The following is a 53,197-nucleotide window of genomic DNA, read 5'->3' on the forward strand; positions in this document are numbered from 1 at the left end:
GATGGGTTGTCCCAGTTCGCTCGTGATCCACCAATGGCCGGCTTCGAAATCGGGCAGAGGTGCACGATCGAGAAAAATCTGCGCGTGGAGATCCTTCAAGGTCTCGAGGGTGTCGGGCTCGCACGCATCGACCTCACCGACGCGGAAGCGGCCCACCCGCTGCTGGATCCGGCTGGACACGACATCACTTTCCGAGCACGACTTTGATACCGAGCCAGATCGCGCCGACGAGACCGGTGGCGATGACGGTGATGACGGCCTTGAACGTGTAGCTCTGGGCCTGCTCCACGCTCTTGCGCCAGCGCCGCAGGTGCTGAAAGTCCGCGCGGAGCTCAGTGATCGTTTTCGACATGGTCGCTTCCGGATTGATGACGAGTGGATTCGCGTAGTGCCGTCACGACCGCAGATCGGTTGCGGCGATCACGACGAGACCCAGCAGGGCCAGCGAGATCAGATAGGCGGTCATCGGCTTCTCCTGATCGAATGAAAAAAAGTCGCGGCGGATCGCGGCCAACGCGATCGCTTCGGGCGCGAACCCTATCCCCCGTTCGAGGAACCGCAGCGGACGCAGCGACGATCGCTGCGGCCGCGAGCCGCCCCGTTCGCGCGGGGCCGGCCAATATCCAGACAAAGGTGAGTGCGAGGACGCGCTTTCGCACATGCCCGCGATCGACGGCCTCGCGTGGTTCGAGAGCGATGGCGACCATTCGGCGCCGACATCAGCACAAAGCCCGCAGGCGATGCGCCTGCCGATTCCCGTAATTTCGGAAAATTCGATGATGACACTATGCCGGTGATTTGCCCGACGTGTCAAATTTGATCGAAATGCGTCCGTCAGACTTTCCGATTCCGATAACCGCCCGGCGAAATCCCCTTCGGCCAAACAAAAAGCCCGCTGCCGAATTCTCGGCGCGGGCTCTATGATTTTTTCGACGATGACAAAATGCGCCTGATTTGCCCGACGTGTCAAGCGCGAACCTCGGGCGTGACCTCGGGTGATCGTCAGCGTGTCGCTGATAGCCCGTCGGGCTGAGCCGTCGAGGGAGATTTTCCGATGTACGTCGTTGCTGTCGTCATGGCCGTTTCATCGGCACTGTTCTATGTCGCCGGCCAGCATCAGCTCGGATCGGTCGGCGCCGATGTCTGCCAATATGGCAGCCTGTTCTGCGACAAGCCACACTACATGATGACGGGTGCGGTGCTCGCCGGCCTCTGGGGCAAGTTCGTCAGCATGCGCTAGCCGGCGGATCAGTTCTTGATCGCATAGAGCGGCGTTCTCACCGTCAGCTGATAGGTCGGCTTGGGCGCCCAGGCGATCTGGGCCGTGACGCCGAACAGGCGGTTGTCGTCATCGTCCATCCGGTCGAGATCCAGCCTGAGCAGCGGCTGCGTGTAGGATGCGATCGGAGTCACGGCAAGCAGCTGCGCGCCGCGGAACGACTGGAGGCCGATGCGCGCGGAGACCTTCCAGTTGTTCTCCCACTGATAGAAGCCGCCGACATAGCCGGCCATCGTACTGCCGACATGCGCGAGCGCGGAGTCCACGTCGACGTGTGTGTACTGGACACCCGCGAGCCAGCCCCGCATCTCCTCGGCGTCGAGTGCGTATTTGGTCTCGACGACGGTATTGAACGAGGTCGTCGCCAATGGCGCGTCCGGCACCGCGCGGGTCAGCGTCGACTGCAGCGTCAATGTCGGGATCGCGCCACCGTTCTGCTGATAGACGTCGGCCTGGAAGCCCAGGAACCAGCTCGTCACCGCCACGTCGGACCACCCGGTCAGGCCGTTGGAGGACGTGCTCCCGGTGAAGCCGCCATAGAGCGAGAGAGCATCGCCGAGATCGACCGTCAGCGGAACGTCGACGCCGACGCCCTGGTTGGTCGGCGCCGACAATTGCGGCCGTCCCGGCAAAGCCGGTCGGTCGAGCAGCCGTCGCAAGGTGGCGATCTGCGACAGGGTCGCGAACAGCGAGGAGTCACCGAGCCCCGTCGACAACGCACCACCGGGCACATAGGCGTAGTTCGTGCGAAAGTCGATATAGACGTTGGCGAGGCCCGCCGGCGGCGGCGCCTCCTCGCCGTCCTTTGCGAACGCGCTGCTGCTCACGACCAGCGCCACGCACACGAGCAGCGCGCGTCCCCACCGCGTCGCCCTGCCCCCGCCCGGCGACCATTGCTCAAGCGCCATTTCCCCGTCCCCCAGAGCCTGAAACTACTCCGGCGCGACGCGTTCCTTCAAGTATCGATCCAGCAGCAACGACGGCCGGGCCGATACCCTGCGCCTTCACTCCGACACCGCCGGCCCGGACCCCGCCCCGCGCGCGGCCATGACCAGGCGCAGCACGCGCGACAGCTCCTCCACGGAATACGGCTTGTGAATCAGGCTGAAGCCGTGACGGTCGCCTTCCGCGAGAACATCGCTGTAGCCGCTGTTGAGCACGATCGGAATCAGGGGAAGCCGCCGGCGGATCTCGTGGCCGAGGGTGACGCCGTCCATTCCCGGCATCACCACATCGCTGAGGACGAGATCGAAGCTCGCCGGGCTGTCGTCGATCATGCGCAGCGCGTCGGCGCCGCTGCGCGCCAGCACGGTTCGGTAGCCGAGGTCTTCGAGCAGTTGCGTGGAGAATTCGCCGACCTCGGGGTTGTCCTCGACCACCAGCACGTTCCATCGCGCGGCCGGCTGGTCGGGGCTGTGCGCGTTGCGCTCGCGCCGCTCGAGCGGCTTGTGCGTGAGTGGAAGCAGCAGGGTCAGTGTCGTGCCCTTGCCGACCTCGCTCTCGGCCAGCACGCGGCCACCGGACTGGTGCACGAAGCCATAGACCTGGGACAGGCCGAGACCCGTGCCGCGTCCCACGCCCTTGGTCGTGAAGAACGGCTCGAAGATGCGATCGATCTGATCGGGCGCAATGCCGCAGCCGGTATCGCTGACGGCGATCGACACGAACCGCTGCTGTCCGCCCGGACCGTCCTGTCGGACGCGGTCCCCGCGAATGGTCAGGACGCCGCGCCCGTCCATGGCGTCGCGGGCATTGGCGACGAGGTTCACGAGCGCGGTCTCGAACTGATTGATGTCGACGTCGACCGGCAGCGGCCGCGATCGCAGATCGAGTTCGACCGTCGCCGGCGCCCCGAGCACCGTCTGCAGCATCTCCTCGATCTGCTCGATGTGCTCTGCCGCATCGAAGACACGGCGCTCCATCGGCGTGCGGCGCGCGAACGCGAGCAGTTGCCCCGTCAGCTTGGCCGCACGATCCGCCGTGTCCGAGATCGCATCGACATAGCGTCGGATGCGGTCGGGCGGCAGCTGCCGCCGGCGCAGGAGGTCGGCCGACGATCTGATCACGGTCAGCATATTGTTGAAGTCGTGCGCCACGCCGCCGGTGAGCTGGCCGATCGCCTCCATCTTCTGCGCCTGGCGGAATGCCTCCTCGGCCTTGCGCCGCTCGGTGAGTTCGACCGCCTCGGGTACGATGGCGGCAACCTGACCGGTCTCGTCGCGGACCGGCCGCATCTGGAAGTCGAACCAGCGGCAGCCGCCGACCGGGAGGTCGAGCTGGAGCTCCTGTCGCGCCTCGTCGCCGCGGGCCACGGCGTCGACCAGCGATCTGATCACCTCGGGCATGCCAGGTGTGCTCGCGAACCACGGCGTCTCCCAGAACGGCTGGCCGACGACCTCGTCCAGGGGCGCGGCGATCGCTTCGAGCAAGGTCGCATTGGCGTCGAGCAGCGTGCCGTCGGACGACAGCAGTGCCTGGAACGTGTAGCTCGCCTCGAAGATCGTGCGGAGCCGCGCCTCCTTGGCCTGCAGCTCCGCGGTGCGCTCGGAGACCTGGGCCTCCAGCCGCTCGTTGAGCTCGCGCAGCGTTGTCTCCGCCTCACGCCGGACCCTGGCGAGATCGATGTTGGCACGCACGCGCGCCAGCAGCTCGCGCGCGCTGAAGGGCTTGCTGAGGTAGTCGCTGGCGCCGGCGTCGAGCCCCTCGACCTTCGCCTCCTCGCCGGCTCGGGCGGACAGGACGACGACGGGAATGTCGCGCAGCTGCCTATCGCTGCGAAGCGCCTGCAAGAGACCGAAGCCATCCAGCCGCGGCATCATGACGTCGGTCAACACCAGATCGGGGCGACGCCGGCGAATGGCCTCGAGCGCGGCCGAACCGTCGGCGACGGCGTCCACTTCGTAATTGTCGCCGAGCAGACGACGGATATAGTCGCGCATGTCAGGGTTGTCGTCCGCGAGCACCACGCGGTCCCGACCGGGAGAGGCCCCGGAGCGGAGGCCGAGGTCGTCGGGCGAGGATGGGTGGGGAAGATCGATCGGGCCGTCGCCGTTCAGCCAGCCCAGCACCTCGTCGATATAGGCCTGCGCACGCCTGTTCGTGCTGCCCAGCGCACGCGAGCTTCCGAGCTGGCCGGCTGGCAGATGGGCGGACCCGAGCGGAATGCGCACCGAGAAGACGGAGCCGCGGCCCAACTCGCTTTCAGCCGCGATCTCGCCGCCGTGAAGCTTCACCAGTTCCTGGACCAGTGCAAGACCGATCCCGCTGCCCTCGTAGGAGCGGCCACGCGCGCCCTCGACGCGGCGAAACCGCTCGAACAGATGCGGCAGCTCCGCGGATGGGATCCCGGTGCCGGTATCGCGAACGATCAGCTCGGCATGGCGCCGATCCGCGGCGAGGCCGACGGTGACCGCGATTTCGCCGTCGAACGTGAACTTGAACGCGTTGGAAACCAGATTGAGGACGATCTTCTCCCACATGTCGCGATCGACATAGACCGGCTCTGAGAGAGAAGCGGCCGCGATGACGAGGCGCAGGCCGGCGCGATCCGTCGCCGAGCGAAAGTTGGAGACGAGCTCGGACGTGAAGGCAGCGAGATCCACGGGCTCGAAACGGGCGGTCATGCGGCCGGCTTCGATCCGGGAGAAGTCCAGCAGCGTGTTCACGAGCTTCAACAGGCGAATGCCGTTGCGATGGATCAGGCCGAGCACGGATCGCGCATCGGCGGACAGCCGGTCCTCATCGCGGCCAAGCATGTCCTCCAGCGGACTCAGCATCAGCGTCAGCGGCGTTCGAAATTCGTGGCTGATGTTGGAGAAGAACGTCGTCTTGGCGCGATCGACCTCGGCCAATGCTTCGGCCCGGCGCCGTTCGGCGTCATAGGCTCCACCATTGCTGACGGCAGCGGCGACCTGGCCGGCGACGAGACCAAGGAAACGCGCATAGCTTTCTTCATAGAGGCGGAACGGATTCAGCCCGGCAATCACGAAGCCGCCACGACCGGCTTCACCGGCCGGCGGAATCGGAAGCACAACGGCGCGCGTCGGCGGTTGCCGCCAGCCGCCGCTCGGAAAGGCGACGCCGAACGATTGCGCGAGATCGCGGACCAGCAGCGCAGTTTGCTCCCTCATCGACTCGGCCAACGGCCATATGGCGTCCGGCTGAATCGGCAGTTTCGGCTGCACGGCGGGATGATCGCGGCCGATGCCGGTCAAGCCCTCGAGCCGCGCCGTTTCGCCGTCCGGCTCGGTCATGTAGATCATGACGAAGGGAAGATCGCGGGGCTCCTGTGCCAAGGCGTGCGCGCAGCTCGCACAGGCCTGATCGACGCTGCGCGCCTCGGCCCCGGCGTTCGCGAGCGCACGCAGCAGCGACAGCTGGCGCTCGCCGATCACACGCTGGGTGTCGTCGGTATTGGCGCAGAAGATGCCGCCGGGCGTACCGTCATCGTCGGGAATGGGACTGTAGGAAAACGTGTAGTAGGTCTCTTCGGGAAAACCATTGCGCTCCATGATGAGGAGCTGGGCCTCGACATAGGTCCCCTGGTCACCGCCGCTCGCTTTGGCCAGCAGCGGCGCAATGTCCTCCCAGATCTCGTGCCAGACCTGGGAGGTCGGACGTCCGAGCGCCCAGGGATGCTTGCCGCCGATGATGGCCTTGTAGGCGTCGTTGTAGAGATAGATCAGCTCCCGCCCCCAGCCGATCCATATCGGCTGCTGGGATGTCAGCATGATCCTCACGGCCGTCTTCAGGCTCTGCGGCCAATGCTCCGGTGGTCCGATCGGCGTGCTCGCCCAATCGAACTGCAGCATCAACCCCGCGAGCTCGCTGCCGCCTGCAAAGAGCCGTTCGCGCTCGGCCATGCTGAGTCTCTGATCGCGCGCCGGTTGCCGCTCGTCCAGCAAACGTCCCCTCCCGCAATGATCACCGTGCTTAAAAACGCCGGAATTCTCCTCCGGTTCCGAAACCGGGAACAAAAAGGGCCGATTGCGATTTCGCGCGACACTCGCTCCCAGGGGGAGCGTCGGCATGCAGGCGACCCCCGTGCTTGCCGGATCGGCGGCCTAAGGCACGGCCACCATGGCCGTCGCCGTGCTCGCCCTGCTGTGGTCGCTCGTCACGGGGCCCGCTTCAGCGACCCTCACGACCTTCCTCTGCGTCATACGCAAAGCAGTTGCACAACGTCATTGGTGCAACGCGGGACGTAAACTGTGTTAACAGACCGTTCCCGCCACCCCGCCGCGATTGATACCGATCAACGCAGGACGCGCTCCGGTGTGGCGGGCTCGAACAAAGCACCTCGGAGACTGTCTTGACCCAACCGCAACGCATGAGCGCACCCACGCTGCCCACCTATTCCCCGCGCGGCCTCGCGCTGCTGCGGGATCCCCTGCTCAACAAGGGCACCGGCTTCACCGAGCCGGAGCGCGACGCGCTCGGTCTGCGCGGTTTCCTTCCCGCCGGCGTCATGTCGATGCAGGCCCAGGCCGAACGCATCCTGGTCAATCTCCGCAGCCTGTCGAGCGATCTCGAAAAATATGTCGCCCTGAACGCGCTGCACGACCGCAACGAGGCGCTGTTCTTCCGGGTGGTCTGCGACAACATCGACGAGATCCAGCCGCTGATCTACACGCCGACCGTCGGCCTCGCCTGCCAGAAATACGGCCTGATCTTCCAGCGGCCGCGCGGCCTGTTCATCTCCGCCAACGACCGCGGCCGTATCGCGGAGATCCTCGCCAACTGGCCCTATCGCGCCAGGCTCATCGTCGTCACCGACGGCGAGCGCATTCTCGGACTCGGCGATCTCGGCGCCAACGGCATGGGCATCCCGGTCGGCAAGCTGTCGCTCTACTCGGCCTGTGCCGGCATTCATCCGGAGGAGTGCCTGCCGGTCATGCTCGACGTCGGCACCAACAATGAGGAGCTGCTGAACGACCCCTATTACATCGGTCTGCGCCAGAAACGTCTGTCGGGCGAGGCCTATGACGCGTTCGTCGACGAATTCATGACGGCGGCGCGCGCCGCCTTCCCCGGCGTGCTGATCCAGTTCGAGGATTTCGCCAACCACGCGGCGTTCAAGCTGCTGCACAAATATCGCGATGATGCCTGCGTCTTCAACGACGACATCCAGGGCACGGCAGCGGTGGCGCTCGCCGGCCTGTTCTCGGCACTGCGCATCACCGGCGGCAAGCTGCGCGACCAGACCGTGCTATTCCTCGGCGCCGGCGAAGCCGCAACCGGCATCGCCGACCTTGTCGTCTCGGCCATGATGGCCGAGGGCCTCACCGAGGCCGAGGCGCTGCGCCGCGCCTGGCTGACGGATTCGCGCGGCCTCGTCGTCAAGGGTCGCGAGAACCTGCATGGCCACAAGCTGCGCTATGCGCACGACCAGGCGCCGATCGGCGACTTCCTGACCGCGATCAAGACGCTCAAGCCGACCGCGATCATCGGCGTCGCGGCCGTTGGCGGCGCCTTCACGCCGGACGTGCTGCAGGCAATGGCGGAGCTGAACGAACGTCCTATCATCTTTGCGCTCTCCAACCCGACCTCCAAGGCGGAGTGCTCGGCGGAGGCCGCCTATCGCCATACGCAGGGCCGCGCGCTATTCGCCTGCGGCAGCCCCTATGATCCGGTCAAGCTCGACGGCAAGACGTTCGTGCCGCGCCAGGGCAACAACTCCTACATCTTCCCGGGTGTCGGCCTCGGGGCCATCGCCAGCGGCGCGCGGCTCGTGACCGACGAGATGTTCATGGCCGCGGCCCACACCCTGGCGAACTGCGTCACCGGCGCCGATCTCGAACAGGGCAGTCTCTACCCAGCGCTGCCGCGCATCCGCGAAGTCTCCGCCCATATCGGCGCAGCGGTCGCCAGCGTGGCTTTTCAGAACGGGCTCGCCACGGGACCCGCTCCGAACGATCTGCTCGGCTTCGTCGCGTCGAAGATGTACGACGCGCGCTACTGATCGACATCGCGGATGCCTCCAAGCATCGAGGCATCCGCATTCTCCGACGCCAGCGCCGCCCGCCCGACTATTGATCCGGAACGATCGCGTTGGTCGGCGTCGGCCGGTCGGTGATCTGCTGGCCGAACAGGCTTGCGATCAGCTCCACGGCGACGCGCGCCGTCTTGCCCCGGTCGTCGAGGAAAGGATTGAGCTCGACGATGTCGACCGAGCGGACCAGGCCGGAATCGTGCAGCAGCTCCATGATGAGATGCGCCTCGCGATAGGTCGCGCCGCCCGGCACGGTGGTGCCGACGCCAGGGGCCACATCGGGATCGAGGAAATCGACGTCGAAGCTGACATGCAGGACGCCGTTCCGTGCGCGGACCTTGTCGAGAACCCGGCGCATCAGCACGCCGACGCCGAATTCGTCGATCGCGCGCATGTCGGCAATGCTGACACGGCGCTGCCGCAGCAGCTCCTTTTCCGCCTTGTCGATCGAGCGGATGCCGAACAGCTCGAGTTGATCTGTGCTGATGCCCACGCGCGCCTCGTCGCCAAGCAGGCCATCGAGGCCCGGCTCGCCGCACAGGAAGGCGGCGGACATGCCATGCATGTTGGCGGTGAGGGTCGTCTCCGGCGTGTTGTAGTCGGCATGGGCATCGAGCCAGAGCACGAACAGATCGCGCCCGATCTCGCGGCAATGGCGCGCGATCCCGTTCACCGATCCCATCGACAGCGAATGGTCGCCGCCCAGGAACACCGGGATGGCGCCGGTCTGCGCCAATTCATGGCTTCGTCGCGCCAGCACCCGGGACCAGCGTTGGATCTGGCGGTAGTGCTTGGCGTTCGCCGGCGGCGCATCGCCACACTCGCGCATGTCGGCGATGCCGACGTCGCCATAGTCGGTCACGTCGAGCCCGAGGCTTTCGAGTACGGTGACGAGCCCTGCCGTGCGCAATGCCGCCGGCCCCATCAGCGTGCCACGTACGGATGCGCCGAGATCGATCGGCGCGCCGAGGACGGCGATGCGCTGCGGTGCTGCTGTGTCTGGTGAAGCCAAATCGGGATCCTTTCACATGCGCCCGGACAAGCCGGTCAGGACCGGAATGGAGCGCAGGCCGAACGATACACCGGATTCACAAACCGACGTCGGCCAGCAGCGGAACCAATCGCGTCAGCGGGCATTTCCTGGATCAAGCCCCGCCAGATTGCACCGAGGGTGGGATTTCAATCCGACTGATGAGTGTCGAGAAGGCAACGATAGTGAGCAGCGAAACGTTCGAAACACCTCCGCAGCCGGGAGTCGCCGAACGCGCGGTCGACACCGCGACGGATTTGTCGCACTCCCTGGGAGAGATGATGGGAACCCTGAGCGCCACCGTGGACCGGCTCAGCGCGGCCGCAAAGGACGCAAGGCGGCCGGGAACGGCGCTGTCGACCTTGAGCGCGATCACGCGCGAGGCCCCTCTCACCAGCCTGTTCATCGCCTTTCTGTTCGGCGTTGCCGTCACACGTCGGCGCTGACCGCGGGCCACGTCAGAACAGCCGAGGCCCACGGCGGTCGAGCTGCGATTCCCATGTCAGCAGCGTCGCCGCGGCGATCATGATGGCAATGCCGGCGATGCTGATCAGGAACTGCATCGCAAGACCGCTGGAGATGTCGGCCAGCATGACTTGGCCGATGAAGGCAAGCAGCACGCCGAGGCAATAGATCGAGAGCGAGTTCTCACCACACCTGATCATGGCCGTCATCAGCGGACGGATCGTGCCACGCCACTCCGGCGGCGCGAGCCTGGAGACCACCAAGGCGAGCGACAGGAAGTGCACCAGCCGGACGGGCGCCAGATGGCTCTTGTAGATCGGATAGATCAGGCCGGTGATCGCCCTGGGGATCAGGCTTTCGAGACCCTTGAACTCCCAGCTCAAGGCCATGAACAGGCTGAACGCGAGGTAGGCCAGCGCTGCGACCAGCAGCGTACGTGAGTTGAGGATCGGCCGCAGGCGCGCGGTCCCGGCGGACGCGTACCAAGCGCCGATCACGAACAGGAACTGCCACGCGAACGGGTTGAAATAGAGTTCGCCACTCGGCCAGGCCGGCACCTGCCAGCTGAACAATTGAACCATCATGTAGAGCATGAACGAAAGAACGAGCGTCAACGTCGCGCTGGTCGTCATCAGCCAGAGGACGAGCGGAAAGCAGATGTGCAGGATCGCGAAGGTGAGCAGGATGTCGGTGTTGACCGGGGCGAACTGCAACAGCGCGACATGCACCAGCGTTGGACCGGGCTCGCGAAACAAGAACCCGGTGTTGGTCTCGTCGACGAATCGGGTGCCGCCGCCGACCACCCACACCAGCGCCGCATAGGCGAGCAGCAGCACCAGGAAGGCCGCGTAGATTTCCCATGCCCGCCGCAGCGCGCGCACCACCGTCGTCGCCCAGCCCTGCGTCGATAGCGCACCGCCATAGGCCAGCATGCAGGTATAGCCGGAGATGAATACGAACACCTCGGAGGTGTCGCTGAAGCCGTAATTGCGCAACGTCAGCCACGCCAGCGAATTGTCCGGAACGTGATCGACGAAGATGAACCACAGCGCCAAGCCGCGGCAGGCGTCGAGCCTGAGGTCGCGACGCCGGTTGCCGGTTTCGACCGCGGCGATACCGGTCTTCGCCGGCTCTCGGTCTCCGTCCATGGGATGAGCCTCGTCTGATGCGGACCCGACCTGCCTTCGGATGCCGCCTGATCTCGAAAAGCTCCGCGACAAGCTGATCGGAACTCGAACGTTGCCTGCGAGACGTTGCGGCCTTTTTCCAGATTCCGCGCACCTTGTCTTCAAACCGAATGCGGCGCACCCCAGGTGTTCCGTCACTCGCTTTTTTCGCGACATGAGACAAAAAAGCACGCAAAAAATGTACGCAGACTGGCGCACCGGAGGAAGATTACCGGCATGGTGGTGTTAACCAACTTATCATCGCGAAGCTGGCAATTATTCCAGTCCCGTAGTTGCCCGGATTGATTGTAGGTTCGTTAGACGTTGACTTGTAGTGGAAGGTCAAAGGGGGGTTTCGTGATCCACCGAGGTGTCCAATATACGGTCGTGGCGACTGCTGAACCGGACATTTGGGAATGGCGGTACGAGTTCGGCAATCAGGTCAAGTGCGGACGAACCCAGACCAGACTGGCCGCCCTCGCCGCTCGGCGCGTGAAGTCAAAGATCGATGCCGCGCTCCGTGCAACCCCGACTGGTACCGTGACCGCCCCAAACGTCGTCGGTGACCGGCGCGACATGGTCGAGACGCCGTCGCATGGCCTGACCTGACGCGGTTCCTTCGCGCGTCCGACGCCGATCGCCAGATAGCGGCAACTCCGTCTATTGAGACAGATCAAGGCGATCACGCCGGGATCCGTCATGGTCAACGGATGGAAACTTCCGTTTTTCGCTGCCCTCGAATGGGATCGACGATGCCGACCGGCTTTACTGTGCCGGCCTTGGCCGAGGACGCGGATGCCTAAAGGCGGACGCATGTCGAGCATCGGGCGCCGGGCATCTCGTCGACAAGCGCAGCGGACAGACACGGGGCGACATGGAGGGCGCGAGATGTCCTACGTTGCAGACGAACTGACGGCAGCTCCTGCGTCGGGACCGTCCCTGCTGCGGCGCCTTGGCGCCGTGCTGAAGGCGATCATCGCCCGGATCGACCTGTCTCATTTTCCCAGGTCGTGCTGCAACTGACACGCGCCAGCGTGGCCCATCGAGCACACCTGCACGGAGGGGTTGCGAATGACGAAGATCGTCCTTCCTCCCCGACGCTTTCCCACCTCATGAGCTGCCGTCGCCTCAACGGGACGTCGCGCTCGCCATTACAGGATCGGAGTAACCGGATGCGCGTCTTGGTGATCAGAGTTCTGGCGGTCACGGTCGCTATGGTGGCATCGTCGCCGGTGTGGGCGGCCGATGCGGATCATGGCGCCGACCTGGCCCGGCGCTGGTGCGCCGCGTGCCACCTCGTCGAAGGGACGCAGAAACAGGCGAGCGCAGACGTACCGTCGTTCTCGCAGATCGCGCACAAGGCGGACTTCACCCCGGAGAAAGTCGCGTTCTTCCTGCTCGACCCGCACCCGAAAATGCCGAGCTTCCCGCTCAACCGGCTCGAGGCGGCCGATATCGCCGCCTATATCAGCTCGCTGCGCAAGTAGTACCGATGCCCTGCCGGCGGCTCGACGGCCGCCGACCTCGCTTCAGGGCGACGTCGCACTGCAACGGTTCAGGCCTTCGCTTCAGGCCTTTGCTTCAGCTCTTGGGTTCGACGGCTTTGCTCGCGGCGGACATGAGGCCCGTCGTGATCGTCTTCATGTGCTCACCGGCATTGGTGAACTGGCTACGCAGGAACTCGGACTGAATCCGCATCGCCTCTTCCAGTTCGGTCGCATGGACGAGCTTTCGAGCATGCTCGAACGCCGTCTTTATATTCTGCTCGGTGAGGGTGAGCGCCTGCTTGGACATGTCGGCGGCAGGTCCAGGAACCGTGGCGATCGATTTGCCAGCCGCGTCGAAGAACATCTCGAAGGCCCTTTCCGCCTGCGCGATGGTCTTTTCCGCGAGGTCGCGCAGTTCGGCGGGCACTTCCAGTTTGGTTTGGGTCATTGTTGCGTCCTCCACGACGAGTCCAACTACCACATCTGCCTGCTGTCGTCCCTGTGCAAATGCAGGCGACGGCGGCAGATGGCAGACCCGATCAGGGCGCACTCATGCGCTCGCGCGCGATCTGAAGCGAGTATTCGATCGAGGCGAGGTGACGATCGAAGATCTGTTGCGCGCGCTCGTCCGCGACGAGACCCGAGAGCCCTCGCGCATGCTGCAAAGCAAGATCGAGCAGGATGACGGTCTTCCTGATATCGTCCGGGAGCCCCGCTGCCGGTCGAGCGGCATCGCGCCGGCCCGCGCCGATAGCGTCCTCCCGCACCGTCGTGATCGCGGCACGACGCGAGGCTGTAGTCGAGCGAAAAGAAATGACATTGGGCATTGGCTTCTCCCCGCTGCTTGCGCAAAGGCGGATCTGAATCAATTTTTCGCTTTTATACGCGCGGCATTTTACTGAAGCCTTAGACCGATCGCGGACGGCATGGCCGGTGTCGGCCCCAACGTGACCAGGACGATTAACCTGAAAGCAAACGGATGACGCCCGAAACGGGGCCGACGGACGGGAGGCGACCGCCGGCCGGGCCGCTCAGCCCGAAAAACGGCGCCGATATTCGGATGGCGACACACCGAGATGCCGCAGGAACGCGCGCCGCATGCGCTCGTCGTCGCCAAAGCCCGCTCGCTTGGCGACTTCGACGACGCCGTCGAGCTGGCGGCTTTCGAGCAGCAGCCGCGCCGTCTCGACCCTGAGCGCTTCGACCCCCTGCGCCGGCGTCATGCCGGTCCGGGCGGCATAGGTTCGGGCAAAAGTACGCGGTGTCATGCCCGCACGCGCCGCCAGTGTCTCCACCCTGAGATCACTCGCGATGTTTTCGATGATCCAGGCATGCAGCGCGCTGAAGCGGCCCTCGACGTCGGAGGCCTGCGCCGCCAGCACGGTCGAAAACTGGCTCTGTCCGCCCGGGCGCTTCAGGAAGACGACGAGCCGGCGCGCCACGTCGAGCGCGATGGTATGACCGAAATCCTCCTCGATCATCGCCAGCGCCAGATCGATGCCCGCACTGACCCCCGCAGAGGACCAGACGCGCCCGTCCTGCACGAAGATCGCATCCGGCTCGACCTTCACGTTCGGAAAGCTGTCCTGCAGCCGCGGGCAGTAGCGCCAATGGGTTGCGGCCCGCTTGCCTTCGAGCGCCCCGACCCAGGCGAGCGCGAACGCGCCGAGGCAGACCGACGCAATGCGCCGGGCGCCGGGGAGCACCTCGCCGATCCACCGCATCGCGGTTTCGTCCTGGCGCAGCTTCCAGATGCCCGGTCCACCGGGGATCAGCAGCGTGTCGATCTCCCCCGGGTTCATGGCTGAGAGCGGCGCGGTGTCGATCATGAGGCCGACATCGGTCGGCACCAGCCCGCCCTCCTTGGACACGTAGCTCAGCGCATAGCCGGGCCCCGGCAGCTCGATCTCGCTGAGTTCGGCGAAGACCTGAGCCGGCCCGGAGACGTCGAGCAGCGTCACCCCCGGGAAAGCGAAGATCGCCAGCCGCCTCTCGGCGCTGTCTCGCCGCACTGCAGCATGCCAGGAGGAGTTGGCAGAATTCGAGGGCATATTGTCCTTTAAGCCATCGGATCACGGCCTGTATAGCTCGGCGTGCAGTGTTGGAGTTCAATTGCGATGTCGCACAACCTGGACAACCGATATCCGACCGTCGCGTCGCCTTGGGACGACTACACCGTCTACAGCATTCCCGATGCATCGCAGATCGCAGCGCCCGACCGGCAGCCGATCATGGATGCGATGAATTCGATCATTGCCATTAACTGGAAGGCAATCGAACCTCATTGGACTGCGGCCTCGTCGCCGTTCGACAGCAAATACAGCCTCATTCTGGTCTACGATCACATCGGACTGCTGGCCTTCTCCGTCTATCGCGTGATGACCGTCGCGGGGCGGCTGGCCATCTACCGCAGTGGGACCGAAGTGCTGCCCGCACACCAGGGGCGTGGCCTGTATGGGTTCTTTACGTCGCAGATTCTCAAGCATCCCGGCGCCGCCACGCACAACGAGGGCATCCTCTACGGCTGGCGAACGCGCAATCCCATCGTCTGGGCCGCCAACGCCAAGATCTGCGAGAAGGTCGCGCCGTCACTGCTCGACGATGCCGCGGACCCCGAGTTGCAGGCCGCCTGCGTCGAGATGTGCGCCCGGCTCTATCCGGGCAAACCGCTGGAGGTGCCCCGCATGATCATGCGCGGCGCCTATGGACACATCGAGCATATCCGGCAGGACTATCACGGCACTGCCTCGCTGGTCGAGACGGCGATGTCGCGGATCATTCCGGATTCGGCGGACGCACTGTTCTCCGTCGGCTATGCGAGGGTGTGATGGCGGCGCTCGGACAACAGGCTGTCGCTTCGACTCCGCTGAGGATCGCCGACCGCGCCTATGTCGCCTGGGGAACCGTTGCGTTCGCCTATGCGATCGCCTTCCTGCAACGGATGTCGCCGCAGACCGTCGGTCTGAGCTTCATGCGCGACTTCGGCACCGACGCCTCCGGCGTCGCGATGCTCGCCTCGAGTTATTTCTGGGGCTACACCCTGATGCAGATTCCGGCGGGCGTGCTCGTCGACCGCTACGGCGTCAAGCGCGTCGTGCTCTGCAGCATGGCGGCATCGGTGATCGGCAGCGCCGGCTTCGCGCTGGCGCCCAGCCTGCTCGACGTCTTCATCGCCCGCGTGATCGTGGCCTGCGGCGACGCGCTGGTGTTCACTGCGCTGTTGAAGCTCGTCGCCCAGAGCTTTTCCGACGAACGTTTCGGCCTGATGTCGGGCATCTCCCAGGTGTCGGGCTATGCCGGCGGCGTGGTCGCCACCACGCCGCTCGCCGCGGCCGTCAGCGGCTTCGGCTGGCGCGCCTGCTTCCTCGTCATTGCCTGCGTCGGGATTGCGAACCTGGCCTGCGCGTCCGTCGCGTTGAAGCCTGCGGCTTCGAACCACGCGGGCAAGACGCTGAAGAGCGTGCTGCTGGCGTGCTGGGCCGCGCTCGGATCGACGGCGAACTGGGGCTGCGCCATGAGCTTCGCCGCGCATTTCGCGGTCGTGACGACGCTCGCCGGCGTGTGGGGCATCCCGATGGTCGCGCATTATTTCGGCCTCTCGCCGTCGGCGGCCGGCGGTCCGCTGCTCGGCTTCATGGTCGGAAATGCGATCGGATCGATCTTCCTCGGACACGTCGCCGACAAGACGCGTTCATTGGACACCGCCCTGTTTCGCATCACCCTGCTGCGCATGCTGCTCGTCGCGATGCTGTGGCCGGCGCTCGCGCACACGTTCGGGCTGATCTATGTCGGCGCGGTGTTTACCGTGCTCGGCCTGGTGGCGGGCGGCACCGTGCCGCTGATCCTGAAATGCACCAAGCATCTTTACACGGCGGAACGCATCGGGGTGGGCGCTTCGATCAACACCACGTCCGCCGGCATCTTTGCCGGCCTTGCCCAGCCGGTGATCGCCTTTGCCATGGTGAGCGCAAGCGGCATCGGGTCTGACGCGGGATCGCGCCTGCACACGATCGCCAACGATTCCGGCTACGCCGCCCTGATCGAAATTCTTCTCGTGATGTCGCTTCCTGGAATCCTTGGGCCGCTGATGATGAGGCGCAAATTGATAGTTCGTAGTTAAGTATAAAAACAGAGAGGGTCAGTATGTCGCGTTTGTATTTGAGAAAGGACGAAGTCCGATCCGGGCATCCGGTCGGAAGCTGGCAGAGCGTCCTGTTTTCGGAATTCGAAGCCCAGATGAGCAGCGAAGCAAGACCCTTTCCATGCGTGTTCGGCGTCACCGGCTATCGTCACGACCAGCTTCGCTACCTGTTTCTTGATCCCATCGACATCGAAACCCTCGGCCGTCAGCTCGCTTTGTTCGTCTCGGAAAGCCGTTCGCACGGGCCCAACACGTCGCTCGTCCTGTTCACGCGCCCGCGCCCGGTGCAGACGCTCGACGCATACTACAAGAAGTTCTGGCGGATCCTCGATCAGCTGGCGCGCATCGACAAGCAGCCCTGGCCTGCCGAAATTCCGGAGACCGTCGATGACCCGATGTGGGAATTCTCGTTTGCGGGCGAGCCGATCTTCGTCGTCTGCAGCACGCCCGCGCATGTGATGCGGCAGAGCCGGCGCTCGAGCGCATTCATGCTCACCTTCCAGCCGCGCTGGGTGTTCGAACGGATGCTCGGCACCGAACAGGCGGCCGACAAGGCCTTCGGTGAAGTGCGCAAGCGGCTGGTCCCGTTCGATACGACGGCGGCCTCCCCGTTGCTGGGGCGCTACGGCAATCCGGAGGGGCGCGAGTTCAAGCAGTACTTCCTCTACGACGACAACCAGCCGCCGCCAGCCTGCCCGTTTCACAAGCTCGCCCAGGCCAAGCCATCGGCCAGCGGAGACAAGGAGCAAGCCGCATGACCCAGATCATCGCCGGAACGAAGACCCAATTCACCATCGATCCCGACATCCTCGCCCTGTTGCCGACCCAGGGCTGCATCGAGCTGCAGCATGATGCGGCCGGCAAGGTTCATGCCTTCCACACGCACCCGGTGGACGAGATCCTCGTGGTGATCAAAGGGAAGCTGACGTTTCGATGGGAAGGCGGCGAGCGCGTCTGCGCGCCAGGCGACAAGATCCTGTTGCCGGCCGGCACATTGCACGAATCGGAAGCGCTGGAAGATGCAATTTATGCGATCGCGATGGGCGAAGTCGCAACTAATGCTTGCCGTCAGGGGGGATGAGATCAGGACAGGGGGCGATCGGTTTCCCGATGGGAGGCCGATGTCAACCGCTCGACCATTTCAATCACTTCGATGCGCTGGCCGGGGGCCAGCTGCAGAAACGCCTTAAGTAAACGAAGGCTTTCCACGGCTTCGCTCGATGGGGCTCCGAGCTTCGTGTGCAGCTCCGCGATGAATGTGGGATTTTTCATCTCGCACCTTTGGCAGGAAACAGTAATGCCAGTCCTTAGCAAACGTGAAGGCCTTGCACGCAAGGTAGATACTGCAGCAATCGAGGCCGAGAGTCTCGGTCTGACGACCGCAACCCTCATCCTCAGGATGGCCCGCTTGGAGATCGACCGAGCGGAACCCGATGAGGTTGAAAGTATGCCAGCGAACAACTCCCGCAGCAAGCCGAACTGACCAAACGGTCGATTTCATCAGCACAATTTGAGCGTTCTGGCAGTTTCTGGCGCACCATGCCAGCGAAAACGGCCGTTTACCGAACGACGGAAGGGGAATACGGCAGAGGTAAGCTTGTCCTCCATCTTAGAGGTCTTCTATAGTTTGAGCGGGAGGACGATGGGTCGCGGATGCCGTCTTGGCGCCACGTCCCACTCCCGCGACACAGCGGTTGTAGGAAGACCATGCGCACCTATTATTTCGACATGAAGGATGGCATTCCGACCAGAGACCGGACCGGTCTGGAATTTGCGACGAGCGCGGGGGCCATCGAGCACAGCCGGGACCTGGCCCGGCGGCTCCGTCATGATCCCCGCATCACCGACCGCAGACTCTCGATCGTGGTTGTCGACGACTCCGGTGCTGAGATTCACCGCGAACAGGTGTACCCGGCCGTGGTGAAAGCCAGCCTGTCGTGATTTTCCATAGGGCGCCGGCAAAGACTGGCCGCCGACGATACTTTCTACTTTTCGTAGACGAAACGAGATGCGACTCAACCATTGAGTGCGGTAATGGCGGCGCGCGACGAGGCTGAAACCGGCCGTCGCCCTTGGGACCGGACCTTTCCGACAAACGCGACGCAAGACCATTCTGGCTGCGCCTCATATTGAAGTCACCTAACCATGCGACGACGGGCTGAAGCTGAGGGCTCACCGTCAGCCGAAGCTTGCTATTGCTTTCCCTTCCTGGCCATAGGGTCACGACCGAAGCGCAGCCCGATCAGACGGCCTATTGCTGTTTCTCCCAGAACGACAGCAGCCCCTGCGACGCCGAGCCGCCGATCACACAGGGGATGCCGACGGCGACCTGCCCGAGCGCGGCGGCCGAGACGCAGCCGAGCGCCAGGGCGCCGACGCCGAGTTGTCCCCAGAAATCCGTGTTGCGCCGGGCATCCGAGCCCTTGGTCTTGAGCTCCTCGACCGCCGAGACGGCATCCCTGCGCACGGCGCCGAGCTGCACCGTGTCGGCCGCCTCGACCACCTCCCGCAACGGCTCCTTGACGGGGCCCGACTGCCGCGCCAATTCCTCGCGCAGATAGTCGCGCAGGGCGGCATCACGCACCGAGTAGCTGGCGAGCGTGTAGCGCGCCATGCTGCCGACGGTCAGCTTGTCGACGGTGTCACGGCTCTTGGACCAGGGCAGCATCTGGACGATGCGCTGGATCGGAACGCGCGACCCGGTCGCGAAGTAGTAGCCCCAGAGGATGTCGAGCAGATCCTGGTGAGTCGCGTAGGTGAGCCGCGTATCCAGCTTGCGCTCCTCCTTCTTGAACGGATTCTGCGTCAACGCGCCGCGCAGCTTGTCCATCATGCCCGGCTTGGCGTCCTCCAGCGGAATGTCCATCAGGGTCGGCTGCGCGCCGCTGAGATAGCCGTCGATCATGACGCGGCGGCCCGGCATCTTCGGCGCGACCTTGCGCAGGAGATTGCGCCAGTCCGGAATGCCCGAATAGGCGATGGCGCGCACGACGACCCACTCCTCCTCGGGAGGCACGGGAAAGAAGCTGTTGACGAGTTGCTCCGCCTTGGCCGGATTGGAGCCGATCGCCCCCGCAATGAAGCCAAGATAAATGCCGGCATTCTCCGGCTCCTTGAACGTCTGCGAGTGAAACAGCACGCGGACCGCCGCCGGCACATGGGCGTAGTCGGGCTTGGTCCGGTAGTTGTAGATCCAGTTCTGAACGACGCCGAGCGATGCGCGCGGATCGATTTCGGGGACGACCGCCGCGGCAAGTGCCGTTTGAACGAAGGTACAAGCGATGAGGGCCAGAGCGATGGCGCGCATGATCTGCTCCCGACAAACGTTCGCTATCTCGATCTCGGCCCACGCTGGCGCGTGAGCTGACGGTAGTTATCAGCCGTTTGGATCGACTCTGCGTCGATTGTGCGACAAGTATCGGTTCCAGACGCACCGGTTCGCAGCTGTGATCGCAGGCCGCCAAGTCTTCACAGCCCCGACATGATTTGGCCGTCCACCGGCTCTTGCATCACGGCGATGACGAGCAGGCAGGAGCGCACATCATGACCGCCCGGGATCGCTGTCACCCTCGCTTCGGCAGATCGCGACAGGTCCCGATGCTCGCTGCGGCGCTGTCCCTGCTGACGTCACCCGTCATCGCGGCATCTGCCGAACCCCTTGCAATCCAGGGCAATCGGCGCGTCGATGCCGAGACCGTACGGTCCTATTTCCATCCCGACGCCGGTGGCCGCTACGACGCGGCCGCGGTCGACGCCGGCCTGAAAGCCCTCGTCGCGACGGGACTGTTCGACGATGTCAACATCAGTCGTACCGACGGCCGGATCGTCGTCCGACTACGGGAAGCAAAAGTGCTCGATCGCGTCGCCTTCGAGGGTAACAAGAAGGTGAAGGATGCCGACCTCGCGAGCGCGGTGCTGTCGAAGCCGCGAGCCGGCCTGCAGCGCGCGACCGTTCAGGGTGACGTCGCGCGCATTCTGCAGGCCTATCATCGCGTCGGACGCGACGACGTCCGTGTCGTCCCCGATATCATCGACCGCGGCAACGACCGCGTCGATCTCGTCTTCACCATCACCGAAGGCAGGAAGACGCCCGTCCGGACGATCGGCTTCGTCGGCAACAGCGCCATCGGCGCACGGCAATTGCGCGCGGTGATCAAGACCTCGGCGACCAACGTGCTGAGCTTCGTCACCGGCGGGAATGTGTATGACGCCGACCGCGTCAACGAGGATCGCGAATTGCTGCGGCAATACTATCGAAACCACGGCTATGCCGATGCCGAGGTCACGCATGTGAGCGTCGACTATGACGCGGCCAACAGCGGCTACGATCTGAGCTTCACCATAGATGAAGGCGCGCTTTACCGGTTCGGCGCGATCGAAATCACCTGCAATGTGCAAGGGCTCGCCTGCGACCGCCTGCGCCCTGTCCTGCTCGCACAGCAGGGGGACATGTTCGACGAAAGCAAGCTCGACAAGACCGCGGAAGCCTTGAGCGCCGAGTTGGGCAAGCTCGGCTTTCCGTTCGCCCAGGCCGAGCGTCGGATCACTCGCAATGCGCAGGCCCGCCTGGCGGACGTCACCTTCCAGATCGAGCAAGGGCGGCGCAGCTATGTCGAACGCATCGACATCCACGGCAATACGAATACGCGCGACGCCGTCATCCGCCGCGAGTTCGACATCGGCGAGGGCGACGCCTACAACAAGACGTTGGTCGACCGCGCCGAACGGCGGCTGCGCAACCTCAACTACTTCAAGACCGTCAAGATCACGACCCGCCCCGGCTCGTCGCGGGATCGCGTGGTGCTCGACGTCGAGGCGATCGACCAGGCGACCGGCGACTTCAACGTCTCGGGCGGCTATTCGTCCACGGACGGGCTGCTCGCCGAGGTCAAGATCGGCGACCGCAACGTGCTCGGCACCGGCAACACGGCGCAGGCGACGTTCACCTATGGGCAGTTTGCGCGCGGCGCCAACCTGTCGTTCACCTCGCCCTACGCCCTCGGCCGAACGACACCCGGCGTCGAACTGTTCGCGCGCCAGAGCATGGTCAGCACGTTCCAGTCCTTCGGCAGCAACACCTATGGCGGCGCGCTCACCTTGGGCATGCCGGTGAGCGAGCAGACCGCGATGCTGTGGCGCTATTCGCTCTACGACCAGAAGGTGGTGCTCGCACCTGGGGTCTCGCCAGCCGCGGTGTCCGTGCCGGTCCGGCAGGCGGTCGCCGCGGGACGACAGACGGTGTCCCAGATCGGCAATACCGTCACCTACAGCACCCTCGACAACACCAAGATCCCGACCAGCGGCATCCGCTCACAGCTGAGCCAGGATCTCGCCGGCCTCGGCGGCGACGTCCGCTTCCTGCGAACCACCGCAGATGTCCGCTATTATCGTGCCATCAACGGCGATCTGACCGCGATGGTCCGCGGCCAGGGCGGCTACATCACCGGCTTCGGCGGTCAGCAGGCGCCGCTGCTCAACAGCTTCTTTGGTGGGCCGACGATGGTGCGCGGCTTCGCGCCCGGCGGCTTTGGACCGCGCGATCTCACGCCGGGATCGACCATGGACAATGTCGGCGGCAGTCTCTATTGGGCAACGACCGCCGAGCTGCAGGGCAACATTCCGGGATTGCCTCAGGAATACGGCTTGCGCGCATCGGCCTTCGTCGACGCCGGCACCGTGTTTGGTTATCGCGGCTCGACCCAGAACGTGCAGGTCGCGAACAAGAATGTCCTGCGATCCTCGGTCGGCGTTGGCATGACCTGGGCATCGCCGTTCGGCCCGTTGACGGTCGACTACGCGGTGCCGATCAGCAAGGCCGCCTATGACGTGGTCCAGCCGCTGCGCTTCAGCGCCGGCGGCTTTTGAACCGCGGGCCGTGGCAGGCCCGGGCCGCGCGGCTCGACGTGGCCTGCCTGGTCTGTGTCAGTACGGGTAGTAGTAGTGCACGCGCGGGCCGTAATACGGGTGGCCATAGTAGGGCCGTGGTGCGTAATAGACCGGCGGCGGCCCGTAATAGCCGGGCCCGGGATAATAGCCCGGCCCATAATAATAGTCGTCGTCATGCTGGTGCGCAGCGATGGCACCGATCGTCCCGATCATCGCGCCCATGATGGCGAGGCCCGCGGCCGGATTGCCTCTGTAGACTCGGCGATAGCGTCGGCGCGCGCTGAGGTCGGTCACATCGCTGGCCGCCGCTTTCGCGGCGGCTTTCTCACCGGCCGGGCCTGCCGTCCACGCGAACGCGGGCACCGGCGCGCTTGCTGTCAGGATCACCGCCGCGACTGCTGCAAGCGCAGTCTTCGCGCCGGGCGAATGGAACAGATATCGACCACTGAACATCGTGTCCTCCGTCTCTTCGTACGTTCCGACTACAACAGGCTGTGGCCAGCCGCTTGACCTGAATCAACGCCGTGCAGGGCGGGCCGGACGGCGGACAGATAGCCCCACGGGCCAAGACGTGGCTCTTGTCGCATGTCTCGCTGCGGGTTTGACGGCGCGATGCGATCGCACAGCATTCTCACGCAGAAGAGTAGCTGGGCGCCGCGCACGCCGATCGACGAGGGCACGCGCGGCGCTCGGATGGTCCGTCAGATGTCAGCCGGCCGCCGCGGTCGCACGGCCGGATCATGTTTCCTGGCAACGCGGTCGGTGGAAAAACCATAGACCACGGACAGGCGGTCCAGGCACTCCTTGAAGCGGCGGGCGAAATAGTCGGTCCAGCGCTGGCTGGCCAGCCCGCGCTTGTGGCCGACCTGTTCCATCGTCAGACCGTGCACTAGGATGTCATGGGTGATCGCCGCTCCGTCGGCACCGAGTTCGCGCTCGGCCCGGTTCAGCCGCAACACGGCCTGCCTCTGGCCTTCCGTGACCGGCTCGCGTCCCCGCGCTCCGTCGACATGCTCGCGCGACGGATCGATCGCCTGCGGTCCCCGCTCCGCCCGCTCCCAATCGTTCTGGAAGGCACGTCCGGCCCGGTATTGGGCGTCGTCGAGCTGCTTGTGCGCGTGAAGCCGGCCCAACGGATCGTTGCGAACGGATCGCAGCGCGACGATCTTTTCGCCCGGCTCGAGCGCCAGCGGATCGTCGATCTCGACCGGGACGACATCCGCGTTCCGCGGCAGGTCTTGTGCGCGGCGATCATGGGTGTTGGACGTGCGATGGGATTTGCTGCGTCGGGGGCGCGCCATGTCTCGTCTCCAAAAAATTCGATGGGAATGAGGTCTGGTCGAAGTCGCGGGCGCCTTACGCGGCGGCGACGAGCCGCAGCGAAGGCCCGGCCGGGCGCGCAGCGGTCTCTTCGGGCGGCGTCCGGGTCAGATCGTAGTGCGGCGTGCAGTAGCAGGACCCTTGTTGGCGTGGATGGCCGCAGAACGTGATGGCATCGCCGTCCCGTTCGCCGCCATAGGGGTAGCGGCAGTCATCGGGGGCGAGCTGCTCGAACGACAGCAGACGCGGGCTGATGCCGACGCAGCGCAGCTTGACGCGAGCCGCAGGTTTCGGCGGGGGCAGCGCGACCGCCCTCGCAGGGGACTCGGGGCTCCGCCGCCCGGCGCCAGCCGTAGCCGGCGTCCGCCGGGCCTGGGAGCGGGCAATTTTCGGGGCGACGGGCGCCACGAGCCCGATTCGCTTGCCGCGACCGAGCGTCGCATTGCGCGTATAGGCGGTTCCGAACTGCGCATTGAGGGCCCGCGCGATCTCGGCATAGGAGAGCCCCTTGGCATGGAGCTCGCAAAGCATCTTGGAATGGTGGTCTGGCCAATCGGTGGACTGCATTCTCGCCTCTTTCTTCCGGATCGGGCCATTCGGGACAGGCCGGCTCGCCCGACGCCCAAACTTCCGATATTCCGAAGAAAAAGTCAAGCTTGAATTCTGATAATGCGAAACATATACTCGTTTCCGGGATTCGCAAAAGAGGTCAATGCCATGTTGGACGTCGCCATGATCGAGCGTGCACTCGAGAAGCCGGGAAAGACAAAAGGGGGGCTGGCCCGCGCCATGGGCGTGCGCCCGGGCGCGGTCTCCGAGATCCTCGGAGGCCAGCGCCTGATCAAGGCCGCCGAGATTCCGCTGATCACGGAATATCTGGAGCTGAATTCCGTCCCCGTGATGGGACGCGTCGGCGCCGGCTCGGTGATCGAGCCTGATTACGAGCAGGTGCCGGTCGAGGGCATGGGCGAGGTCGCCCTGCCCTTTCCGATCTCGGAAGAGACGATCGCCTTCGAGGTGTCGGGTGATTCGATGCTGCCGAAATACGAGAACGGCGACGTCATCGTCGTCTACCGCGAGCAGCGCCACCCGCTGTCGAGCTTCTACGGCGAGGAGGCCGTGGTGCGCCTCAAATCCGGCGAACGCTATCTGAAGACGATCGAGCGCGGCAAATCGCCGTCCGTGGTCAATCTGAAGAGCTTCAATGCCAAGCCGATCGTCGGGGTCAAGCTGGAATGGATCGGCGAGATCTTCGTGACCCTGCCGCGCGGCCAGATTTCGCGGATCCGCGCCAAGGCGGCCGCCAAGTCGCGCTCCCGCGCCTCCAACAAGTGACGGCGCCAAACAAGGTCGGGTGCGAGGGGACGCCGCTGCCCCCCTCCTCCCGCCCCATCGCGCCGACGAATCTGCCTTGACAAAATTCTGATTTACAGAAATAATGAGCGCCATGACAGTCAGCCGAAGGCGAACTGGCGCTCCATGCAGTATTTCGTCGTGATGATCGACTACGGCCGCCGCGGACGCGAGGCCGTGGTCGACCCCGAAATGACCCGGCGCGACGTCGTCGCGCGCATCGCGTCGGGCGAATATTCCAATATCAGCTTCATCCACGAGATCGTCGACCACTCCGTCGCCGACGTCACCGCGGACGTCTTGTCCGAGGCGGCCCTGCCCGAGATCGACGCGCCCGATGCAGACCTGCAGGCGGCGCGGTTCGATCACCTCCGTGACCTCCGCAAGCACGAGCCGGCCGGCTGACGGCAGGACGAACCGTCGTGATTGCCGCCTCCGGTCAGAGGCTGGCAGACGGGCTCGCCCGTGCTGCCGCCCACCAGCCAGGACTTCCGCAGGATCAGACCAGGAGGACGGTCGACCCGGTCGTCTTGCGGGCCGCGAGATCGGCGTGGGCCCGCGCCGCCTCCTTGAGCGGATAGGTCTGGTTCACCTCGATCTTGACCGCCCCGGACTTGACGACGTCGAACAGTTCGTTGGCCATGGCGACCAGGCTTTCGCGCTTGGCTGCGTAGGTGAACAGCGTCGGCCGGGTCACGAACAACGAGCCCTTCTGGGCGAGCAGCCCGAGATTGAGCGGATCGACCGTACCGGAGGACTGGCCGAACAGCACGGCGTAGCCGAGCGGCGCGAGACAATCGAGCGACTTCAGGAACGTGTCCTTGCCGACGGAATCATAGACCACCGGCACCTTCTTGCCGCCGGTGATCTCGTTCACACGCGCGGCGAAATCCTCGCGCGTATAGACGATCGTGTGTTCGCAGCCATGCGCCTTGGCCAGTTGCGCCTTGTCGTCGCTGGACACCGTGCCGATGACGGTGACACCGAGATGCTTGGCCCATTGGCTGAGGATGAGGCCGACGCCGCCGGCAGCGGCATGCAGCAGGATGGTCTCGCCCGCCTTGACGCGGTAGGTCTGCCGGATCAGGTACTGCGCCGTCAGGCCCTTCAGCATCATCGCGGCCGCCGTCTTGTCGTCGATCTCGTCCGGCAGTTTCAGCAGCGAAGCGGCCGGCATCAGCCGCGCCTCGGAATAGGCACCGAGCGGTGACGAGCCGTAGGCGACGCGGTCGCCGACCTTCAGGTCAGTGACCCCTTCTCCCAGTTCCTCGACGACGCCGGCGCCCTCGCTGCCCAGCCCGCTCGGCAACTGGACCGGATAGAGGCCCGAGCGATTGTAGATGTCGATGAAATTGAGGCCGACCGCGGTTTGGCGGATCCGCGCCTCGCCGGGCCCGGGCTTGCCCACATCGACCTCGTCCCAGACGAGGACGTCGGGGCCGCCGGTTTTGTGAAAGCGTATGGCGTTCGTCATGTCTCGCATGTCCTCCCTGTTGGACGCCCAGAGGTCGCACCGCCCTGCCGCGGCCTACCCTGCCTGTGCCGGCAGTTTCGCTCTGACGCGACCGAGACCGCCTCATTTGGTAGCGGCTCTCGCCGCCGCTTGGCAATCGTCTTCGATGGCCGCCCCGGATGCCCCCCGCTAGTCAGGAACCACGTCCGCCGTTCCGGCGTTCACGGGACATCGCGGAGGACGAGCCCGATGCCGCCCAAAAAACGCAGCGCAGTGATCAAGTCCGGCCTCCTGGTGGAGCTGGCCTGTCATACCTTCATGGGCATAGCCCTGGGTCTCGGCTTCGCTTTTGCACTGACGCAGGTCGATGCGTTCGGTATTTCGCGTCTGATCGCCCACAGCCTCGACCCGCACGTCACCTACATGATTTTCGTGGGCGCATTGACGCTGTCATTTGCCGTCGGCGCGACGCTGACAGGCTTCGTCTTCTCAATGATGGAAGAGAGGTAGTTCGGCTCCTGGCGCTCGTTGGCTCTCGCCGCCCGCGTAGGCCCGGGCAGGGCTGTCATATGCGCGTCGCGCAAAAGATGCAGATGGACAGCACGTATGATCGGCGCGGAGATGACGGAATGGCCGTTCGTGCAATCGCTCTGCGTCTCCGATGGGGGCGCCCCGGACCGACCGTCGATGTCACGCGCTCGAGCGTGACATCATCATGAGCGGCTGGCTCGCCTTGGTGGCGGCCGGGCTGCTCGAGATCATCTGGGCGCTCGGGCTGAAGCACTCCGACGGGTTGACGCGCTTCTGGCCGAGCGTCGCGACCGTGATTGCCATCCTGCTCAGCTTTGCGATGATGTCGCTCGCGTTGCGATCACTGCCGTTCGGGACGGCCTACGCGGTATGGACGGGGATCGGCGCCGCGGGGAGCATCATCGCCGGCATGATCCTTTATAGTGAGCCGGCCGATCCGATGCGGCTGCTCTGCCTGACGCTGATCATCGCCGGCATGGTCGGGCTCAAGTTGAACTCCCCGATCTAATCGGCTTCGGAATCGTGCACCAGCTGCGCCGGAGTTCGACGCTGCCGAACAGAGCCAGCGACAGCACGAACGGCAGCAGATGATAAAGAACGCGAAACACCAGCAGCGCGACGAGCAGCCCCTCCTGGTCGTCGCCGCCGAGACCGAGCAGGATGGTCGCATCGAACAGTCCGATGCCGGCCGGCGCATGACTGGCAAACCCGAGCAACGTCGCGGCGATGAAGACCGCCATCAGCCGTGTTGCATCGATGCCGAGTTCGGCGGGAATGAGCACATACATCGCCAGCGCCGCGGTGCAGAGATCGAACAGCCCGACCCCGATCTGCAACAGCACGGTTGGACCTGACGGCAGACGTACCGGCCATCGCCGGCTGCGCCGTCCCGGCCAGCTCCAGATGACGAAGGCGAGCACGCCGCAAAGCAGCGCCGCAGCAATTAGCCGGTTGAGCGTCGGCGGCCAGTATTCCACCCAGCCGAAGGCATCGGGGTCGATCATCAGGCTCAATCCGAGCGCCGTCAGATTGCCGAGCCAGAACGTCAATCCGGTAAGGAAGCTGATATTGGCGATGTCGATCGCACCGAGCTTGTAGGGCGCATACATGCGGTAACGGATCAGCGGCGATATCAAGGCCACGGCGCCGATGCCGTGCGCGATCGGATAGCTGGCAAAGCTGCCGAGAGCGGCGGCTCGAAACGGGATGTCATTGCGGCCGATCGTGCGCAGCGCGAAGAAATCATAGAGCGTCAGGCTGGCGTAGGAGAGCGCGATCAATGCCGATGCGAGAACGATGATCTTCGTATCAGTTGCCTGTGCGATCGAAACGACATGAAGGATGTCGAGCCGTTTGACGGCGCGCAGCAGCACGGCGACTGCAATCGCTGCGATCAGAAGGCTCAGCGCCAGTCCCGCCAGACCGCGCAACCAGGCCCTGCGATTCAGCGGCGGCAGATCGTCGTTCAGCGCAGCCATTCGACGGATCTTCGAGCCGAACGGTAAAAGCCGGCTGATTCGAGCGGGATCATGGCGCCGTTTGACACGCTGATGTGACAGCTGCGTTACTGCTCGACCGCGCGGCACGGATCTTCAGTCATTGTTAACCGGCGCAATCTGCACGGTGCAGGGCACCGACCTCATCCGCGGTGTCCTACGGATTGCGCATCATCCAGATTTGAATTAAGCGCAGCGCTCTTCGCGCGTATTGAAACGAACCGTATCAGTACGGATGCACGAAGGTCGCATCTTCGTCACGCTGTCTGCCTAAGACGTGTGCGCGACAACGAGGTTCGAGGCAACATGAACGCGGAATCCGATCGAGAGCTCACGCCGGACCAGTGGGAGACGCTCAAGGCGCTCCGTCGGCCTGCGCGCGAACGCCGCAGGCTGAGCAGCATCATCATCGGCGAACTCGTCGCGTTTGGGCTTGCCGTCGTCGACGATGGCGCCGCGGCGATCACGCCGGACGGGCGCAAGGTCCTCATCAGGGGCTCTTCGCGTCTCCTCGACCTCGCGGCCTGAACGGTCGAGCGCGGCCGTCACCACATCGACTGCCGCGCGCGCTCCGGCCATTCGCGGTCGTACTCGGCACCATCGACGGCATTGGCCGTCATGGCTGCCAGGATCTGACCGGGCGTCGGAATCTGCTTCGGATCGACGCGCTTGTCCGGGTTCCAGAGATCGGCACGCACGATCGCACGAGCGCACTGGAAGTAGATCTCGTCGACGGTCATCACGAGAACCGTCCTCGGCAGCTTGCCTTCCATGCGGAACGACTCCAGCAGATCCGCATCCGCCGACAGGTGACCACGGCCGTTGACACGCAACGTATTGCCCGATCCCGGAATCAGGAACAGCAGACCGATCCGCGGATCGCGCACGATGTTGCGCAAGGAATCGACGCGATTGTTGCCGCGGCGATCGGGCATCATCAGCGTCTTGTCATCATGGATCCGAACGAAACCCGGGAGATCGCCGCGCGGGGAGCAGTCGAGCCCCTCCGGACCGCAAGTCGCGAGCGCAACGAATGGCGATTTCTCGATCATCACGCGATAGTGCGGCGTTACCCGATCGGCGACCTTTGCCGTCGACGTCAGACCGGTCTGGCCGTAGATCGCCTCGAGCTGCTCAATCGTGGCAATGATCGTCATTGTTCGCGCCTCCCATTGATCCGACCAGGCCCTCGTCTCCCAGCCCCTTGATCACCTCGACCAGCTTGCGTCCGTGGGTCGTCGGATCCCCGACATTGATGATCGTGATATCGGCCGCGACCGCGTCATCGCGGACCGTTCGCTGCAGACGTTCGCCGATGTCGGCATCACTCGGGCGATGCCGTTTGCCGAGACGTTCGGCCAGAATCTCTGCCGGGGCGGTGATGTTCACGACGATCACGCGGGCATAGTCGCGCCGCGCCGACGCAATGACCGTCCGCGATACGTTGACGACGACGGTGCGACCGGCGGCGATATCGTCCTGGATCGCGCGGGGCACGCCATAGAGATGTCCATGCGCGTCCCAATGCAGCGCAAAGGCGCCCGCCGCGAGAGCCTCGCGAAACGATGCCTCGCTCATCTCGAGATTGTCCTCGAACGCCGAGGCCTCGCGGGTCACGACCCGCTGCGGAAATACGATGCGATCATCGCCGGCACATTCGCGCCGCGCCAGATTGAGCAGCGTGTCCTTGCCGGCACCGCTCGGTCCGACCACGAGCACGAGCCGGCCCGGCCCCCACCCTTCCCGACTGCCAAGAGGCCGGCTCAACGTCTCGCTCATGCGACCCGCAGTCCTTCCCGCCAGACGCTGCGCACCACCGGGATGTCGCCTGCGAGGTGGACGCGGATCAGGTCCGCGCGCTTTCCGGCAGCGATCTCGCCGCGATCGCCGAGACCGACGGCCTCGGCCGGCGCCTTCGTGACCGTGCGGACGGCGGCGGCCAGATCAATGGCCGGCACGCGCTGCGGCAATTGCAGCGCGCCCATCAGCAGGCTCGAAGGCACGTAGTCCGACGAGAGAATGTCGAGCAGCCCCTCGCGCGCCAGATCCACGGCGGCGATGTTGCCCGAGTGCGATCCGCCGCGCACGACGTTGGGCGCGCCCATCAGAATGCTGATCCGGGCCTGGTGAAGGCCGCGCGCCGCTTCCATCGTGGTCGGAAACTCCGCCACCGCGATGCCGTCCCTGATCGCGTCGGCGACATTCTCCTCCGTGGTGTCGTCATGGCTGGCCAGCGGCACCTCGTGCGTCTTCGCCAGCGCAACGATGTCGCGCATGTTCGGCGCTGCATAGGCCTTCTGATAGGCGAAGCGCCGCTCGAACATCACGTCGAGCTCCGCATCGGTCTTGCCGCCACTCTTGCCGCGGTAGTAGTCGCGCAGCTTCTTCTCGTCGCGGAACTGCCGCTGCCCCGGCGTGTGGTCCATCAACGACATCAGCCGGACATCGGAACGTCCCGCGAGCTGCCTTGCCTCCTCGACCACGGTCGGCATCGGCACCTCGCAGCGCAGATGCAGGAAGTGATCGGCGCGGAGCAGGCGTCCGTCGCGCGCGCGCGCGATCGCCTCGGCCAGGACATTCGCCTGTCCGTCGACACCCTCGGCACCTTCCTCGCTCCAGACCCGCAACGAGTCCAGCACGGTCGTGATCCCGGCGGTGGCCAGTTGCCCATCATAGGAGATGACCGCAGCCACGGGATCCCAATAGACCTTCGGCCGCGGCACGACATGCGCCTCGAGATGATCGGTGTGCAGCTCCACGAGCCCCGGCATCAGCAGGTCGCCTTCGGCATCGAGGCTGCCGGCCGGCGCCGCGCCTTCGCCGAACTCGGCGATCCGGCCGCCGGCCGTCGCTACCCACCCTCGCTGGATGACCCTGTCAGCAAGGACCAGCCGGGCGTTTCCTATCACGGTTTCGGACATGTTCGCGTTCATTCGCATCTCTGGTTCTAGGCTGCCGCAGCGAAGCTCGTGACGTCGACGGTGCGGTCGGCGATCTCTGTACGAATCTCGTCATCATGCACGATCGCGAGCATGGCCACGCCATCCTGCTTCTTCGCTGCGATCAGGTCGACGACGACCGCACGGTTGGCGGCGTCCAGCGACGCCGTCGGCTCGTCCAAGAGCAGAATTGGAACATCGGAGATGAAGCCACGTGCGATGTTGACGCGCTGCTGTTCGCCGCCCGAAAAGGTCGACGGCGGCAACGACCACAGCCGCTCCGGAATATTCAGCCGGCGCAGCAGAACGCCGGCGCGTGCGCGGGCGTCGTCGCGCGATTGCCCGGCGGCGATCAGCGGCTCGGCGACGACGTCGAGCGCAGCCACGCGGGGCACCGCGCGCAGAAACTGGCTGACATAGCCGATTGTCTGCCGCCTCGCATTGAGCACGAGACGAGGCTCGGCGCGTGCGAGGTTCATCATCTCGCCCTGGTGCCGGACGCCGATCCGGCCGTCATCGCAGCGATAGTTGCCGAAGATCATCTTCAGGATCGAGGACTTGCCCGCCCCCGATGGCCCCGACAGCACGACGCATTCTCCGGCCTTGACCTGGAACGACACGCCGCGCACCACGGGCAGTGCGATGCCGCCCTGCAGGTGCATGGTGAAGGTCTTCTCGGCATTTTCGATATCGATCATCACAGTCATTGGATGGCTCATGGCGGCAGGATCGAGGACACGAGGAGCTGTGTATAGGGCTCGCGCGGATCGTCGAGCACCTGGTCGGTGAGGCCGGTCTCGATCACCCGCCCCTCCTTCATGACCATCACACGGTGGGACAACAGCCGCGCCACGGCAAGATCATGGGTCACCACGATCGCGGCAAGACCAAGCTCGTTGACGAGGCTGCGCATCAGATCGAGCAGCCGCGCCTGCACCGACACGTCGAGGCCGCCGGTCGGCTCATCCATGAACACGAGCCGCGGCTCGGTCACGAGATTGCGCGCGATCTGCAGCCGCTGCCGCATGCCGCCGGAATAGGTCCGCGGCGCATCGTCGATGCGGGCGACGTCGATCTCCACCCGCTCGAGCCAGGACGACGCGGTCTGCCGAATGCGGCCGTAGTGATTCCAGCCGACCGCCATCAGCCGCTCGCCGACATTGGCGCCGGCCGAGACCGCCATGCGCAGACCCTGTGCCGGGTCCTGGTGCACATAGCCCCAGTCGGTCCGGAACAGAAAGCGGCGTTCGGCCTCGCCGAGATCCGCGAGATCGCGCAGGACGCCATCGCGCATCCGGTACGAGACACGGCCCGCGCTTGGTCCGAGCTGCGCCGACAGCATCTGCAGCAGCGTCGATTTGCCCGAGCCGGACTCGCCGACGATGGCGAGCACCTCGCCCGGATAGAGCACGAAGGACACATCGCGGCAGGCCGCCAGCCGGCCATAGCTCTTGCCCAGCCCCTCCGCGACCAGCAGCGGCTGATCGGATGCACTGATCATGTCAGCCATGAGCGCCCTCCTTGTGCGGGGCGGCATTCTCTACGCCGCGATGTCCGGCCGCCTGGCGGCCCTCGCAGTAATCGGTATCGGAGCAGACGAACATGCGGCTGCCCTTGTCGTCGGTCACGATCTCGTCGAGATAGGAGTCCTCGGCGCCGCACAGCGCGCAGGGCGCGTCGAACTTGTAGCGCGTGAACGGATGATCCTCGAAGTCCAGCGAGACGACCGACGTATAGGGTGGAATGGCATAGATGCGTTTCTCGCGCCCGGCCCCGAACAGTTGCAGCGCCGGACAATCGTCCATCTTCGGATTGTCGAATTTCGGCGTCGGCGACGGGTCCATCACATAGCGCGCGTTGACCTTGACCGGATAGGCATAGGAGGTCGCGATATGGCCGAAGCGCGCGATGTCCTCATACAGCTTGACGTGCATGAGGCCGTATTCGGCCAGCGCATGCATGCGGCGCGTCTCGGTCTCGCGCGGCTCGAGAAAGCGCAGCGGCTCGGGGATCGGCACCTGATAGACCAGGACCTGGCCTTCGCGCAGCGGCGCCTCGGGGATGCGATGGCGGGTCTGGATCACGCTCGCGTCTTGCGTCGACGTCGTCGTGGCGACACCCGCGGTCTTGGCGAAGAACTTGCGGATCGAGATCGCGTTGGTGGTATCGTCCGAGCCCTGGTCGATCACCTTGAGGACGTCGTCGGGGCCGAGAATGGCCGCGGTGACCTGAACGCCGCCGGTGCCCCAGCCATAGGGCATCGGCATCTCGCGGCTCGCGAACGGCACCTGATAGCCGGGAATCGCGATCGCCTTGAGGATCGCGCGGCGGATCATCCGCTTGGTCTGCTCGTCGAGATAGGCGAAGTTGTAGGTCGGTCCGTTCATTCCGCAGCTTCCTTCATCGCGGGAGCGGCATTGGCCTCGGCGAACTCCTGGCGCAGCTTGCGCAGCAGGCCGAGTTCGGACTGGAAGTCGACATAATGCGGCAGCTTGAGATGTTCGACGAAGCCGGTCGCCTGCACATTATCGGAGTGCGACATCACGAACTCCTCGTCCTGCGCTGGCGCGATCACGTCCTCGCCAAGCTCGCGCGTCCGCAAGGCGCGGTCGACCAGCGCCATCGACATCGTCTTGCGCTCGCTCTGGCCAAAGGCGAGGCCATAGCCGCGCGTGAAGCATGGCGGCTCGGTCGCCGAGCCCTTGAACTGATTGACCATCTGGCATTCGGTCAGCTCGATCGACCCGAGCGGCACGGCAAATCCCACCTCCTCGGCGAAGAATTCGACCTCCACCTCGCCGAAGCGGATCTCGCCGGCGAAGGGATGATTGCGACCGTAGCCGCGCTGAGTGGAATAGCCGAGCGCCAGCAGGAACCCCTCGTCGCCGCGTGCCAGATTCTGCAGCCGCAGGTCGCGGCCGGCGGGAAAGCCGAGCGGATCGCGCGTGAGATCACCCACGGTAGCACCGGGCTCCGCTTGCGGCGACGGCTCGATCAAGCCGTCCTGACCGAGAATGTCGGTGACGCGCGGCATCGGCGCCTCCGACGCCGCCGCGACGGCCGGCAACTCGGGCTCCCCGCCTTCCGCCAATTGCGGATCGAGCAGCCGGTGGGTGTAGTCGAAGGTCGGGCCGAGCACCTGGCCACCGGGAATGTCCTTGAAGGTCGACGAGATCCGTCGCTGCACCCGCATCGCACCGGTGTCGACCGGCTCGCTCGCGCCGAAGCGCGGCAACGTCGCGCGGAAGGCGCGCACCAGGAAGATCGCCTCGATCAGGTCCCCCCGCGCCTGCTTGATGGCGAGCGCGGCGAGCTCGCGGTCATACAGCGAACCTTCGCTCATGACGCGGTCGACTGCGAGAGAGAGCTGCTCGGAGATCTGGGCCAGCGATAGTTCCGGCACGCCACGATCCCCGCGGCGCTCATGCGCCAGCAGCCGGTGCGCATTCTCGATGGCGCGCTCGCCACCCTTGACGGCGACATACATGCGTCAACCTCCTGCAGTCACGAGACGCGTCGTCCGCGGGATCGCGACGACGGAGCGATCATCGACCAGAACGACGTCGATGCCGCGCGGAAAAAGCGTCGCGTTGATCGACAACCGCTGGAACAGATCATCCGGATCGATCGTCGCGCACAGCGACGTCGTTCCGTCGATCCCCGGCCCCCGCAACTGAAAGGCCTGCCCGCGCGCCAGACTCGGCACCTGCAGGATCAGCGTCGTCGATCGATCCGGATATTCAGCCGTGCCGAGTGCAAACGCCGTAAGATCGGGAAGTCCGTCCGGCACTGACACCAGTGCAAAACTCGCACGCGCAGGATCGCTCACGACCGGCGCGCCCGTGTGGAATTTGAGCCAGGCCCCGACATCAGCGGCGCGCGACAAATGCGCATCGAGCCAGATCGGCGTATCGTGATCGAACAGAGCAAGCGCAATCGCCGCGGCCGCGGGCATCAAAGACGACGGCCGGCCAATGGCGACATCGATCTGCCGGACACTGCCGGGACGCGCCATCGCCTCCATGACCAGGCGAAAGGTGGATTGCGCCGCACGCGTTGCGTCGGCGAAGCCGCCCTGCAGCTCGGAAGCAACTGACACCATCAGCCCTCTCCCCGCACCATGGTGTAGAAATCGACCCGCGTAGCTGCCGCTTCGGCCGCACGCTGCTCGCGCGCGGTGCGCATCTGCGCCTGCAGCGGCGCCACCACCTCGTCCTCGACGGCCTGAGCATGCGCCGGCGACTGGATCATGGCATCGCACAGCGCGATCAGCCGCGCCTTGTCGCCGTCCCGCCCGAGCACATAGCCGAACCCGACCTCGCCGCTCGCGAGCCGAACCGCCGCGCGCGACACCGTCGCCTCGCCGAGATTGAACGGCGCGCCGTCGCCGCCGATCCGTCCGCGCAGCATGACGAGGCCGTTCTCGGCCGCACGGAGATCCTGATGGTCTGGCACCGCGAGCGCCGCGAGCCTGCCGGAAATGTCCCCGTGCGACGCATGCGCCAGGATCTGCATTGCAGCCTTGCGGCGCTGCTGCATCGCCGTTCCGCCGTCCATCCTCATCCCGATCTTGCCATCGTTAAGTTGTCTATGATACTAGACAACTTCGTAGCCAGACGCCATGACTGTTTGATGACATGGACGTGATTTTCACCGGAGCCGGCGGAGAGCCGCGATGAGCATGCAGGACGTCCCTTCCGGCGTGGCGCTGTGGCGCCGGGTCGCCGACGGCATCGAGCGCGACATCGCCGACGGCCGGTTCGCGGCCGGCACCCGCCTGCCCGGCGAGACCGAGATCGCCGAGACCTACCGCGTCAACCGCCACACGGTGCGGCGCGCGCTCGCCACGCTGGCGGAGCGCGGCCTCGTACGGGCCGAGCGCGGCAGCGGCACCTATGTCGAAGCTCCCCGACTGTCCTATCCGCTGAGATCGCGCACCCGGTTCTCCGAGATCGTCGGTGCGGGCGGGCGCGAGCCGCGCGGACAGTTGCTGGCCGCCTCCGAGGAGCCGGCAACGCGCGAGACGGCGCGCCTGCTCGGCCTGAAAGCGGGCGCGCCGCTGATCCGCATCGAAGCGCTGCGCTTTGCCGACAAGACGCCGATCTGCGTCAGCACGTCGTGGCTGTCGGGCGAGCGCTTCCCCGAAGCCGGGCGCATCTTCGCCGCGGTCCGCTCGATGACGGCGCTGCTCGCCCATTACGGCATTCGCGACTACCGCCGCGGTTCGACCCGGATCACGGCGGCGATCGCCGACGCCAGCGACGCCGCGCGTCTGGATCTGGCGCTCGGCCGCCCGGTGCTGGTCGTCGACAGCGCCGACGTCGATGCGGACGGCACGCCGCTCGTCAGCAAACGCTCGCGCTTCGCAGCCGAGCGCGTGACGTTCGAGATCGAAGGCTAGACGCTCTCACGCGACGGCGCGAGGCCCGATGATCGCAAAGCGAAGCTTGCTCGAGATCCAGTCGATCGCGGCCACCGCGATCAGAATCATCAGGATTAGGAACGACACCTTCTGCCATTCCAGAACACGAATCTGTTCTGCGAGTTGCAGCCCGATGCCGCCGGCGCCGACGATGCCGATGATCGTCGCCGAGCGCGTATTGGACTCGATGAAATACAGCACCTGGCCGGCGATGACCGGCAGCACCTGCGGCAGCAGGCCGAAGCGGATCTCATGCAGCGCGCTGCCGCCGGATGCGCGCACGCCTTCGACCTGCTTGCGATCAGCGGTCTCCAACGCCTCCGAGAACAGCTTGCCCAGCGCGCCGAAGTCGGACACCGCAATCGCGAGCACTCCGGCGAAGGGACCGAGCCCGACGACGTTGATCCAGACCAGGGCCCAGATCAACGTATCTACGCCGCGAATGGTGTCGAACGCGCGGCGCACCGGAAAGCGGACAATCGCCGACGGGATCACGTTCCTCGCCGCGAGCAGGCTGACGGGGAGCGCGCATATCGCGGCGATGGTGGTCCCGAGCACCGCGATCGAGAGCGTTTCGCCCAATGCCTTCAGATAGACCGGCAGCGACGCGCCGGGATCTGGCGGCAGCATCAATAGCGCGATCCAACCGAGCTGGTTCAGTCCGGCCAGCATCCGCGACGGCGAGATGTCGAGATCGACGAGCCCGAAGATGAAGATTGCGAGGGCCAGCACGAGCACCAAGGGCGTGGCCAAACGTGCCGCCAGCGGCCGGTCGAAGATGTGGGGGTAGCGCTGCCGAAGCTGCTCTTGGTCCTGGGGTTCGATGCGGCTCACGTCCTCGCCTCCGCGCCGAACAGGCGGCCGCGCAGCCAGCCCGTGGCGATGTCGATCAGGAACACGGTCAGGACGATCATGACCAGAATGGCGCTCACATCAGAGTAGTAAAACTTGCGGATCGCGACCACGAGCTCCTGGCCGATGCCACCTGCACCGACGAAGCCCATCACCGAGGCCTCGCGGACATTGATCTCGAACCGCAGCAGCGTGTAGCTCGAGAAGCCCGCCATGACCTGGGGCAGCACGGCGAAGCGCATGCAGGACAGCCAACTGGCTCCGGTGGCGCGAATGCCCTCGACCGGCTTCATGTCGGCATTCTCGACTACCTCCGAGAACAGCTTGCCGAGCGCACCGCTCGAATGGAGGGCGATGGCGAGCACACCGGCGACGGGCCCGAGACCGAACGCGATGACGAAGATCAGCGCGAACACGATGCCGGGAACGGTGCGAGCGAATTCGAGCAGCCGGCGCACCGTGAATCGGACCCACGGCGCTGGCGACGTATTCTCGGCGGCGAGGAAGTTCAGGCAGAAGGCGACGAGCATGCCGGCCATCGTGCCGACATAGCTGATCAGCAAGGTCTCGCCGAGCAGCCTGATCCACTTCTTGAAGCCCCAGAACCATTCAGGAATGTTGGTCCAGACGCGGTGTCCGTCGTCGAGCGTGAGGATGCGATCGAAATAGCTGACGAAGTTGCCGAAATACGTATAGAGCGTCGCCAGATTGACCTCGGCGCCAATCGCCGCAACGACGAGCACGACGGCAAACGCCGACGCCGACAAGGCCGTGCGCATGCGGCGGCGGGACACCGCGCGGCGATAGGCGTCGTTCAGAGCCGCAAGCTGCGGGCTCGGAAGGATGGAAACGGCAACCGCCATTGGGCCCCTGATGTCCCCTGCTGCAACGACGAGCAGCTCGCCGCCAGACGCAAGCCGGACCCGTTGCGGGTCCGGCTCACACGCGATCGCGAAGCGATCAGGACGCCTTTTTGCGCAAGCTATCGACGAACTTGATCAGGTCGATCGTGCCGTCCCAATCCTTGGTCGTGGCGGGATGGAAGCCCTTCTTCTGACCATCCGAGAGACGGTCGAACGCCGCCTTGTCCTTGGTTGGAGCCTCGAAGAATGCCTTGGCGATCGCCTCCTTCAGGTCGGCCGGCAGATCGGAATTGTAGGCATAGGGGCCGTTGATGATCGGTGCCGACTTGTGGATGATGCGGAAGTCCTCCTTCTTCATCGCCGAGCCGTCGGCGTTCTTCAGCATGCCCTTGGTCAGCATCTGCGCCAGGGTCGAGTCGTTGTCGCTGGTCCACTGGTTGGCCGCGACTTCGACGGTGCCCTGCGCCAAGGCCAGCACCGCGTTCTCGTGGCTGCCGGCGAAGACGACCTTGCCGAAATAGGTCTCGGCGTCGGTCACGCCCATCTTGTTGAGCTCGAAGCGCGGCACGTTGTTGCCCGACGTCGAGTTCGGATCGACCAGACCGAGATTCTTGCCCTTCAGGTCTTCGATCTTCTTGTACGGACTGTTGGCCTTGACGAAGAACACCGAGTAGTAGCCGGTGCTGCCGTCGGCATTGATGTCGTTGGCGAAGGCATCGGTCTTGACGCCGGTGAGACGGGCGCGGGCGAACGAGGCCGAGCCGTAGCTCGCGATGTGGATGTTGCCGGCGCGCTGGCCTTCGATGACCGCTGCGTAGTCGTTGGCGATGCGGAGCGTCACCTTGGTGCCGAGCTCCTTTGAGAGGTAGTTGACGAACGGCGTCCAGCGCTCGGTGACTCCCGAGGCGTTCTCGGCCGGGACGACCGCAAAGGTCAGCTCCGGATACTTCGCCTTCCAATCCTCGGCGGAAGCAGAGGTCGCAAAGGCGAGCGCGGCAACGCCGGCCAGGATGATACGACGATTGATCATGAGATATCCTCTTGTTTCAGTCAGGACAGTTTCCCCAGCTCCGCGACGGAGGCCCGGGATTGCAAAACGCAGCAGAACGCGAAGGTCAGGCCGCGGCGACTTCGCCGAGGGCCGGGGCAGTCGCGGCCGGCGCCGGGTGACCTCTATCCATCACCTCGTCGGCCTCGAGATCGTAGAGCTCCCGCGCGATCTGCGCGGTCAGCGCTGCCGGCGCGTCGTCGAACACGACGCGTCCAGTCGCCATGCCGATCAGGCGATCGCAATAGCTGCGCGCCAGATCAAGCGAGTGCAGGTTGCAGATCACGGTGATGCCGAAATGCTTGTTGATGCGCAGCAGCGCATCCATCACGATCCTGGTGTTACGCGGGTCGAGCGAGGCGATCGGCTCGTCAGCCAGAATGATGTCCGGGTTCTGCACCAGCGCGCGGGCAATTGCCACGCGCTGCTGCTGGCCGCCGGAGAGCTGATCTGCGCGCTGCGCGGCGAGCGAGGCCATGTCGAACTGTTCCAGCGCGGACATCGCCATCGCGACATCGTCCGCCGGCCAGAGCTGCGCCAGCGACCGCCACGACGGAATCTCCGCGAGTCGGCCCATCAACACATTGGTGAGCACGTCGAGGCGGCCGACCAGGTTGAACTGCTGAAAGATCATCGCCGAGCGCGCGCGCCACTGCCGCAGTTCGCGGCCGCGCAGCGCCGTCACGTCGAGATCGTTGAACAGGACCTGCCCGCTGCTGATCGGGCTCAGGCGATTGATGGAACGCAGCAGGGTCGATTTTCCGGCGCCGGACCGTCCGATCACGCCGACGAAGCTGCCGGGCGTCACCGAGAAGGACGCATTATCGACCGCGGCTTTCGCACCAAAACGGCACGTCAGACCATTGACCACCAGCATTGAATTCTCCAGACGCCTCGCTTGCCCTATCGCTAGCGTCTGGATTCAACAGTTATGTGACAGCCGTTTGCGCCGTATTTCTCATCCACATCGGCGGCCGTCCCGTCACCCGCACGTCATGCGAATGTCACGATGAGCACTCTAGACGTTCACTGATCTCAGGAACCAGAACCAGACATGGCCGGTAAATCGCTTTCCGTCGACCCTACCGTCGATCCCAGCGCGAAGCTCCATGACGTGAGCCTCGGTGCCTATTGCGAGGTCGGTGCCCGCACCATCCTCCAGGAGGTGACGATGGGCGACTACTCCTATGTCGTCAACGACGCGCAGATCACCTACACGACGATCGGCAAGTTCTGCTCGATCGCGGCGATGACCCGGATCAATCCGGGCAATCATCCGATGCATCGTGCCACCCAGGCGCACTTCACCTATCGGGCCAGCGCCTATTTTCCTGGCGAGGCCGATGACGCGGAGTTCTTTGCCTGGCGCAGGGAGCATCACGTCGACATCGGCCATGACGTCTGGATCGGCCATGGCGCGATCGTGCTGCCGGGCCGTAACATCGGCACCGGCGCCGTTGTAGCAGCGGGCGCCATCGTGACCAAGGATGTTCCGGCCTACACGATCGTGGCCGGCAATCCGGCGCGCGTGGTCAAGCGCCGCTTTCCGCCCGAGATCGAGCAGCGTCTCGTCAGGCTCGCCTGGTGGGACTGGGACCACGCGGCGCTGCGTGCGGCCCTGCCCGACTTCCGGCAGCTCGAAATCGGCGCGTTCCTGGACAAATACGAGGCTGCCCTCGACGCCGGCCTCCAGCTGCGGCAGAGTGCCGCCCCATGACCGATATTTCGATTTCCGGGGGCCGCTGCCTCGTCGGCGCCGACCTCGTCGATACCTCCTTGATGATCTCCGATGGCGTGATCGCCGCGGTCGACGCCACCCGGCAAAATGCGGCCTTCGACCTGGATGCAACCGGCCTCACCGTGCTGCCCGGCATCGTCGACATCCATGGCGATGCGTTCGAGCGGCAAATGATGCCGCGTGCCGGCGTCGACTTTCCGATCGACGTCGCGCTGATCGACAGCGACCGCCAGGCCGTCAGCAACGGCATCACCACGGTGTTCCATGCGACCACCTGGTCGTGGGAGCCCGGCCTGCGCAGCGCGGCCAATGCGCGTCAGCTGCTGGAAGCGATCGAGAGCCTGCGGCCGCGGCTGGCCGCCGATACGCGCTTCCATCTGCGCCACGAGACCTACAATCTCGACGACGAGGACGAGATCTGTGCTTTGCTCGCCGCGCGGCGCATCGACCTGTTCGCCTTCAACGATCACATGGACTCCACGGTTGCGAGCCTGGACAAGCCGCACAAGCGCCAGCGCATGGTGGATCGCACCGGCCTGTCCGGCGGCGACTTCGACCGCCTCGTCGGGCGCATTGCCTCGCGCGCCGATGCGGTGCCGGCGTCCGTTGCCCGCCTGGCCGAGGCCGCACGCCGCGCCGGCATCCGCATGCTATCGCATGATGACGACAGTCCGGAGATGCGCCGGGCCTTTCGCGGACAGGGCGTCGGAATCGCGGAATTTCCCGTCAACGAGGACACGGCGCGCGAGGCCGCCGCGGGCGGCGACGCGATCGTATTCGGCGCGCCCAACGTGGTGCGGGGCGGCAGCCATACCGGCTGGACCAAGGCGAGCGACATGATCGCCAAGGGCCTGTGCTCGGTGCTGGCGTCCGACTATTACTATCCGGCGCCGCTGCTGGCCGCCTATCGCCTCGTCGCCGACGGCATTCTTCCCCTGTCGCGCGCCTGGAGCCTGATCTCGGCCGGCCCCGCTCATGCCGCCGGCCTCTCGGACCGCGGGTCGCTCGAGGCAGGCCGGCGTGCGGACATCATCCTGGTCGACGACAGCGCGCCGATGCGTCCACGCGTGGTGGCGGTGATCGCGGCCGGCCGCCTCGTTCACCTGACCGACGCACATCGGCTGAGCGCCGTCGCGAAGCGCCATGCACTGGCGGCGGAGTAACGCGCCATGACAGGATCTTCCCGCTACGCAATCTACTACGCGCCGGCGTCCGACAGCGCCCTCGCCGCATTCGGCGCGGACCTTCTCGGCTATGATGCCTGGACCAGCCGTGACCGAGAATTTCCGCGCGAGGTCGTCGATAGCCTGCCGGATTGGTCCGAGCTGACGGCCGATGCCCGCAAATACGGCTTTCACGCCACCCTCAAGGCGCCGTTTCATCTGGCCGACTCGCGGAGCGAGCGCGAGTTGGTCGACGCCTGCGCCGGCTTCGCCGCAGCACCGAAGACAATTCCGGTTATCCGCCCCGTCATGGACGCGATCAGCGGCTTCCTTGCAGTGATTTCCGGCGAGGCCTCGGCGGACCTGCAGAAGCTGGCGGCCGCTTGTGTCGAGGCGTTCGATCCGTATCGTGCACCGATGGATCCCGAGGATCGCGCGCGGCGCAAGCCCGAACTGCTGACGCCGCGCCAGCGCGATCATCTCGACCGCTGGGGCTACCCTTACGTCATGGAGGACTTCCGCTTCCACATGACCTTGACGTGCCGGCTTTCGGACGAGCGACGCGGGCCCGTTCTGACGATGCTGCAGCACCGCTTCGCGGCGCTGCAGCTGACGAGCTTGCCCGTCGACCGGATCGCGCTGTTCCGGCAGCCGAGCCCAGCCAGCCGCTTCAGCATCATCGGCAGCTGGGCGATCGCGGCAAGATAGCGTCGGCCGGCACGGCACGGCGGCGAACCGCGGCGCCAGCAAATCGGAGGCCAGCTACACCGCCTTGGTCAGCGCGCCGTCGATGATGAGGTTCGTTCCCGAGATGCGGCTCGCCAATGGACTTGCCAGCATCACCACGCCGTAGGCCACCTCCTCGGCGGTTCCCATGCGTCCCGTCGGGTTCAGACCCATGGCCGTGTTGAACAGGTCGGGCGATCCGTTCTCGATGTTCTGCCAGATGCCGCCTTCGAAATAGGTGTTCCCCGGGGAAACCGCGTTGACGCGAATGCCCTTGCCGACGAGCTGATGCGCGAGGCCCTTCGCATAGTGGATCAACGCCGCCTTGATCGCGCCATAGGATCCCGCGGCGAAGTCGACCTCGAATCCGGACACGCTGGAGATGATGCAGATCGAGGCCGACTTGGACTTTTCGAGATAAGGCACCGCCGCGGCCACCGCGTTCACCGTGTGCATCATGTCGGTGCGGAAGGACTTTTCCCAAGTCTCGGGCGTATCGCCGACGGCGAGCGCGCTGACATTGCAGACCACGCAATCGACGCCACCGAACTCCTTGGCCGCGCCATCGACCCAGCCCTTGAGCGCGGCGGGATCGGCGACGTCGATCCCCTGCCCCCACGCCTTCACGCCCTTGGCTGTGAGCTTCGCTACGGCCTTGCCGACGGTCTCCGCATCGCGCGCGCAGATCGCGACATTTGCGCTTTCGGCGGCAAACAGTTCGGCGACCGCGAGCCCGATGCCCTTGCTGCCGCCCGTCACCAGCACGCTCTTGCCGGCCAATCCCAAATCCATGATCGTCTCCTTCGTCTCAAGTGTAACGGCGTCAGCCGTGATAGCCGGCGAGCAGGGCCTTGTTGACCTTGCAGATGTAGGTGTATTTCGGATTGACCACCTGGGTGCAGCGCGCCTCGGCGACCTGACCGAGCAGCATGTAGGCCTCGGGCGCCGGGATCTTCCAGTCGTCCTCCAGCCAGTTGATCATCTCCTCGAACGCGATGCGCATCGCATCTTCCAGCGGACGCGCGCAGCCGAGCGTGCAGATGTGCGTCGGCGTCTCGATCCGCGGATGGTTCAGTCGCGCCGGCGCGTTGTCGAGCGACACCTTGACGGTGAGATTCGCCGCGATCTCGATCGCGCCCATGCCGTTGGCTTCGCCATCGCCCTGGATCGCGTGGCAGTCTCCGAGGAAGAGATGCGCGCCGTCCTTGTTGACGCGGAAGAACACCGAATTGCCGGAGGTGATCTCCTGGACATCGAGATTGCCGCCGTGAGGACCGTTGTCGACGGTCAGGACTGCGCCGTGAACGGGGGCCACGCCAGCGACGCCGATCATCGGACGGACGGGGAGGTTCACATGCTCGTTCCACAGCACGTGGCCGTCCTCGACCGCGACGACGCGGGTCTGGATGCCGAACTCCTTGCGCCGGACCCAGTCCGGGAACATGCCGATGCCCGGCCACAGCGCGGTGAAGCCGAGGCGGTCGAGCTCCATGTCGAGAATGTCGAGCCTGAGCATGTCGCCCGCCTTGGCGCCGCGCACCTCGATCGGCCCGGTCGCGCCGTTGACGTAGGGCAGCGTCACGTCGCTCTCGACCAGTTGCTGGCCGAGTGCGCGGATGGTGCCGTCATTGACGTTGATCGCGCACTCGACGACGAAAATCTCGCCGGGATCGACGGTCGCGATGAACGCGTCGTCGCCTGAGAGCGCGTATTTGATGTTACCGGCCTTGCCGATGCGCTTTGGCATGGTCACTCCCTGCATCTCTGGCATCGTTGAATCATCGCAGTTGCCGCCGCCAGGGCATCAGCAGCTGCTCGATTTTGCCGACCGCAAAGGTGAGGATCAACGCCAGCGCGATCGTCGCCACCAAGGCGGCGAACACCTTCGGGATGATGTACAGCGAACCGGCCTTGAAGATGGCATGCCCCAGCCCTTCTGACGACGACATGAACTCGCCGACGATGGCGCCGATCAGGGCGAAGCCGACCGTGAGCTTCAGTCCGGCGAAGATGTCGGCGAGCGAAGCCGGCACCACCAGCTTGCGGAAGATCTGAAGCTTGGACGCGCCCAGCGTCCGGAACAGGTTGATCTGATCAGGATCGACACCGGTCGCGCCCTTGTACGACGTCACCAGCGCCACGATCACGACCGACAGCGTGGACATCGCGACCTTCGAGGTCAGCCCGGTGCCGAACCAGATGATGATGATCGGCGCCAACGCAATGATCGGGATCGAGCCGAGCGCGATCACGAACGGCTCGACGACACGAGACACGAAACGCGAGTACCACAGCGACAGCCCGATCAACGTGCCGATGCAGTTGCCGACGAAGAAGCCGAGCAGCGTCTCCAGACCGGTGACGTAGCTGTCGCGCCAGAGGCTTCCGTCGGTGGCCATCTGCAAGAGGAACTTGGAGATCGCCGAGGGTGAGCCGAACATGAAGGCGGCGGCCTTGTTCTGGCCGGTCGCAGACTCCCAGAACGCAAGGAACGCCGCCAACACCAGCAGCTGTGTCGCAAGCACCGCAACCGTGGTGCGCAGGCGCAGCCATCGCTTCGCCGGCGCTCCTTGCGGGTTGGCTGGCCCTTTGGACGTCGGCGTGACCGCCGACGGCGCTGCGTGGATGTCAGCCGTCATTGCAGCACCACGTCGAGATCGGCCCAGATGCGGCGGACGTAGTCGCTGAAGCCCGGCATCTGCCGCACGGCGATCATGTCGCGGCGCTCGCTGCCCAGCGCGATGTCGTAGACCGCCTTGACCTGCGTCGGCCGCTTCGACAGCACGATCACGCGGTCGGCCAGCGACACCGCCTCCTCGATGTCGTGGGTGATCAGCAGCAGCGAGCGGCGTCCCTGCCGCACCAGGCCCACCGTGTCGTTCTCGATCAGCAACTTGCTCTGGAAATCGAGTGCGGCGAACGGCTCGTCGAGCAGCAGCACATCCGGCTCGTTAACGAGCGTCCGCGCGAGCGCCACGCGCTGACGCATGCCGCCGGACAAGGTCGTCGGGTAGTGATCGGCAAAACCGTGCAGGCCGAGCTGGTCCAACATGGCGCGGCAGCGATCCTCGGCCTGCGCCGCCGGTACGCCGCGGATCTCGAGGCCCAGCATCGTGTTGCCGAGCGCGGTCCGCCACGGCAGCAGCAGGTCCTTCTGCAGCATGTAGCCGACATTCTGCGGCTGGCCCGCGACCTCGCGGCCATGCCAGCGGATGCGGCCGGCATCCGGGCTGAGCAGGCCGCACAGCGTGTTCAGGAGCGTGGTCTTGCCACAGCCGGACGGGCCGACGATGCTGACGATCTCGCCTTCTCTCAACGTCAGGCTGAGATCGCCGATGACCGGCACGATATGGCCGCCGTCGAGTTCGTAGCTCTTGGCGACATGCTCGACGACGAGCGGCGGCACAGGCGCTGCCGCCGCAACGCCTGGCCCGGATCGCATCATGCCGCCGACCTCAGTCATTTGAGACTGGCGATCGCCTTTTCTGCGAACGAGTTGTCGATGATCTGATCGAACGGCACCGAGCCCTTGGCATTGCCGAGATAGACCTGCATCTCCATCAGGTTCGCCCACTGATCCGTCTTGGTGATCACCGACTGCGCCGGAATGAGATATTTCAGCTCGGCATCGATCGCCTTGTCGACGACCTCGCCGGGCAGATCGGGAAACTCCTTGCGCGCGACCTCCTTGGAGAAGGCCGGATCGGCGTAGGTCTTGCGCGAGGCTTCCTCGAACGAGGTCACCAGTGCCTGCACCATCTCCGGATCCTTCTGGATCGTCGTCGGCAGCACCATGATTCCGGTGTTGCAGAACGGGCCGATGTAGTTGGAGAAGTCGAACACGACCTTGGCACCCTGCGCTTCGGCGGCGGACACGCTCGGCTGATAGGCGATGGCGATGTCGGCCTGGCCTGCCAGCATCGCCGCGATCTCGGTGCCGGGATTGACGGGAACGATCGTCGCGTCGACGCCGACCTTCATGCCTGCCTTCTCCAACAGGCGCTTGGCCACGCTATAGTTGGTGTTGGGCTCCGGCGAGGTCACGATCTTCAGGCCCTTGAACCCCTTCGGATCGGTGATCGGCTCCAGCGTCTTCGACACACCGAAATAGTGCGCGCGCTGGACGACCGTGCCGACGACGACGCCGGGGCCGCCATTCTCACGCGAGATCTGCGCCATGGTCGCATCGCCGATGGCGAAGTCCGCCGAGCCGCCGAGCACCGCCGCGAAGGTCTGGGTGTCGCCGCCGGCGGCGCTCACCTGCATATCCAGGCCGTTCTTCTTGAAGATGCCGGCATGCATGCCGACGTAGAGATTGATGTAGCCGAGATTGTGCACGGCCTCGCTGAAGCGGACGGTCTTCAGGCCGGCGGCCGCCGCCCTTCCCGCTCCCAGCAGCGCGGGTGCGCTCAAGCCCGCGGCCAATGCGGCTGAGGTCGCCAGGAAACGACGTCGATCGATGGATGGATTTGCGCTCGCAAATGCTGCCGAGACACGTTCGCTCATGGTGCGGAACTCCTCCCAGGCGTGGAAACTTGGCGAGGAGAGTATGGCCGCGGGTCTCAGCGGCAAGGCGAAATAACAGACGCGATCTGCTGAAAAGCTGACAACACCACGCACGACGCGGCACGCTTTCGCATGCACCCGCCACACTTTGCCGAGCGCTTGTCGCCTTGCTGCCGCTTCCGGCGACGCTGTGGTCAAACGTGCATCGCAACACGCGCGATAATGTCAATTTTGCCACTCAGGACGCACAAAGAAATTGCAGCTGCGGACGTCGAGGCCACGGGCTCCTGCCGCCCGGCGACCAAGGCCGTCACATCAACTCATATTTGTGAATGTCCGCAGCTGCACGCTCCAAATGCGCCGATGCCGCTTCACCCGATTGTCATGAATCGAACGCTGCGCTTCGAAGTCGCGGCGCGCATGGCGATGTCCCGAACGTCGCCTCCGTTCGCATTTGCAGGACAGCCGATTCGACTGTCGCATTTCATACAAATCATTGATGTTGATAGCTAATGGCATATCGCTTGCAATGCACAACACGCCTCGCTATTGCAGCGAAGACATGCCTTGGAGTGCGACATGCTTGGAATTGGAAGTAAGCTGCCTTCGTTCGAAATCGTCGGCGTGAAGCCTGGTTTTCATGTCCAGGAGGAGAAGGGCGAGAGCGCCTTCGAGACGTTGACCGAGAACAGCTTCCCGGGAAAATGGAAGATCATCTTCTTCTATCCGAAAGACTTCACGTTCGTCTGCCCGACGGAGATCGCCGAGTTCGCCCGCCTGGCGAAGGATTTTGCGGATCGTGATGCCGTCGTGCTCGGCGGCTCGACCGACAACGAGTTCTGCAAGCTGGCCTGGCGCCGCGACCACAGGGATCTGCACAAGCTGCCGATCTGGCAGTTCGCCGACACCAAGGGCTCCCTGGTCGACGGCCTCGGTGTCCGCTCGCCGGATGGCGTCGCCTACCGCTATACGTTCATCGTCGATCCCGACAACACGATCCAGCACGTCTATGCGACCAACCTCAACGTCGGCCGCGCTCCGAAGGACACGCTGCGCGTGCTCGACGCGCTGCAGACCGACGAGCTCTGCCCGTGCAACCGCGAGGTCGGCGGCGAGACCCTGAAGGTCGCCTGATCATGTCGATCGAGCAGCTGAAGGACCAGATCCCGGACTTCGCCAAGGACGTCAGGCTCAATCTGTCGTCCATGGCGTCCGACGAGACCCTGTCTGCACAGGCCAAATACGGCCTGTTCGTCGCCTGCGCGATTGCCACGCGAAATCCGACGGTCACGGCGGCCCTCGAATCGGTCGCAGCCGCGCATCTGTCGCCGGCGGCCCTGGCGGCAGCGAAGTCGGCTGCCGCGATCATGGCCATGAACAACGTCTACTACCGGTTTGTGCACCTTGCTTCCAACAAGGAGTACGCCACGATGCCGGCCCGGTTGCGGATGAACGTCATCGCCAATCCCGGCGTCGACAAGGCGGATTTCGAGCTGTGGTCGCTCGCCGTGTCCGCGATCAATGGCTGCGGCACCTGCATCGACTCGCATGAGAAGGTCCTGCAGGATGCGGGCGTCCCCACCGCTTCGATCCAGACCGCCGTGCGCTTCGCCGCCATCATCCAGTCCGTCGCCGTCGCGATCGAGGCCGCCGGCGTGACCGTCGCCCTGGCGGCAGAATAAAACGATCGGATCTGTGAATGCGGCCGGCTTTGTCCGGCCGCATTTGCTTTTCGAGGTCTCGCGCAAGAGTTGTATCCAGCCTGCAACCGCGCCTGCAACTAGCAGCATATTCAAGCCTTTGGAGTCGCGGAAGAGTCGGGAACCCGACGGCCTCCAGATACTCCAGCGTATGCCTCCGCAGCGGATCGAGGCCACCCGCGGTCTCGCGCATTGCGAGCATTCACCGATATGGCCGGCCGGAAATTTCCATCAAATAGCCTTACCTGCTCACGCTTCCCGCCAAGAAAATTGATCAGCTTGAGGGCCAAGCAACATCGAATGTGACCGGGGCGCGCGAAAACGGAGGCGCCTGTGTCGGAAGGAAACCGGACCTGTCAGTCTCGACGGAAGCGTTGGTGCATTCCCTCCGATCCCGCAGCATGCGATCCTCGGCCGGACCGCGCGCGCCTGACGCCCTGAATCTCTCTCCCACGATCCGTTCGTCGGAGACAGGAGGCTAGTGATGAGTGCTCCAGTACAGAACGACCCGGCAAAGCCGGCGCCGCCTTGGGCCAGTGAGGAGCTTCGCAAATATGCGCCGCGCCGGCATCAGGTTGACGCTGCGCCGGCGCTCGACGACGTGCCGGGGGACGGCGCCCCTCTGCCGCTCCATCTGATTGCCAGGCCCGGTTTGCTTCCGGTGCGGCCGGCCGTCGTCGATCTCGATGATGAGGAGGCGCGCCGTGTCTGGAGCGCGAAGCTCGATCCGGTCGTGATGCCGCTGCCGCCGGAAGATACGGACAAGGCGCCCCGCCTCGGCGGCCTCATCAAGATCGGCGCCGCGGTCGGCATCGCTGCATCGATTGCCATGATGGTCGCCAACATGCTCCCCTTCGACAATGGTGCAGCGATACCCGGCAGCAAGAGCCAGATCATGCCGGCCACGGTGCTGGAGAGCCTCGCCCAGATCGACCCGGCGGAAGCCAAGATCGCCCAGGATGATCCGCCGCAAACGGTCGCCCTGCTCGTGGCCCCGAGCAACACCGACAGTGCCACCAGAGCCTGGCCGTCGGCTCCCTCATCGGCCGCGACCGCCGCCGCATCGCCGGCGGTCTCGAATTCGCCTGCGGCGCTCCCAGCCACGCCGTCCCGCCCGATCATTCCCCTGCCGAGAGATGAGGTCGACACGCTGATGAAGCGTGGACGCGATCTGCTCGCGGCCGGCGATGTCGCCAGCGCACGCCTGATCCTGACTCGGCTGTCCGATGCAGGAATCGCCGACGCCTCGCTGCTATTGGCGCGCACCTATGACCCGACCGAACTGACGAAGTCGCGTCTTCTCGGCGCCGTCCCGGACGCCGCCAAGGCCCGCACCTGGTACCTCAGGGCTGCAGAGCAAGGATCGCCGGAGGCCAACCGCCGCATCTCCGCGGCGCGCTGACACGTCGGACCCGGAGCGATTGGAACGGCGCGCCAGCCCCACTCGTCGGGCACACGTTCATCCCGACCCCTGCGCTCGTGCGATCTGCACCTGCACGTCGCAGGGGCGCGCGAGGTAGGGCGCGGACGTGACCAGCACATCGGCGCCTGCCGCGGCATAGGCCGCGGCGTTCTGGGCGTTGACGCCACCGGCAGCAGCAATGATGGGCCGGACCTGCAACGTGGCCACGGTCTTGATCCGATCCACCAGCGCCGCGATGTCGGCCGGAGCAAACTTTTCGGCCTGGATGACGTCGAAGCCGGCCGCGGCGGCGGCCAGCGCCTGCTCGATGGACGTAACCTCGATGACCAGCCGCTTCTCCCGAGCGATGCAGCGCAACCGCGTGACGACGTCCGCGAGCGGGATGTCACCGAGAAATGCCCGATGTTCGGGAAAGACGAGGATGGTCTCGGACAGGCCGAGCCGGTGCATCACGGCGCCGCCCGCCTTGACGGCCGCGACCGCAAACTGCTTCGCTCCCGGAACGTTCTTGCGCGTGCAAGCCACCGCAATGCCCGGTGTCACCGCGCGCGCTGCCTCCACGATCGCCGCCGCCTCGGTGGCGACGCCGGACCAGATCTCGATGAGCGTTTGCGCCACCTTCCAGCTGCGCAGCAGACTGGCGGCAGGGCCCTGCGCCCGCAGGATCGGCGCGCCCTTCTCCAGCACCGCGCCGCTGCCGGCGAGCAGCTCGACACGGGCGCCCGCCAGTTCGATCAGTGCGGCGGCATCCTCGGACAGCGCCAACACCATCCGGTCGCGCGCGGTAAATAGCATTTGCCCAGCCTCGGTCCCAATTCCGAGCGCCTCTGTCGTCAGGTCGCCATAGGGGACGTCGTCGCGGAGCAGAATCTCCAGATCATGCTTGGTGGCGGTGGTCGGCACGCGCGACATCTCCTCTTTGTCCGAAGGCGATATTCTCGATATATCTACGGCCCGCCGCCCGCCCTCGATCGCCGGACCACCATGGCCCGCACGACTGGGCGCGATGACGGCAGCTACCCGAGGCCAACGCATGACGCCGCACGATAATCCCGACCCGGCAGAGCTCGATCCACCTCGTCTCGCCGCCATCCTCTATGGACCGGGCGATGATGCCGATGTCCTGCTGGACGACTTTGTCCAGGGGCTCCTGCAACGCGGCGTGCGCGTCGGCGGCATCGTTCAGCGCAACACGCGCGACGAGATCGGCAAGAAGAGTGGAATGGACGTCATCGACCTGACCAATGGCGACACCATCTCGATCTGCCAGGACCTCGGCAGCGGATCCACCGCCTGCAAGCTGGATGCGGCGGGCCTTGCCGAAGCCGGCATGGCCGTTCATCGCGCCATCGCGGCGCATGCCGACCTCATCGTGATCAACAAGTTCTCCAAGCAGGAAGCCTCCGGAAGCGGGCTGCGCGACGAGCTGGCTGAGGCGATCACGTCCGGGATTCCGGTGCTGACGGCCGTGCCGCAGAAATGCATCGCGGACTGGCGGACGTTTACCGGAGACCTCGGCACTCTGCTGCCGCCCTCACGGCCGGCCATGGATGCCTGGTGGCTAGACCTGAGTTCGCGCCGCCCGCCGTTCGGCTGACACGCCCGGCGACCCGGCGCCGCAGTCCTATTTTCCGATCATCACATCCGACGACTTGATCACGGCCGAGACGCTGTCGCCGACGGCGAGCCCGAGCTCCTCCACCGCCTCGTTGGTGATCGCCGAGAAGACGGTCAGTCCCGGCGCCAGCTCGACCTTGACATGGGCGGTCGTCGCGCCCTTGGCGACAGAGACGACTTTTCCCGGCAAAACGTTCCGTGCGCTCAGCTTCACGTGCGGCTCCTCATGCGTTGCAGCCCTGTTGCTGCACCCGGATGAAACCAGAGCCGTCGCCGCAATTCAATGACCTATATCAAAAACGATATAGCATGAAGGCGGCTGCGGCGGCCGTTGATGTGCGACGGCACGCCGCCAAGCGTCTGGAGCAGGATATCAGCCGAACTTGAACAGCACGCCGTAGCCGCCGCGCGGATAGCTCCATTCGATATCACCGCTGGGCTCGCCGATCACGCGGCAGGTGCCGCATTCGATACAGCCGTCGACCGTGATCTCGACCTGGCCCGAATCGTTCAGCTCATAGCACCGCGCCGGACACGCCTTCAGCAGCGCCTTCAGCTGCGGGCTCGGCGTGGTGTGCGGACGGACCTTGATATGGGCCCGG

At 65.1% G+C, this 53,197-nt stretch carries 61 protein-coding genes and 1 pseudogene (2 of these 62 only partly in view); 24 read left to right on the forward strand and 38 right to left on the reverse strand.

The window, feature by feature from the left end:
- The 3 genes and pseudogenes from ACQR1B_RS16390 to ACQR1B_RS16400 all read right to left on the reverse strand — a co-directional run.
- Positions 1-180, reverse strand: a pseudogene (locus tag ACQR1B_RS16390) (GNAT family N-acetyltransferase); it reaches 284 nt to the left of the window's first position.
- A gap of 4 nt (positions 181-184) precedes the next feature.
- Positions 185-352: a hypothetical protein gene (locus ACQR1B_RS16395; protein WP_434832639.1), complete on the reverse strand. Its 168-nt coding sequence runs from the start codon at positions 350-352 to the stop codon at positions 185-187.
- A 42-nt stretch (positions 353-394) separates the two neighbouring features.
- On the reverse strand, positions 395-970 hold the full coding sequence (locus ACQR1B_RS16400) for a hypothetical protein (protein ID WP_434832547.1): 576 nt from the start codon (positions 968-970) through the stop codon (positions 395-397).
- An 84-nt stretch (positions 971-1,054) separates the two neighbouring features.
- Between ACQR1B_RS16400 and ACQR1B_RS16405 the strand changes: the two genes are divergently transcribed.
- On the forward strand, positions 1,055-1,240 hold the full coding sequence (locus ACQR1B_RS16405) for a hypothetical protein (protein WP_434832548.1): 186 nt from the start codon (positions 1,055-1,057) through the stop codon (positions 1,238-1,240).
- Positions 1,241-1,248: 8 nt separating this feature from the next.
- On the opposite strand, the gene ACQR1B_RS16410 is transcribed toward ACQR1B_RS16405, so the two are convergent.
- Together ACQR1B_RS16410 and ACQR1B_RS16415 are read right to left on the reverse strand one after the other, a co-directional pair.
- A complete protein-coding gene (locus ACQR1B_RS16410; protein WP_434832549.1) occupies positions 1,249-2,187 on the reverse strand; it encodes a hypothetical protein in 939 nt (312 codons plus the stop codon).
- A 96-nt stretch (positions 2,188-2,283) separates the two neighbouring features.
- Entirely contained in the window at positions 2,284-6,141 is a 3,858-nt protein-coding gene (locus tag ACQR1B_RS16415; protein WP_434832550.1) for an ATP-binding protein, read from the reverse strand.
- 467 nt (positions 6,142-6,608) lie between these two features.
- Here ACQR1B_RS16415 and ACQR1B_RS16420 point away from each other — a divergent pair, with 467 nt between their 5' ends.
- Complete coding sequence (locus tag ACQR1B_RS16420; protein WP_434832634.1) at positions 6,609-8,240, forward strand: NAD-dependent malic enzyme; 1,632 nt, start codon at positions 6,609-6,611, stop codon at positions 8,238-8,240.
- Between the two features lie 67 nt (positions 8,241-8,307).
- Here ACQR1B_RS16420 and rocF read toward each other — a convergent pair whose 3' ends face one another.
- Complete coding sequence (gene rocF / locus ACQR1B_RS16425; protein WP_434832551.1) at positions 8,308-9,282, reverse strand: arginase; 975 nt, start codon at positions 9,280-9,282, stop codon at positions 8,308-8,310.
- Between the two features lie 203 nt (positions 9,283-9,485).
- Between rocF and ACQR1B_RS16430 the strand changes: the two genes are divergently transcribed.
- Complete coding sequence (locus tag ACQR1B_RS16430) at positions 9,486-9,746, forward strand: hypothetical protein (protein WP_434832635.1); 261 nt, start codon at positions 9,486-9,488, stop codon at positions 9,744-9,746.
- 12 nt (positions 9,747-9,758) lie between these two features.
- Here the strand turns inward: ACQR1B_RS16430 and ACQR1B_RS16435 are convergent, their stop codons facing one another.
- The gene (locus ACQR1B_RS16435) at positions 9,759-10,913 is read right to left on the reverse strand and encodes an OpgC domain-containing protein (protein WP_434832552.1); all 1,155 of its coding nucleotides are present in this window, start codon (positions 10,911-10,913) and stop codon (positions 9,759-9,761) included.
- 906 nt (positions 10,914-11,819) lie between these two features.
- On the opposite strand from ACQR1B_RS16435, the gene ACQR1B_RS16440 reads away from it, so the two are divergent.
- The gene (locus ACQR1B_RS16440) at positions 11,820-11,954 is read left to right on the forward strand and encodes a hypothetical protein (RefSeq protein ID WP_434832553.1); all 135 of its coding nucleotides are present in this window, start codon (positions 11,820-11,822) and stop codon (positions 11,952-11,954) included.
- 149 nt (positions 11,955-12,103) lie between these two features.
- Positions 12,104-12,418: a c-type cytochrome gene (locus ACQR1B_RS16445; protein WP_434832554.1), complete on the forward strand. Its 315-nt coding sequence runs from the start codon at positions 12,104-12,106 to the stop codon at positions 12,416-12,418.
- Between the two features lie 94 nt (positions 12,419-12,512).
- Here the strand turns inward: ACQR1B_RS16445 and ACQR1B_RS16450 are convergent, their stop codons facing one another.
- From ACQR1B_RS16450 to ACQR1B_RS16460, 3 genes are all read right to left on the reverse strand, one after another.
- Complete coding sequence (locus ACQR1B_RS16450; RefSeq protein ID WP_434832555.1) at positions 12,513-12,866, reverse strand: phasin; 354 nt, start codon at positions 12,864-12,866, stop codon at positions 12,513-12,515.
- A 91-nt stretch (positions 12,867-12,957) separates the two neighbouring features.
- The gene (locus tag ACQR1B_RS16455; protein WP_434832556.1) at positions 12,958-13,245 is read right to left on the reverse strand and encodes a hypothetical protein; all 288 of its coding nucleotides are present in this window, start codon (positions 13,243-13,245) and stop codon (positions 12,958-12,960) included.
- Positions 13,246-13,449: 204 nt separating this feature from the next.
- Positions 13,450-14,469, reverse strand: coding sequence for a GlxA family transcriptional regulator (locus ACQR1B_RS16460; RefSeq protein WP_434832557.1), 1,020 nt, complete (start codon positions 14,467-14,469; stop codon positions 13,450-13,452).
- A gap of 66 nt (positions 14,470-14,535) precedes the next feature.
- Between ACQR1B_RS16460 and ACQR1B_RS16465 the strand changes: the two genes are divergently transcribed.
- From ACQR1B_RS16465 to ACQR1B_RS16480, 4 genes are read left to right on the forward strand one after another with little or no spacing between them, the layout of a single operon-like run.
- On the forward strand, positions 14,536-15,246 hold the full coding sequence (locus ACQR1B_RS16465; RefSeq protein WP_434832558.1) for a hypothetical protein: 711 nt from the start codon (positions 14,536-14,538) through the stop codon (positions 15,244-15,246).
- Positions 15,246-16,538, forward strand: coding sequence for an MFS transporter (locus ACQR1B_RS16470; RefSeq protein ID WP_434832559.1), 1,293 nt, complete (start codon positions 15,246-15,248; stop codon positions 16,536-16,538). Before ACQR1B_RS16465 ends, ACQR1B_RS16470 begins: the two co-directional genes overlap by 1 nt.
- Positions 16,539-16,561: 23 nt before the next feature.
- Positions 16,562-17,317 (forward strand): YqcI/YcgG family protein, encoded by a 756-nt coding sequence (locus ACQR1B_RS16475; RefSeq protein WP_434832560.1) that lies wholly within the window; start codon positions 16,562-16,564, stop codon positions 17,315-17,317.
- The gene (locus ACQR1B_RS16480) at positions 17,314-17,640 is read left to right on the forward strand and encodes a cupin domain-containing protein (RefSeq protein WP_434832561.1); all 327 of its coding nucleotides are present in this window, start codon (positions 17,314-17,316) and stop codon (positions 17,638-17,640) included. The genes ACQR1B_RS16475 and ACQR1B_RS16480 overlap by 4 nt, the downstream gene beginning before the upstream one ends.
- A 2-nt stretch (positions 17,641-17,642) precedes the next feature.
- Here the strand turns inward: ACQR1B_RS16480 and ACQR1B_RS16485 are convergent, their stop codons facing one another.
- Positions 17,643-17,831, reverse strand: a complete 189-nt coding sequence (locus ACQR1B_RS16485; RefSeq protein ID WP_434832562.1) for a hypothetical protein — start codon at positions 17,829-17,831, stop codon at positions 17,643-17,645.
- 435 nt (positions 17,832-18,266) lie between these two features.
- Here ACQR1B_RS16485 and ACQR1B_RS16490 point away from each other — a divergent pair, with 435 nt between their 5' ends.
- Positions 18,267-18,500: a DUF6894 family protein gene (locus tag ACQR1B_RS16490; RefSeq protein WP_434832563.1), complete on the forward strand. Its 234-nt coding sequence runs from the start codon at positions 18,267-18,269 to the stop codon at positions 18,498-18,500.
- A gap of 310 nt (positions 18,501-18,810) precedes the next feature.
- Here the strand turns inward: ACQR1B_RS16490 and ACQR1B_RS16495 are convergent, their stop codons facing one another.
- Positions 18,811-19,866 carry a hypothetical protein gene (locus ACQR1B_RS16495; protein ID WP_434832564.1) on the reverse strand — a complete coding sequence of 352 codons (1,056 nt, stop codon included), beginning with the start codon at positions 19,864-19,866 and terminating at the stop codon, positions 18,811-18,813.
- A 236-nt stretch (positions 19,867-20,102) separates the two neighbouring features.
- Here ACQR1B_RS16495 and bamA point away from each other — a divergent pair, with 236 nt between their 5' ends.
- Positions 20,103-22,424: an outer membrane protein assembly factor BamA gene (gene bamA, locus ACQR1B_RS16500; protein WP_434832565.1), complete on the forward strand. Its 2,322-nt coding sequence runs from the start codon at positions 20,103-20,105 to the stop codon at positions 22,422-22,424.
- A gap of 57 nt (positions 22,425-22,481) precedes the next feature.
- On the opposite strand, the gene ACQR1B_RS16505 is transcribed toward bamA, so the two are convergent.
- The 3 genes from ACQR1B_RS16505 to ACQR1B_RS16515 all read right to left on the reverse strand — a co-directional run bounded on the left by ACQR1B_RS16505 (position 22,482) and on the right by ACQR1B_RS16515 (position 24,332).
- A complete protein-coding gene (locus ACQR1B_RS16505; RefSeq protein ID WP_434832566.1) occupies positions 22,482-22,898 on the reverse strand; it encodes a hypothetical protein in 417 nt (138 codons plus the stop codon).
- A gap of 248 nt (positions 22,899-23,146) precedes the next feature.
- Positions 23,147-23,746 (reverse strand): DUF6456 domain-containing protein, encoded by a 600-nt coding sequence (locus ACQR1B_RS16510; protein WP_434832567.1) that lies wholly within the window; start codon positions 23,744-23,746, stop codon positions 23,147-23,149.
- Positions 23,747-23,801: 55 nt separating this feature from the next.
- A complete protein-coding gene (locus ACQR1B_RS16515) occupies positions 23,802-24,332 on the reverse strand; it encodes a GcrA family cell cycle regulator (RefSeq protein WP_434832568.1) in 531 nt (176 codons plus the stop codon).
- A gap of 150 nt (positions 24,333-24,482) precedes the next feature.
- On the opposite strand from ACQR1B_RS16515, the gene ACQR1B_RS16520 reads away from it, so the two are divergent.
- Both ACQR1B_RS16520 and ACQR1B_RS16525 read left to right on the forward strand, forming a co-directional pair.
- Positions 24,483-25,100, forward strand: coding sequence for a LexA family transcriptional regulator (locus tag ACQR1B_RS16520; RefSeq protein WP_434832569.1), 618 nt, complete (start codon positions 24,483-24,485; stop codon positions 25,098-25,100).
- 144 nt (positions 25,101-25,244) lie between these two features.
- Positions 25,245-25,523, forward strand: a complete 279-nt coding sequence (locus ACQR1B_RS16525; RefSeq protein WP_434832570.1) for a hypothetical protein — start codon at positions 25,245-25,247, stop codon at positions 25,521-25,523.
- A 94-nt stretch (positions 25,524-25,617) separates the two neighbouring features.
- Here the strand turns inward: ACQR1B_RS16525 and ACQR1B_RS16530 are convergent, their stop codons facing one another.
- Positions 25,618-26,592 (reverse strand): quinone oxidoreductase family protein, encoded by a 975-nt coding sequence (locus ACQR1B_RS16530; RefSeq protein ID WP_434832571.1) that lies wholly within the window; start codon positions 26,590-26,592, stop codon positions 25,618-25,620.
- A 228-nt stretch (positions 26,593-26,820) separates the two neighbouring features.
- Between ACQR1B_RS16530 and ACQR1B_RS16535 the strand changes: the two genes are divergently transcribed.
- Entirely contained in the window at positions 26,821-27,081 is a 261-nt protein-coding gene (locus ACQR1B_RS16535; protein WP_434832572.1) for a hypothetical protein, read from the forward strand.
- A gap of 205 nt (positions 27,082-27,286) precedes the next feature.
- On the forward strand, positions 27,287-27,610 hold the full coding sequence (locus ACQR1B_RS16540; protein ID WP_434832573.1) for a DMT family transporter: 324 nt from the start codon (positions 27,287-27,289) through the stop codon (positions 27,608-27,610).
- On the opposite strand, the gene ACQR1B_RS16545 is transcribed toward ACQR1B_RS16540, so the two are convergent.
- Positions 27,588-28,580, reverse strand: coding sequence for a lysylphosphatidylglycerol synthase transmembrane domain-containing protein (locus tag ACQR1B_RS16545; protein WP_434832574.1), 993 nt, complete (start codon positions 28,578-28,580; stop codon positions 27,588-27,590). The two genes, ACQR1B_RS16540 and ACQR1B_RS16545, sit on opposite strands and share 23 nt — an antisense overlap.
- Positions 28,581-28,904: 324 nt before the next feature.
- Between ACQR1B_RS16545 and ACQR1B_RS16550 the strand changes: the two genes are divergently transcribed.
- A complete protein-coding gene (locus ACQR1B_RS16550) occupies positions 28,905-29,126 on the forward strand; it encodes a hypothetical protein (RefSeq protein ID WP_434832575.1) in 222 nt (73 codons plus the stop codon).
- Between the two features lie 17 nt (positions 29,127-29,143).
- On the opposite strand, the gene ACQR1B_RS16555 is transcribed toward ACQR1B_RS16550, so the two are convergent.
- The 9 genes from ACQR1B_RS16555 to phnG are packed head-to-tail and all read right to left on the reverse strand — an operon-like array spanning position 29,144 to position 36,094.
- Positions 29,144-29,755: a pyridoxamine 5'-phosphate oxidase family protein gene (locus ACQR1B_RS16555; protein ID WP_434832576.1), complete on the reverse strand. Its 612-nt coding sequence runs from the start codon at positions 29,753-29,755 to the stop codon at positions 29,144-29,146.
- Positions 29,733-30,377, reverse strand: a complete 645-nt coding sequence (phnN, locus tag ACQR1B_RS16560) for a phosphonate metabolism protein/1,5-bisphosphokinase (PRPP-forming) PhnN (protein ID WP_434832577.1) — start codon at positions 30,375-30,377, stop codon at positions 29,733-29,735. The genes ACQR1B_RS16555 and phnN overlap by 23 nt, the downstream gene beginning before the upstream one ends.
- Positions 30,374-31,531: an alpha-D-ribose 1-methylphosphonate 5-triphosphate diphosphatase gene (locus ACQR1B_RS16565; RefSeq protein ID WP_434832578.1), complete on the reverse strand. Its 1,158-nt coding sequence runs from the start codon at positions 31,529-31,531 to the stop codon at positions 30,374-30,376. Before ACQR1B_RS16565 ends, phnN begins: the two co-directional genes overlap by 4 nt.
- Positions 31,532-31,545: 14 nt before the next feature.
- Positions 31,546-32,244 (reverse strand): phosphonate C-P lyase system protein PhnL, encoded by a 699-nt coding sequence (gene phnL / locus ACQR1B_RS16570; protein ID WP_434832579.1) that lies wholly within the window; start codon positions 32,242-32,244, stop codon positions 31,546-31,548.
- 8 nt (positions 32,245-32,252) lie between these two features.
- Positions 32,253-33,047, reverse strand: a complete 795-nt coding sequence (phnK, locus tag ACQR1B_RS16575) for a phosphonate C-P lyase system protein PhnK (RefSeq protein ID WP_434832580.1) — start codon at positions 33,045-33,047, stop codon at positions 32,253-32,255.
- Positions 33,040-33,924, reverse strand: coding sequence for an alpha-D-ribose 1-methylphosphonate 5-phosphate C-P-lyase PhnJ (locus ACQR1B_RS16580; RefSeq protein WP_434832581.1), 885 nt, complete (start codon positions 33,922-33,924; stop codon positions 33,040-33,042). The genes phnK and ACQR1B_RS16580 overlap by 8 nt, the downstream gene beginning before the upstream one ends.
- Positions 33,921-35,024, reverse strand: coding sequence for a carbon-phosphorus lyase complex subunit PhnI (locus ACQR1B_RS16585; RefSeq protein WP_434832582.1), 1,104 nt, complete (start codon positions 35,022-35,024; stop codon positions 33,921-33,923). The genes ACQR1B_RS16580 and ACQR1B_RS16585 overlap by 4 nt, the downstream gene beginning before the upstream one ends.
- A 3-nt stretch (positions 35,025-35,027) precedes the next feature.
- On the reverse strand, positions 35,028-35,639 hold the full coding sequence (phnH, locus tag ACQR1B_RS16590) for a phosphonate C-P lyase system protein PhnH (RefSeq protein ID WP_434832583.1): 612 nt from the start codon (positions 35,637-35,639) through the stop codon (positions 35,028-35,030).
- Positions 35,639-36,094: a phosphonate C-P lyase system protein PhnG gene (gene phnG, locus ACQR1B_RS16595; RefSeq protein WP_434832584.1), complete on the reverse strand. Its 456-nt coding sequence runs from the start codon at positions 36,092-36,094 to the stop codon at positions 35,639-35,641. Before phnG ends, phnH begins: the two co-directional genes overlap by 1 nt.
- A 118-nt stretch (positions 36,095-36,212) precedes the next feature.
- On the opposite strand from phnG, the gene phnF reads away from it, so the two are divergent.
- Complete coding sequence (phnF, locus tag ACQR1B_RS16600) at positions 36,213-36,938, forward strand: phosphonate metabolism transcriptional regulator PhnF (RefSeq protein ID WP_434832585.1); 726 nt, start codon at positions 36,213-36,215, stop codon at positions 36,936-36,938.
- Between the two features lie 6 nt (positions 36,939-36,944).
- Here phnF and phnE (ACQR1B_RS16605) read toward each other — a convergent pair whose 3' ends face one another.
- The 4 genes from phnE (ACQR1B_RS16605) to phnC form a co-directional block, all read right to left on the reverse strand.
- On the reverse strand, positions 36,945-37,784 hold the full coding sequence (phnE, locus tag ACQR1B_RS16605; protein ID WP_434832636.1) for a phosphonate ABC transporter, permease protein PhnE: 840 nt from the start codon (positions 37,782-37,784) through the stop codon (positions 36,945-36,947).
- 5 nt (positions 37,785-37,789) lie between these two features.
- Complete coding sequence (gene phnE, locus ACQR1B_RS16610) at positions 37,790-38,674, reverse strand: phosphonate ABC transporter, permease protein PhnE (RefSeq protein WP_434832586.1); 885 nt, start codon at positions 38,672-38,674, stop codon at positions 37,790-37,792.
- Between the two features lie 97 nt (positions 38,675-38,771).
- Positions 38,772-39,704 carry a phosphonate ABC transporter substrate-binding protein gene (gene phnD, locus ACQR1B_RS16615; protein WP_434832587.1) on the reverse strand — a complete coding sequence of 311 codons (933 nt, stop codon included), beginning with the start codon at positions 39,702-39,704 and terminating at the stop codon, positions 38,772-38,774.
- An 85-nt stretch (positions 39,705-39,789) separates the two neighbouring features.
- The gene (gene phnC, locus ACQR1B_RS16620; protein ID WP_434832588.1) at positions 39,790-40,599 is read right to left on the reverse strand and encodes a phosphonate ABC transporter ATP-binding protein; all 810 of its coding nucleotides are present in this window, start codon (positions 40,597-40,599) and stop codon (positions 39,790-39,792) included.
- A gap of 177 nt (positions 40,600-40,776) precedes the next feature.
- Between phnC and ACQR1B_RS16625 the strand changes: the two genes are divergently transcribed.
- From ACQR1B_RS16625 to ACQR1B_RS16635, 3 genes are read left to right on the forward strand one after another with little or no spacing between them, the layout of a single operon-like run.
- Positions 40,777-41,439, forward strand: coding sequence for a chloramphenicol acetyltransferase (locus tag ACQR1B_RS16625; protein WP_434832589.1), 663 nt, complete (start codon positions 40,777-40,779; stop codon positions 41,437-41,439).
- The gene (locus tag ACQR1B_RS16630) at positions 41,436-42,623 is read left to right on the forward strand and encodes an alpha-D-ribose 1-methylphosphonate 5-triphosphate diphosphatase (RefSeq protein WP_434832590.1); all 1,188 of its coding nucleotides are present in this window, start codon (positions 41,436-41,438) and stop codon (positions 42,621-42,623) included. Before ACQR1B_RS16625 ends, ACQR1B_RS16630 begins: the two co-directional genes overlap by 4 nt.
- A gap of 6 nt (positions 42,624-42,629) precedes the next feature.
- Positions 42,630-43,331, forward strand: coding sequence for a DUF1045 domain-containing protein (locus ACQR1B_RS16635; RefSeq protein WP_434832591.1), 702 nt, complete (start codon positions 42,630-42,632; stop codon positions 43,329-43,331).
- Between the two features lie 54 nt (positions 43,332-43,385).
- Here the strand turns inward: ACQR1B_RS16635 and ACQR1B_RS16640 are convergent, their stop codons facing one another.
- From ACQR1B_RS16640 to ACQR1B_RS16660, 5 genes are read right to left on the reverse strand one after another with little or no spacing between them, the layout of a single operon-like run.
- The gene (locus ACQR1B_RS16640; RefSeq protein ID WP_434832592.1) at positions 43,386-44,141 is read right to left on the reverse strand and encodes an SDR family NAD(P)-dependent oxidoreductase; all 756 of its coding nucleotides are present in this window, start codon (positions 44,139-44,141) and stop codon (positions 43,386-43,388) included.
- A gap of 31 nt (positions 44,142-44,172) precedes the next feature.
- Entirely contained in the window at positions 44,173-45,096 is a 924-nt protein-coding gene (locus ACQR1B_RS16645) for an acetamidase/formamidase family protein (protein WP_434832593.1), read from the reverse strand.
- Between the two features lie 31 nt (positions 45,097-45,127).
- Complete coding sequence (locus ACQR1B_RS16650; protein ID WP_434832594.1) at positions 45,128-45,988, reverse strand: ABC transporter permease; 861 nt, start codon at positions 45,986-45,988, stop codon at positions 45,128-45,130.
- Positions 45,985-46,791 carry an ABC transporter ATP-binding protein gene (locus tag ACQR1B_RS16655; protein WP_434832637.1) on the reverse strand — a complete coding sequence of 269 codons (807 nt, stop codon included), beginning with the start codon at positions 46,789-46,791 and terminating at the stop codon, positions 45,985-45,987. The genes ACQR1B_RS16650 and ACQR1B_RS16655 overlap by 4 nt, the downstream gene beginning before the upstream one ends.
- A 17-nt stretch (positions 46,792-46,808) precedes the next feature.
- Positions 46,809-47,855, reverse strand: coding sequence for an ABC transporter substrate-binding protein (locus ACQR1B_RS16660; RefSeq protein ID WP_434832595.1), 1,047 nt, complete (start codon positions 47,853-47,855; stop codon positions 46,809-46,811).
- Between the two features lie 579 nt (positions 47,856-48,434).
- Between ACQR1B_RS16660 and ACQR1B_RS16665 the strand changes: the two genes are divergently transcribed.
- The 3 genes from ACQR1B_RS16665 (at position 48,435) to ACQR1B_RS16675 (ending at position 50,957) form a co-directional block, all read left to right on the forward strand.
- A complete protein-coding gene (locus ACQR1B_RS16665) occupies positions 48,435-48,989 on the forward strand; it encodes a peroxiredoxin (protein WP_434832596.1) in 555 nt (184 codons plus the stop codon).
- Between the two features lie 2 nt (positions 48,990-48,991).
- Positions 48,992-49,537, forward strand: coding sequence for a carboxymuconolactone decarboxylase family protein (locus ACQR1B_RS16670; protein WP_434832597.1), 546 nt, complete (start codon positions 48,992-48,994; stop codon positions 49,535-49,537).
- A gap of 502 nt (positions 49,538-50,039) precedes the next feature.
- Entirely contained in the window at positions 50,040-50,957 is a 918-nt protein-coding gene (locus tag ACQR1B_RS16675) for a sel1 repeat family protein (RefSeq protein ID WP_434832598.1), read from the forward strand.
- A gap of 57 nt (positions 50,958-51,014) precedes the next feature.
- Here the strand turns inward: ACQR1B_RS16675 and modD are convergent, their stop codons facing one another.
- Positions 51,015-51,881 carry a ModD protein gene (modD, locus tag ACQR1B_RS16680; RefSeq protein WP_434832599.1) on the reverse strand — a complete coding sequence of 289 codons (867 nt, stop codon included), beginning with the start codon at positions 51,879-51,881 and terminating at the stop codon, positions 51,015-51,017.
- 130 nt (positions 51,882-52,011) lie between these two features.
- Here modD and ACQR1B_RS16685 point away from each other — a divergent pair, with 130 nt between their 5' ends.
- Entirely contained in the window at positions 52,012-52,575 is a 564-nt protein-coding gene (locus ACQR1B_RS16685; RefSeq protein WP_434832638.1) for a DUF2478 domain-containing protein, read from the forward strand.
- A 27-nt stretch (positions 52,576-52,602) separates the two neighbouring features.
- Here ACQR1B_RS16685 and ACQR1B_RS16690 read toward each other — a convergent pair whose 3' ends face one another.
- Both ACQR1B_RS16690 and ACQR1B_RS16695 read right to left on the reverse strand, forming a co-directional pair.
- Entirely contained in the window at positions 52,603-52,809 is a 207-nt protein-coding gene (locus ACQR1B_RS16690) for a TOBE domain-containing protein (RefSeq protein ID WP_434832600.1), read from the reverse strand.
- A gap of 159 nt (positions 52,810-52,968) precedes the next feature.
- Positions 52,969-53,197 carry the 3' portion of a ferredoxin family protein gene (locus tag ACQR1B_RS16695; RefSeq protein WP_434832601.1) on the reverse strand. The gene runs 68 nt beyond the window's last position, so the window shows 229 of its 297 coding nt (coding positions 69-297); its start codon lies off the right edge, out of view — the gene reads right to left on this strand; its stop codon occupies positions 52,969-52,971.

The sequence above is a fragment of the Bradyrhizobium oligotrophicum genome, assembly GCF_051168495.1.
Lineage (GTDB): Bacteria > Pseudomonadota > Alphaproteobacteria > Rhizobiales > Xanthobacteraceae > Bradyrhizobium > Bradyrhizobium oligotrophicum_A.

Coding starts and splice junctions, on each gene's coding strand:
- ACQR1B_RS16405 (WP_434832548.1), top strand. CDS start 1,055: ATGTACGTCGTTGCTGTCGTCATGGCCGTTTCATCGGCACTGTTCTAT.
- ACQR1B_RS16630 (WP_434832590.1), top strand. CDS start 41,436: ATGACCGATATTTCGATTTCCGGGGGCCGCTGCCTCGTCGGCGCCGAC.
- phnC (WP_434832588.1), bottom strand. CDS start 40,599: ATGCTGGTGGTCAATGGTCTGACGTGCCGTTTTGGTGCGAAAGCCGCG.
- ACQR1B_RS16475 (WP_434832560.1), top strand. CDS start 16,562: ATGTCGCGTTTGTATTTGAGAAAGGACGAAGTCCGATCCGGGCATCCG.
- ACQR1B_RS16660 (WP_434832595.1), bottom strand. CDS start 47,855: ATGAGCGAACGTGTCTCGGCAGCATTTGCGAGCGCAAATCCATCCATC.
- ACQR1B_RS16510 (WP_434832567.1), bottom strand. CDS start 23,746: ATGGCGCGCCCCCGACGCAGCAAATCCCATCGCACGTCCAACACCCAT.
- phnN (WP_434832577.1), bottom strand. CDS start 30,377: ATGAGCGAGACGTTGAGCCGGCCTCTTGGCAGTCGGGAAGGGTGGGGG.
- ACQR1B_RS16465 (WP_434832558.1), top strand. CDS start 14,536: ATGTCGCACAACCTGGACAACCGATATCCGACCGTCGCGTCGCCTTGG.
- ACQR1B_RS16515 (WP_434832568.1), bottom strand. CDS start 24,332: ATGCAGTCCACCGATTGGCCAGACCACCATTCCAAGATGCTTTGCGAG.
- phnE (WP_434832586.1), bottom strand. CDS start 38,674: ATGGCGGTTGCCGTTTCCATCCTTCCGAGCCCGCAGCTTGCGGCTCTG.
- ACQR1B_RS16435 (WP_434832552.1), bottom strand. CDS start 10,913: ATGGACGGAGACCGAGAGCCGGCGAAGACCGGTATCGCCGCGGTCGAA.
- ACQR1B_RS16635 (WP_434832591.1), top strand. CDS start 42,630: ATGACAGGATCTTCCCGCTACGCAATCTACTACGCGCCGGCGTCCGAC.
- ACQR1B_RS16655 (WP_434832637.1), bottom strand. CDS start 46,791: ATGCGATCCGGGCCAGGCGTTGCGGCGGCAGCGCCTGTGCCGCCGCTC.
- phnK (WP_434832580.1), bottom strand. CDS start 33,047: ATGGCTGACATGATCAGTGCATCCGATCAGCCGCTGCTGGTCGCGGAG.
- ACQR1B_RS16625 (WP_434832589.1), top strand. CDS start 40,777: ATGGCCGGTAAATCGCTTTCCGTCGACCCTACCGTCGATCCCAGCGCG.
- ACQR1B_RS16460 (WP_434832557.1), bottom strand. CDS start 14,469: ATGCCCTCGAATTCTGCCAACTCCTCCTGGCATGCTGCAGTGCGGCGA.
- ACQR1B_RS16530 (WP_434832571.1), bottom strand. CDS start 26,592: ATGACGAACGCCATACGCTTTCACAAAACCGGCGGCCCCGACGTCCTC.
- phnD (WP_434832587.1), bottom strand. CDS start 39,704: ATGATCAATCGTCGTATCATCCTGGCCGGCGTTGCCGCGCTCGCCTTT.
- phnL (WP_434832579.1), bottom strand. CDS start 32,244: ATGACTGTGATGATCGATATCGAAAATGCCGAGAAGACCTTCACCATG.
- ACQR1B_RS16565 (WP_434832578.1), bottom strand. CDS start 31,531: ATGAACGCGAACATGTCCGAAACCGTGATAGGAAACGCCCGGCTGGTC.
- ACQR1B_RS16535 (WP_434832572.1), top strand. CDS start 26,821: ATGCCGCCCAAAAAACGCAGCGCAGTGATCAAGTCCGGCCTCCTGGTG.
- ACQR1B_RS16485 (WP_434832562.1), bottom strand. CDS start 17,831: ATGAAAAATCCCACATTCATCGCGGAGCTGCACACGAAGCTCGGAGCC.
- ACQR1B_RS16675 (WP_434832598.1), top strand. CDS start 50,040: ATGAGTGCTCCAGTACAGAACGACCCGGCAAAGCCGGCGCCGCCTTGG.
- ACQR1B_RS16580 (WP_434832581.1), bottom strand. CDS start 33,924: ATGAACGGACCGACCTACAACTTCGCCTATCTCGACGAGCAGACCAAG.
- ACQR1B_RS16410 (WP_434832549.1), bottom strand. CDS start 2,187: ATGGCGCTTGAGCAATGGTCGCCGGGCGGGGGCAGGGCGACGCGGTGG.
- ACQR1B_RS16665 (WP_434832596.1), top strand. CDS start 48,435: ATGCTTGGAATTGGAAGTAAGCTGCCTTCGTTCGAAATCGTCGGCGTG.
- ACQR1B_RS16685 (WP_434832638.1), top strand. CDS start 52,012: ATGACGCCGCACGATAATCCCGACCCGGCAGAGCTCGATCCACCTCGT.
- ACQR1B_RS16440 (WP_434832553.1), top strand. CDS start 11,820: ATGTCCTACGTTGCAGACGAACTGACGGCAGCTCCTGCGTCGGGACCG.
- ACQR1B_RS16550 (WP_434832575.1), top strand. CDS start 28,905: ATGAACGCGGAATCCGATCGAGAGCTCACGCCGGACCAGTGGGAGACG.
- ACQR1B_RS16470 (WP_434832559.1), top strand. CDS start 15,246: ATGGCGGCGCTCGGACAACAGGCTGTCGCTTCGACTCCGCTGAGGATC.
- ACQR1B_RS16670 (WP_434832597.1), top strand. CDS start 48,992: ATGTCGATCGAGCAGCTGAAGGACCAGATCCCGGACTTCGCCAAGGAC.
- ACQR1B_RS16555 (WP_434832576.1), bottom strand. CDS start 29,755: ATGACGATCATTGCCACGATTGAGCAGCTCGAGGCGATCTACGGCCAG.
- ACQR1B_RS16450 (WP_434832555.1), bottom strand. CDS start 12,866: ATGACCCAAACCAAACTGGAAGTGCCCGCCGAACTGCGCGACCTCGCG.
- ACQR1B_RS16645 (WP_434832593.1), bottom strand. CDS start 45,096: ATGCCAAAGCGCATCGGCAAGGCCGGTAACATCAAATACGCGCTCTCA.
- ACQR1B_RS16640 (WP_434832592.1), bottom strand. CDS start 44,141: ATGGATTTGGGATTGGCCGGCAAGAGCGTGCTGGTGACGGGCGGCAGC.
- ACQR1B_RS16445 (WP_434832554.1), top strand. CDS start 12,104: ATGCGCGTCTTGGTGATCAGAGTTCTGGCGGTCACGGTCGCTATGGTG.
- phnF (WP_434832585.1), top strand. CDS start 36,213: ATGAGCATGCAGGACGTCCCTTCCGGCGTGGCGCTGTGGCGCCGGGTC.
- ACQR1B_RS16520 (WP_434832569.1), top strand. CDS start 24,483: ATGTTGGACGTCGCCATGATCGAGCGTGCACTCGAGAAGCCGGGAAAG.
- ACQR1B_RS16505 (WP_434832566.1), bottom strand. CDS start 22,898: ATGTTCAGTGGTCGATATCTGTTCCATTCGCCCGGCGCGAAGACTGCG.
- ACQR1B_RS16490 (WP_434832563.1), top strand. CDS start 18,267: ATGCGCACCTATTATTTCGACATGAAGGATGGCATTCCGACCAGAGAC.
- ACQR1B_RS16545 (WP_434832574.1), bottom strand. CDS start 28,580: ATGGCTGCGCTGAACGACGATCTGCCGCCGCTGAATCGCAGGGCCTGG.
- ACQR1B_RS16455 (WP_434832556.1), bottom strand. CDS start 13,245: ATGCCCAATGTCATTTCTTTTCGCTCGACTACAGCCTCGCGTCGTGCC.
- ACQR1B_RS16585 (WP_434832582.1), bottom strand. CDS start 35,024: ATGTATGTCGCCGTCAAGGGTGGCGAGCGCGCCATCGAGAATGCGCAC.
- ACQR1B_RS16420 (WP_434832634.1), top strand. CDS start 6,609: ATGAGCGCACCCACGCTGCCCACCTATTCCCCGCGCGGCCTCGCGCTG.
- ACQR1B_RS16525 (WP_434832570.1), top strand. CDS start 25,245: ATGCAGTATTTCGTCGTGATGATCGACTACGGCCGCCGCGGACGCGAG.
- ACQR1B_RS16650 (WP_434832594.1), bottom strand. CDS start 45,988: ATGACGGCTGACATCCACGCAGCGCCGTCGGCGGTCACGCCGACGTCC.
- ACQR1B_RS16495 (WP_434832564.1), bottom strand. CDS start 19,866: ATGCGCGCCATCGCTCTGGCCCTCATCGCTTGTACCTTCGTTCAAACG.
- ACQR1B_RS16395 (WP_434832639.1), bottom strand. CDS start 352: ATGTCGAAAACGATCACTGAGCTCCGCGCGGACTTTCAGCACCTGCGG.
- ACQR1B_RS16480 (WP_434832561.1), top strand. CDS start 17,314: ATGACCCAGATCATCGCCGGAACGAAGACCCAATTCACCATCGATCCC.
- phnG (WP_434832584.1), bottom strand. CDS start 36,094: ATGGACGGCGGAACGGCGATGCAGCAGCGCCGCAAGGCTGCAATGCAG.
- ACQR1B_RS16540 (WP_434832573.1), top strand. CDS start 27,287: ATGAGCGGCTGGCTCGCCTTGGTGGCGGCCGGGCTGCTCGAGATCATC.
- phnH (WP_434832583.1), bottom strand. CDS start 35,639: ATGGTGTCAGTTGCTTCCGAGCTGCAGGGCGGCTTCGCCGACGCAACG.
- ACQR1B_RS16415 (WP_434832550.1), bottom strand. CDS start 6,141: ATGGCCGAGCGCGAACGGCTCTTTGCAGGCGGCAGCGAGCTCGCGGGG.
- bamA (WP_434832565.1), top strand. CDS start 20,103: ATGACCGCCCGGGATCGCTGTCACCCTCGCTTCGGCAGATCGCGACAG.